Below are 49,597 nucleotides of genomic sequence, written 5' to 3'. Positions count from 1 at the left end.
GGCATCGACACGCGGGCTCTGACCGCGAAAATCCGCGAGGGCGGCATGCCCGACGGCGTCGTCGCGCACTCGCCGGACGGCTATTTCCACGAGCCATCGATCATGTCCGAACTCAAGGCCTTCCCGGGCCTTGTGGGCCTCGATCTCGCCAAGGAAGTCACCACGGCCCAGACCTATCACTGGGACCAGAAAAGCTGGAAATGGGGCGAAGGCTACAGCAAGCTCGAGGATGCGCCGTTCCATATCGTCGCGGTCGACTACGGCGCAAAGCGCAACATCCTGCGGTGCCTCGCCGATCAGGGCGCCCGCGTGACCGTTGTCCCCGCCACCGCCACCGCGGCAGATGTGCTGTCGCACAAGCCGGACGGTATTTTCCTGTCCAACGGCCCCGGCGATCCAGCGGCGACCGGCAAATATGCCGTGCCGACCATCAAGGCGCTGATGGAAACCGGCAAGCCCGTATTCGGCATTTGCCTCGGCCATCAACTGCTCGGCCTGGCGCTGGGCGGCACTACATCCAAGATGCATCAGGGCCATCACGGCGCCAATCATCCGGTCAAGGACCTGACCACCGGCAAGGTCGAGATCACCTCGATGAACCACGGCTTTGCGGTCGACAAGACCAGCCTGCCCGCCGGCGTCACCGAGACCCATATCTCGCTGTTCGACGGCTCCAATGCGGGCCTCAGCGTGGACGGCAAGCCGATCTTCTCGGTGCAATACCACCCCGAAGCCAGCCCCGGCCCCCGCGACAGCCACTACCTGTTCACGCGGTTCCTCAACCACGTACGTGCGCAAAACGGCGCCGAGCAGCAGCCGGAATTCGTCAAGGCCTAGCTTTACGGCAGACGGTCGCTAGGGCCGAAGGCATTCAACTCAGGTTGAGTCGAAAATGCCAGTTTTTGAGAACCGGACCGGAGCGTACTTAGGTACGTGAGGACCGGAAGCGCAGAAAACTGGCATTTGCAGACCAACCTCAGTTGAAGACCGAGGTTCTAGACATTGCCCGAGAACGTATCGCACTGGTTCACGTCGCCGCTCTTATACCCGCGCGCGAACCAGGTCTGGCGCTGGGCCGACGTGCCGTGGTTAAACGTCTTGGGCACGGCGAAACCCTGCATCTTCTTCTGCAGCGTATCGTCGCCGATCTGGTCGGCGGCATTCAGGGCTTCCTCGAAATCGCCCTGTTCAACCAGGTTTTCCTGGCCCGCATAATTGGCCCAGATACCCGCATAGCAATCGGCCTGCAGCTCGATCCGCACCGAATAGGCGTTGGATTCTTCCGTGCTCATAGACTGGCGCAGCTGATTGAACTTGGGCAATACGCCGGTCTGGTCCTGCACCGCATGGCCGACTTCATGAGCCAGCACATAGGCTTGGGCGAAGTCGCCCGGCGCACCGAATTCGGTCCGCAACTGGTCGTAGAAAGCCAGGTCGATATAAACCTTCTTGTCGTTCGGGCAGTAGAATGGACCCGTGCTGGAATCCGCCGCGCCACAGGCCGTGTTGACGCTATCGGTGAACAGCACGACCTTGGGCGGGGTATAAACTTGGCCCGCAGCCTTGAACTGCGCGCCCCACAGGTCCTCGGTCTCCTTGATCACCACGCCGACGAAGTCGGCCAGCTCATCCTGGCCAGCCTGCGGCAATGGCCGGGCGGGTGACGAAGTAGCACTCGAACTGGTGCCGGAGCCACCCGTCAAAATGTCGATGGGGTTCTGCCCGGTCAGCGCCCAGATCAGGCCGACCACCACCACGATGCCGATCAGCCCGCCAATGCCGCCACCCGAGCGGCCCGTCGGCAGGCGCATACCACCGCCACCACGCCCGAACGGATTGCCACCGCCCAGGCCACCACCCAGGCCGCCGCCGGTCTGACCACGCTGGTCTTCGATATTGGAGCTGCGCTCGCGCCCTTGCCACTTCATGGTCGTGTTCTCCTACCGGCCCCTGCCGTTAACGTTTCGCACAGCCGCAAGCTGCCAGCAAATGTGAAAATTTGACCGTCCGGTCCAATTTCCCTAACACTTGCCAAGTCGGCGTCATGGCAGCGTCATTTGAGGTCGGCAAGAGGAGGCTTACTGTTCAGTGCGGAACACAACCGGCGCTGCTGGTTATCGTTCCCGTGCCTCCATCCAAACCTTGGATCGTTCCGGAGAACCGCGATGAAATTTGATCCCGCCATTTCCCGCCGCGCCTTCCTGGCCGGCTCCGTTAGTGTCGGAGCCATGGCTGCCTTGCATCCTTTCGCCGCCAGCGCCCAGGCTAACCAAGTCCACCTGCGCATCATGGAAACCACGGATCTGCACGTCGCGGTCTTCGCCTATGATTATTTCGCCGACGCCCCCAACGACACGATGGGCCTGGCCCGCACTGCCTCGATCATTGACGCCATCCGCGCCGAGGCCGGCAATTCCATGCTGATCGACAATGGCGACATCATCCAGGGCAATCCGATGGGCGATTACGTCGCCTACGAAAAGGGCCTGGAGGACAATGTCCACCCCATGATCGCCGCGATGAACACGCTGGGCTATGAAGCCGCCACCGTGGGCAACCACGAATTCAACTACGGCCTCGACTATTTCGATACCGCCCTGCAGGGCGCCAGCTTCCCCTTCGTCTCCGCTAACCTGGTCAAGGGCGAGACGCTCGGTGCCGACATTCTGGCCGACGAGACCTATCTCGACCCCTACATGATTATCGACAAAGAGCTGACCGACGGCGCCGGCGCCACCAAAACCATCAAGATCGGCCTGATCGGTTTCGTGCCGCCCCAGATCATGACTTGGGACGCCGGCAATCTGGCCGGCAAGGTCAATACCCGCGACATCGTCGAGACCGCCAAGGCCTATATCCCCAAGATGAAGCAGGAAGGCGCCGAACTCATCATCGCGCTCTCCCATTCGGGCATCGCCGCCGATGGCGGCCCCGGCGCCGAAAACGCTTCGCTGCAGCTTGCCGCCGTCGAGGGCATCGATGTGATCCTCACCGGCCACCAGCATTTGGTGTTCCCCAATTCCAAGGACTTCGAGGGCCTTGAAGGCGCCGATCTGGAAAAGGGCACCTTGGCCGGCAAGCCCGCCGTCATGGCCGGTTTCTGGGGCAGCCATATGGGCCTGATCGACCTGCTGCTGGAGCAGGACGCTGCCGGCAAGTGGAGCATCGTCTCACACACCTCCGAAGCCCGCCCGATCTTCGAGCGCGTCGACGGCAAGGTCAAAGCCCTGGTCAAGGACGAGCCCAAGATCATCGAGGCCGCCCAGATCGAGCATGACGAAACGCTGGAATATGTCCGCCGCCCGGTCGGCGAAACCTCCGCACCGCTCTACTCCTACTTTGCCCTCGTCGCCGACGATCCGTCGGTGCAGGTCGTCTCGCAGGCCCAGACCTGGTATCTCAAGCAGATGCTCAAGGGCACCGAGTGGGAAGCCCTGCCGCTTCTCTCTGCCGCCGCGCCGTTCAAGGCTGGCGGCCGTGGCGGTCCCGATTACTACACCGATGTGCCGGTCGGCCCCGTGGCTATCAAGAACGTCGCCGATCTCTACCTCTATCCCAACACCATCATGGCGGTTGCGATCACCGGCGCCGAGGTCAAGGACTGGCTGGAACGCTCGGCCGGCATCTTCAACCAGATTGAAAAGGGCGCCAAGGACGCTGCCCTGATCAACCTCGACTTCCCGTCATACAATTTCGACGTCATCGACGGCGTCACCTACAAGATCGACCTCACCCAGCCCTCGAAATATGCCACCGATGGCAAGAGCGTCACCAATCCCGACGCCAACCGCATCATTGACCTGATGTTCGACGGCAAGCCTATCGACCCCGCGGCCAAATTCGTCGTCGCGACCAATAATTACCGCGCCGGCGGCGGCGGCAATTTCCCCGGCACCGGCGCCGACAAGATCGTGTTCAAGGGCCCCGATACCAATCGTGACCTCTTGATCCGCTTCATCATCGAAGAAGGCACCATCAACCCCAAGGCCGACAGCAACTGGTCGCTGGCTCCGATTGGGGGCACGACAGTATTGTTTGAAACCGGCCCGAAAGCCGCCGGGCACTTGGCGGACGTGACCGCGGTCAAGATCGAAGCTACCGGCGAGACCAGCGAAGCCGGTTTCGGCGTGTATCGGATCGATTTGTAAGGAACGGTTGGCGGCTGGCACACTGCCGGCCGCCCAACTCTGGAAGCCTAAGCGCTCACCTGCGCCACCAATAACTCGTCCGGGTCCCCAAACGCTTTCATTTGCGTCAAACTCGTATTGTCCAGCACCTCGGCGATGGCGTTGCGCACGTCCAGCATCAAATGCCGGATTTGACACGTGGCGACATCGCAGTCGCTACACGGCTGGTAGCGCGTTTTGCTGGCGCAGGGGATCGGCGCCAGCGGCCCGTCCAACACCCGCACCACATGGCCGATCTTGATCTCATCGGCCGGCCGCGCCAGGCAATAGCCGCCCGCTTTGCCCTTGCGGCTATGCACAAAGCCCGCATTGCGCAATTCGCCCAGGATCGCGTCGAGGAATTTCTTGGGAATGTTCTCGGCCACCGCCACGTCGTTGACAAAAGCCAGCCGCCCCTCGGGAACGTCGGCGAGATAGGCCAAAGCCTTGAGCCCGTATTTGCCCTTTTTCGTCAGCATGTCGGTATCCAGCTTGATTGCGCAGCGCGCATTGACCTCTCACAGTCAATAAATTCTAGCAACTCACTGCACAAGAGCAATTCGTTCTGCCGCACCTACACCACGGCGTGTGCAGCAGCGGCATGGCTGGCTTGCCGCCACAGCCCTACAAACCGCGCGCCCCTGCCCCATCTATTGGATCATGAAGGCGACGGCGCTCTGGCCGGATCCTTGGAGAGCTTGGAAAATGAACACCCACCACAACAAATCGTTGTTTGCCCGTCTTGGTTCTGTCGTCGATGTTTTTGGCAGCGCTGTTGCCGCTGCATCGGCCGTCCAGTCGGGTCGGGTGCCCCACTCCCGGCATCTCAGGACCCTCGGTATCGACCCCGTAGCCTTCCGGTCGATCGGCAGGATCTAAACCCCTCCCCCTGGGCGGAGCGCTGTGATCGGCGATCCGCTTGATCCTGCCGCGACAGGAAAGGCTCGGCTGCCACATCGGTAGCCGGGCTTTTCCATGTCTGGTTACAGGCTCAGGCGACTTTGTCGTAGCGTTGGCCAATATCGGAGGTCGGGCTCGGCGACGGATTTGCCGGCGATGCAGCATTGAGGAACGACAGCGTCCCCCCAAATTTCACCGCCCGCTGTGGATCGTTGTCGCTGGCCTCGCCCGCCCCCGTACCGGCATTCGGCTTCGACGGATCGATGAACCTCTTGGCGTCCGAGACGTCATCACAGTTGCGGCACAGGAAGCCGTTGACGGTAATCGGGCGCGGATAGTCGCTGCTGATGGCCATGAGCAAATCCCCACTGCTATGCCATCCTATACGGAGCGCCCTTGGAAAACGTTACAGCGGCCGGCAAGAAATTTTTCGCGCTATTTCGCCCGCATCCAACGCCCCCGGACAACCCCGTCTTGGCACGGCACTTCGTCATTCCTGAACCCTTGAAATACCGTCGCAAAATTGCTCTGGTGCCCTCCTGTCGCCACAGTTCGACTCGCGACCAGCTTCAGGATTGCGCTCCACATGACCCAGAAATCTACTATCGTCGCCCTGCTCGCCGACGCGGGTGTTGTCGTCAATGGTCCCGATCCGTGGGACATGCAGGTTCATGACGAGCGATTGTGGAACCGCTTCCTGGCCGAGGGCACGCTGGGCATGGGCGAGGCCTATATGGATGGCTGGTGGGATTGCGCCGACGTGGCCGAGTTCTTCAACCGCGTCATCACCAAAACGGTCGACAAGAACTTCAGGCCATCGGTGAACCTGATCTGGCAGACGGTGCAGGCGCGCCTGTTCAACATGCAGACCATCACCCGTTCGCGCCGCGTCGCCGCCATGCATTACAACGAGACCGACGCCTACCGCGCCTCGCTGGATGATCGCATGACCGGCTCTTGCGGCTATTGGCCGGAGGGGGTGGTCAACATCAACCAGGCCCAGGAAGCCAAGCTCGACATGGTCTGCCGCAAGATCGGCGTCAAGTCGGGCCAGAAGGTCTGGGACATCGGCTGCGGCTGGGGCGCCTTCATGGGCTTCGCCGCCGAAAAATACGGCGCCGATTGCGTCGGCGTCACCGTCTCGCCCGACCAGGCCGCCTATGGCCGCGAGCGCTACAAGGACTTGAAGGTCGAATTCCAGGTCAAGGACTACCGCGAATTCACCGGCAAGGTCGACCACGTGGTCTCGATGGGCATGTTCGAGCATGTCGGCTACAAGAATTACCGCGCCTATTTCGAGGCCGCCCGCCGCGCCATCTCCGACGATGGCCTGTTCATGATGCACACCGTGGGCTCGGCCCACACCACCAGCACCATCGATCCATGGCTGGAAAAGTACATCTTCCCCGGCGGCGTCATCCCCTCCATCGCCCAGATCGGCACCGCCATCGATGGCCTCTTCGCCACCGTGGATGTGCACAATATCGGCCCGCACTACGACAAGACCCTGATGGCCTGGTCGGAGAATTTTGCCGCCAAATGGCCCAAGGACCGCGACGCCCAGGGCGAGCGCTTCTATCGCATGTGGCAGTATTACCTGCTGTGCTGCGCCGGCGGCTTCCGCTCGCGGGCGCTCCAGGTCTGGCAGTTTGTCCTCTCGCCCAAGGGCGTGCCCGAGGGATATGTGACGCAGCGGTAGGCGCTCAACCGAGCTTGTTGGTGCCGGACGCCGCCGCCATTTGCTTGGTATATGACTGGATCATCACGGCCACCTGTGCCGGGCTGTAGCCGAGATCGCCTCTGGTCCTCGCGGTCTTGAGCTGTGTCAGGCCGATCTGGCCGCGGATCTGGTCGTATGGATTGGCGACACCCTTGGAAATTTCGGCGGGCCCAATGGCATTGTCCAAGGCCAAGGCAGCCGTAAGAATCGCCTTGCGGCTCGCCGCGGTCAGGGTCGCTTCACTCTCATCGACGGCTTCCTGGACGGCATGCGTACCGGTGACGATCTCGCGGTCGCCATCACGCCTATATTCGCGCCCGACCTCCACCTGCTTGGTGCCGGTCTGCGCCATTCTGGTGCCGATCTGAACCTGCTCGATACCGGTGCCGTTGAGATCGAAGTTCCCAGCCGTCAGGCCGAGCGACCCCAGGGGGCTGAACAGCGAGTCGGTCAGCGTCAGGGACTCCGACTTCTCGGTTTCCAGTTTCAGCTGGCCGCCATCCATCTTGGCCTGCAGCCCCGGGACGCCATCCAGAATCTTGGTCAGGGTGCTGGCAAACTCGCCCTCTGCGCCCCCATAGGTATATTTGGTGGTCGAGGACCCCGAGGTGACGTTAATGGTCCGGCCGGTGCCAAACGAAATCGATGTCGAAGCACCGCTGCCGACTTGAACCTGGAAGGTGCCGCCTATCTCGATCCCGGCTTGACCAGCCTCCCGAAAGCTCGTCAGCGACCTGGTGCCGTCCGCGACGCTCTTGGCAGCCTGGCGCCCTTCATAAATGGGCACCTCGGTCATGATCGCTTCGGTGTTGTAGGTGATCAGCGTCTTGTACTTGGGCACCTTCACGACGTTGTCCACGTAGCTCACGCCGCCGCTATGGGCTTGCTGCGCGAATTTGGCTTTCGCCAACGCGTCATTGAGCATCTTCAACCCAGCAAAAGTGCTCGACTGCCGGGCCTGCTGCGTCGCCGTGATTTTCGTGGCCATTCCGAACGGTCCTTAACCTTGTGCAAAGACATTGCCCGAATCGCCCCTAAAATTCGTTAACGCGTCTCAACTATTTGCCCCATGAGCCACCTTTGTTGGTACGGCTACAGCTTAGTCTGGCGGCACGTCCTCGCAGAGCTCACGATCAGCGGCCAGACTGTCGCGATGTTGGAGCGCTTGATGATACGCACGATCCTGAGCCTGTTGCTGCTGGCCGTCATGGGAGCCGGCGTGCGGGCCGAGGTGCCGCTCGACGGCACGTTCATGGCGCAGCGCACCTGCCCGGCCTTGCAATCGATCAACCGGCAAACCAATCCCGGCGACATCACCGTTTCACCGGGCGCCACCTATCGCGTGATTGCGGCCAACAAGGCGCAGGCCACGCATTACTGGATCGTGGTCCCCGGCGCACAGCCCGACCGGCGCTGGGTCGCCGTCGAGTGTGGCAGCCTCAATGGTGGCACGGCCAGCATGCCGGCTCCACCGCGCCAACCACCGGCATCGGGTCCCAAGCCGCGCTACACAATGGCGGTCAGCTGGCAGCCCGCCTTTTGCGAGGCCCATACACGCACGCCCGAATGCCGCAGCCAGACACCGGGCCGCTTCGATGCCACCCATTTCAGCCTGCACGGCCTGTGGCCTGAACCATTCGAGAATGCGTTCTGCGACGTTCCGGCCGATCAGGTACGCGACAGCGAGGACGGTTCCTGGGAAGATCTGCCTCCGGTCGCACTCAGCGCCCGCCTGCGGTCCGCCCTCGATCAGGTCATGCCCGGCACGCGATCGCAGCTTGAGCGCCACGAATGGACCAAGCACGGCACCTGCTATGGCGCGACGCAGGAGCAGTATTTCACCGATGCCGTCGCCCTGATGGGCGCTCTCAACGGCTCCGGGGTGGCCAATCTGTTCGCCGCCAATATCGGACGCCAGCTCAGCCAGCGGCAGATTCGTTCCGCCTTCGACGCGGCATTCGGCTCAGGTACCGGCCAACGCGTCAGCATGGACTGCGAGCGTGACGGCGATCGCTTCCTGATCAGCGAACTCACCATCAGCCTCGTCGGTCCCGTCACCCAAGATGCTGACCTCGCCTCGCTGACCGCCGCTGCCCGCCCCGCCGATGGCGGCTGCAGTATCGGCACGGTCGACCCCGCCGGCCTGCAATAGATCGGGGATGGACCAAATCTTAACCCATCGCGTTCACCTCGCCGCAAGGCGGCACGCCTAGAGTTCCGGCAGCCCAGCCGGAGCCGCCATGTCCAGTTCCACGCCTGCCCTTGCCATTACCGGCCTGTCGAAAACCTTCGACCGCAAGGTGGTCAACGATCTGGCTCTGCAAGTGCGCGCCGGTGAGTTCTACGCCCTGCTTGGCCCCAACGGCGCCGGCAAGACCACGATCCTGCGCATGGTCGCCGGCCTGCTACAGCCCGACGAAGGCTCCATCTCCATCTTCGGCATCGATGCCCGCCGCGATCCCCTCGCCGCCAAGCGCGTCACCGCCTGGGTGTCGGACGAGCCTATGGTCTACGACCGCCTGACCCCGCTGGAATATCTCGAATTCGTCGCCGGCCTCTGGCAGATCGATGCCAAGACGGCGCAGGCGAAAGCCCATGAGCTGATCGGCTGGCTGGGCCTGGGCCCACATGCCAACGAGCTGTGCGGCAGCTTTTCCAAGGGCATGTTGCAGAAGGTCGCGCTGGCCGGCGCCCTCGTCCACGATCCCAAGCTCATCATCCTCGACGAACCATTGACCGGGCTCGACGCCGGCTCCGCCCGCCAGGTCAAGGACGTGCTGCTCGGCAAGGTGCGCGATGGCGTCACCGTCATCATGACCACCCACATTCTCGAAGTCGCCGAACGCATGGCCGAGCGCATCGGCGTCATCACCCATGGCCGCCTGATCGCCGAGGGCACGTTGACCGAACTGCGATCCCGCATCGGCCGCGGCCAGACCAGCCTCGAGGAAATTTTCCTCGATCTGGTGGCACAAGACGACGCCGAGCCAGCCGCCGCATGAGCGCTGCACCCGCCTCGCTGAGCTGGTTCGCCCGCCACGAAATCAACCTCGCCTGGCGCGAGGGCATTGCCATGATGACCGGCGGCCGCCGCACCCGCGGCATCGTGCTGGCCGCAGTGCTCGGCGTGGTCTACGTGCTGCTGCACCTGATGGCCTATACGATCCTGGCCCCCTGGGTCGCCCGGGGCATCACGCCCGATAAACCAACCCTCGTGCTGCTCACCGGCGGCGGATTGCTGTTCTGGTCGGTCATGCTCAGCCAAGCGCTTGAATCGGTCACCCGCGTCTATTACGCCCGCTCCGATCTCGACTTGATCCTCTCCTCCCCCGCCTCCTCGCGCCGCCTGTTTGCGGTGCGCACGGCGGCGGTTGCATTGTCAACGGTCGTACTGTCCTGCCTGCTCGCCAGCCCGATGATCAACACGCTGATCGTGCTCGATGGCCCCAAATGGCTAGCCGCCTATGGCACGCTGGCCGCCCTCGGCGCGCTCTCCGCCGCCATCGCGGTGGCCATCACCATCGCCCTGTTCCGCACCGTCGGCCCCAAGCGCACGCGACTGATCGCCCAGATCGTCGCCGCCTTGGTCGGCGCCGGCTTCGTCATCGGCATCCAGGCCGCCGCCATTCTCTACTACGGCAGCTTCTCGCGGTTCTCGCTGTTCGAATCCGCCGCAGTCATCTCGGCTGCCCCAGGCGTCGACAACCCCCTCTGGCTCCCCGCCCGCGCCGGCATGGGCGATTTCACAGCCCTCGCCATCGTCGCCCTGCTGGGCTTTGGCGCACTCGCCTTGACCATCGCCGCCACCGCCTCCAGCTATGGCCGCCACGCCATTTCAGCCACCGGCCTGTCCCACATCCGCAACCGCCGCAAGCCGGCTGCCCAGCCCTTCCGCACCCGTTCGCAACGCGCCGTGCTGCGCGCCAAGGAATGGCGGCTATTGCAGCGCGATCCGTGGCTGCTGTCGCAGACGCTGATGCAGATGCTCTACCTGCTACCCCCGGCCCTGATGCTGTGGATCAACTACGGCGACCGCGCCGGCGCCTATGTGGTGGTGGTTCCGGTTCTGGTCATGGCCGCGGGCCAACTGGCGGGCGGGCTGGCCTGGCTCGCCATCTCCGGCGAGGACGCGCACGATCTGGTGGCCACGGCCCCGGTCGCGCCCCGCGCCGTGCTCACCGCCAAGATCGAGGCCGTGCTGGTCATCATCGCCCTGGTGCTCGCGCCGCTGCTGCTCATGCTGGCGCTGTCCTCGCCGCAGATGGCACTGGTGACGGCGGCCTGCGCCGCGATCGCGGCCAGTTCCGCCACCGCGATCCAACTCTGGTTCCGCGTTCCGGCGAAACGCTCGATGTTCCGCCGCCGCCAGGTCGCCTCCCGCGCCGCCACCCTGACCGAGGCTTTCGCCTCAATCCTGTGGGCCGGCACCGGCGCCATCTGGGCGGCGGGCTCATGGCTGGCCGTGGGCACCGCCATCATGGCGCTCGGCGTGGTCGGGCTGGCGCGGCTCCTGGCACCGCGCCGTTAGCCCAGCCGCATTTCGCCGGTGATACGCTCGCGGCCCGGCGCCGCCACTACGGTCAGCACCAGCGCCGCGACCGGGAACAAGGCCCCGATCCAGCCCAGATCGTTGACACTGGCATTCTGCAACACCAGCCCACCGACGAACGAGCCGGCCGCGATGCCGAGATAAAGCGCCGACGCATTGAGAGACAGCACCAGCGGTGCATTCGTGGGCGACAAGCCCAGCAAATGGCTCGACTGCGGCGGCAAAAACGCCCAGGCCACAAAGCCCCAGACGAAGATCAGCGCAAAGAACACCGCCCCCACCATTGCCACCGGCAAATGCACCACGGCAGACATCGCGAACATCAGCGCCGCCGACAGCACGATCGCCCCGATAATGGTCTGGCGCGACCCGAGCCGGTCCGACAACTGCCCGCCCGCCACATTGCCGATCGCCGCCCCAATGCCGAAGGATAGCAGCACCGCCGGCACCAAGGCCGCTGGCAATCCAATCGATTTGGTGGTCAGAGCCGCGATGTAGATGATCACCGTAAAGCCGCCGGTCATGTAGAGCCACGTCGTCAGCAGCGCCACCGGAACACCCGGAATGCCGATCGCCGCGATACGCTGCCGCAAGGGCAAATGTGCGCCGCGCAGCCCAGCCGGCAACAGCAGCCAGATCGAACCAGCCGCGATCACGCCGAACGCCGCCACCATCACATAGGCACCGCGCCAACCCACCAATCCGCCGATCAGCGCGCCCAATGGCGCCCCAAACGCCACCGCCATCGTGGTGCCGCCGACAATCACCGAAATCGCCCGCGCCCGATGGTCAACCGACGAAATGGCGACGCCCGTGGCCTGCGCCGTCGCAGTATAGAGCCCCGCCGAAAACGCCATCAGCACGCGCGCCGCCATCAGCTCGAAATAGCCCTGCGAAAAACTAGCCCACAGCGCGCCGACCGAAAACACCAGCGCCGCCAGCGTCAGCGTGCGCCGCCGGTCGGCCGTGCCAGTCAGCGCTGCCAGCACCGGCGCGCCAAAGGCATTGGCCAGCGCGAAGGCGATTACCAGATAGCCCGCCTGCGTCAGCGTCACCCCGGTGGAATCGGCAATTTGCGGCAAGAGGCTCGAAATAGCGAAGCTCTCGACGCCGATGGCGAAGGTGCCGACCGCCAGCCAGATCAGACGGATATCCATGAGGAAACCTCTTTGTTCAAAATTCATTGAACAATTGGACCTCGATCACCGGACTGTCAAGGTAAAGTTCAAAAGTCTTTGAACATTGAAAGCAGGCCAGCGATGCGCTATGTGATGGTCATGACCTATCTTCCGCATCCCGATATCGAGCAGATCGTCTTCGCCAATGTGCTGACCGCGCTGGGCGACGAAACCCGCCTTGCCATCATCGGCTACCTCGCGCGCAACGAGGAAAACGCCATGACCTGTGGGCAGTTTCTCGATCTGGGCTCCAAGACCTCGCTGAGCTATCACCTCGCCAAGTTGCGCGAGGCCGGCGTCGTGCATGTGCGTCCCGAGGGTACGCGCCGGCTGGTAACCCTGCGCCGCGCAGATCTCGATCAGCGCTTTCCCGGCTTCCTCGATTCCATCATCGCCACCTGCCGCGACCTGCCGTTCTTCCTGCGCGACGGCGGCACGCTGCTCGATCGCGACACCGCCAGCGCCTTCGATCAAGCCAGGCATTCCTAAGACAGCCCGGCTGTTCCGGCGGCCGTTTCGTCGCTAGAACGGGCGCAGTCTCCTCATTGGGATTGCCGCCATGCCCGACCTGACCTTCCGCGACGCCACTGCCGCCGACATTCCCATCATGTTGACCCTCAGCCATGCCGGCGACGCGCGCGGCCCCGATACACCCTCGCTCGATCCGGCCACCTTTACCGATCCGCGCACCCTGGCGGCCTTCGCCGCCATCAAGGCCGATCCAGCCCATCGGCTGATCGTCGCCGAGCGCGATGGCGAGGTTGTCGGCACGCTGCAGATCAGCTTCCTGCCCGGCCTGCCGGCCTTCGGCATGAAGCGCGGAGTGCTGGAAAACGTCCACATCCGCTCCGACCAGCGCGGCTCCGGCCTCGGCACCACCATGGTGCAATGGGCCATCGAACGCTGCCGCGAAGCCGGCTGCGGCGTGGTGCAACTCACCTCCAACAAGCTCCGTACCGACGCCCACCGCTTCTACCGCAAACTCGGCTTCGATCAGTCGCACGAGGGGTTCAAGCTCAAGCTTTAGCCTGACCCTGAAACGTCCCCACACGCGATGTCACCCCGGCGCAGGCCGGGGCCCATCCCGAGATCACACCATACGCCGCCAGGTCGACCTTGCGGCCGCCCTTCTATCTTGAGATGGCTTCTCTATCTTGAGATGGCTTCCGGCCTCCACCGGGGTGACACCGAGTTTGGTGAACGTTCACCTCTAATCGGCTAATGCCCCGCAATCTCATGCGGCACATAGGGCGCCTCCAGCGCTGCCACATCCTCGGCGCTCAACTTGACCCCAACCGACGCCACCGCGTCCGTCAGATGCTGCGGCTTGGTCGCCCCAACGATAGGCGCCGTTACGCCGTCGTTCTGCAAAACCCACGCCAGCGCCACCTGCGCCCGCGACACGCCAAGCCGCTGCGCCACCTGAGCCACCGCCTCAACCACCTTGCGGTCGGCGGCCTCGGTGTCGGTGTACATTTTGGCGAGCACGTTGTCGGTGCTATTGCGCGGAGTTCCCTCGTCCCAGTCGCGCGTCAGCTTGCCCCGCGCCAGCGGGCTCCACGGGATGACGCCCACCCCCTCGGCCCGGCACAACGGCAGCATTTCGCGCTCTTCCTCGCGATACATCAGGTTGAGATGGTCCTGCATGGTCACGAACCGCGCCCAGCCATTGGCCTTTTGCAGATACAGCGCCTTGGCGAATTGCCAGGCGAACATCGAGGACGCGCCGATATAGCGGGCCTTGCCGGCCTTGACCACGTCATGCAGCGCCTCCAGCGTTTCCTCGATGGGCACCGCCGGGTCCCAGCGATGGATCTGGTAGAGGTCCACATAGTCGGTGCCCAGCCGCCGCAGGCTGTTGTCAATTTCAGCCATGATCGCCCGCCGCGACAGGCCTGCACCGTTCGGCCCCGGCCGCATCCGGCCATGCACCTTGGTGGCGATCACCACTTCGTCCCGCTTGGCGAAATCCTTGAGCGCCCGCCCGACGATTTCCTCGCTGGTGCCCTCCGAATAGACATTGGCCGTATCGAAGAAATTGATCCCCGCCTCCAGCGCCTGCTTGATGAAGGGCCGGCTGGTAGCCTCGTCCAGCGTCCACTCGTGATTGCCGCGCGTCGCGTCCCCATAACTCATGCAGCCCAGGCAAATGCGCGACACTTCCAGCCCGGTCGTTCCAAGGCGGCGATAGTCCATGGTGAGTCTCCAGCGATAGGGGGATGGCCGAGCCTACGCCCCCGGCTACTGGCCGGTCAAACCTCAGGGGAACCCGCGGCCCCGGGTTTTCGTTATTTCCGCCATTGAACCATCCGGGGCACAGTGCCATCTGTAAACGGCCGCCGGACTTTGATAAAATGATTGCCCGAGCATTGGCAGGAGCGCCTTCCAATGGCTGATACCGATACCAAGAACCGCACCGAGACTGTCCTCAAGACGGCGAAGCCCCCGCTCTACAAGGTCATCCTGGTCAACGACGATTTCACCCCGCGCGACTTCGTCGTCCGCATTCTCAAGGCCGAATTCCGCGTGCCCGAGGCCCAGGCCCTCGGCATCATGCTGACCGCCCACACCAAGGGCTCCTGCGTGGTCGCCGTGTTCACCAAGGAAATCGCCGAAGAGAAATCCAACCGCGCCACCGAAATCGCCCGCGACAAAGGCTATCCGCTGCTGTTCACCAGCGAGCCGGAAGAATAGCTCGCAGGACCTGGCGCTAGTTGAGCAGCCCGTGCCGGATCACCTCGGCCACCGTATGGGCGCGGTTGCGGGTGCCCAGCTTGTCGGCGACATTGTCCACGTGCTGGTTGACGGTGCGCGGCGACATGCCCAGTTGCAGCGCGATCTCCTGCGACGTCAGCCCATCGGCCGAGAGCCTGATGACCTCCTTTTCGCGCGGCGTCAGCGGCTCAGTCGCGGTGCGGCTGACGCTGGCCCGGAACGAGCGGGTCTGTGCAAACAGGCTATAGACCACCAGTTGTAGCGCGGTCTTCTGCGCACCGGTGAGCGGCGGATTGCCCGAAAAGCCTCCCAGCCCGATGACAGAGCCATCGAAGCTGACCGGCACAAGCACCAGTTCCACGATATCGACCCGGCGCGCGAAGGACAGCAGGCGGCTTTCCGCATCGAAACGGCTGCCGTCGAAGGTCTGCACGCCGCCTTCCGCCAGCAGCGCCGCCAACTCGCTTTGACTGGTACGCAGGCCGGTGGCGACATAGTCCTGAAGCCAGCCTTCGCGCTGCGGATTGCTGTCCAGGATATGCAGCGCCGATTTCAGATCGGTGGCGTATTCGATCAGGAAGCCGCTGCGAAACCCTAAGGATGCGCTGATCTCGGACAGCACACCGATGATGTCGGTGTCCGTTCGGGACTTGCGAATGCCATCGAGAACTCGCTCCACCAAAGCTAGCACTGTTTCCCCCTCGTCGCAGACCGCACCGAGGATTCTGCGATGCCAAAACCTAGCAGGTTATCCGGCTTTGTCATCGTTCCTCGTGAAAAACCCCATCGTAAAATCTCCCGATGGGATTTTCCACGATGGCCTTTTTCACCATGACAGTTTTGCCAGCGTCATTCCTCACAATTTTCAGGCGACTCAATATGTTGTATTGTCTCTATTGTGAGTAGGGGCAGCATTTGGGGCGGGCCCGCTATCGGAAATGCGGCACTGAATGACCATGTTCGACACTGCGCCTGATCCAGAACTGGCGCGCATCCAGGCGCGCAATCCCTACAAGCTATCGCCGCGCGAACTCGAAGTCGCCAGCCTCATCGGCCAGGGGCTGACCAGCCGCGAGGCCGGCCAAAAGCTGGCGATCAGCTACAAGACGGTCGAAACCCACCGCGCCCATATCATGACTAAAGTCGGGGCTCGCAACAGCGCTCACCTCGCCTACATTATCGGCACGCTGGCCCGCACACAGCTCGCCCGGCCCGACATCGTCTATATCGAAGATTTCCGCGACGCCTTCGGGCGCACCGCACAGAACGCTGCCAACGACACGACACACGCCGTCGTCTTCGCCAAATAGGCATTGCGCTTCGGATTCGGAACGTCCTGCGTCCACCAGGCTGTTCTGACAGGGGAGAGACGTTGCAAGCCGGTTCGCCGGTCTGCATTCCCAAGCGGCTCTCCCCTCATTACTCTCAGGTCCTCAGCACCTTATAGCGAATATGGGTCGCCAGCGGCCCGTCGCTCACGTGCAGCTTTTCCAACCTGATGCCCTCCGGCAGCTCATCGAACAGCCGCACGCCCCCACCCAGCAGATAGGGCGCGACATGCACGTTGATTTCGTCGCATAGCCCGACCGCCAGTGCCTGCTTTCCGGGCGAGGCCCCGCCCAGCTTGATGTCCTTGCCATTGGCCGCGCCGCGCGCCTGCTCGATGGCGCTGGCAATGCCATCCGTCACAAAGGTCAGGTTCGAAGGCCCCTTGGGGAAATTCTGGGGCGGATTATGGGTCAGCACGAACACCGGCACCCCATTGACCGGATGCCGCCCGCCCCAGCCATCGGTGATGTCGTAAGTCCGGCGCCCGAAGATGAAGGCGCCGGAGTCCGCGAACATTGCGTCCACCTCATCGCGGTTGGCGCCCGGTGCTGGCCTGAACAGCGGCGTCTGCACCTGCTCCGTGCCGCTGGTGTACCAGTCGAAAATCGCCATGCCGCCATGCTGGCCCAGCGGATAGGCCTTGCCGTCGTTCGGCCCGGCAACGTAGCCCTCCAGCGACATGGTCATATCGATAACGACGTTGCTCATCGGAAATCTCCTTGCGGGACACTCCATAATGACGCTGAGCCGATGATCGATCCGACACTGCGGTCGAATATCGTCGACCACCGAGCGCCCATGCCCCAACAATGCCTGCAATTTCATTTGCTTATCGGCGGCCAGTGCGGCAGCTTCGCGCATCGCCAGCCTTGGAGACGACGATGTTGCGCCTTGCTTCACTGACGCTTGCCCTGTTTGCCGTTCTGGCCGCCGCGCCCGCCGCCTTCGCCCAGTCCGAGGAGGACGTTACCGCCAGCATCGAGTCGATCCACGGCGATTCCGAGGGCTTTTTCGAGCTGTTCGGTCTCATGCAGGACGCCATGATGTTCGGCGATCCGACGACCATCGCCGCCAATGTCGCCTATCCCATCACCATCAAGGCCAATGGCGAAGTCTATGACGTGCTGGCCGAGCAGGACATGATCGACAATTTCGACACGCTGGTCTCCACCGAGGCGCAGGAAGCCATTCGCACCCAGGACGTAGCCGACCTGATCGTCACCAGCGAAGGCGTCGGCTTCGGCGATGGGAAAGTGTGGGTCTCCAACATCTGCGACGATGACAGTTGCTCGCAGACCCATTGGGGCATCATCGCGATCAACAACTGATCGCGGCAAAGCCTAGCTGGCACGCGCTTTCGCGCTCTCGCCCAGTTGGTCGGTGAGCCGGTCGATCGTATAACCCCAACCCTCGCGCATGCCCGTCTGCAGCCATTCGCGCACCCGCCCTTCGCTCAGGTGATCGGGAAATTGCACCTGCAAATCCATCTCGGTGCCGCCTCCGGCCGGTTTGAACCGCAGCGTCACCAGCGGGCCTTCGTCGAGATTATCGAGATCGATCGGCGGCCAGCCGTCCTCGGCGCCCCAGCTGAACACCAGTTTTTCGCCGGGCACGATTTCGCGATAGACCCCGCCGGTGAAATACTGCTTGTCGGCATTTTCCACCATCTGCTGCCGCCACACGCCCCCAACCCGTAAATCCACCACGGTCGGGGCGGTCACCGGCAGACCCGGATTGAAAAACCAGTCGAGATAAGCCGGCTCGGTCCAGGCCTGGAACACCATGCTGGGCGGGGCGTCGAACTGGCGCTTGAGCGTAAACCCCCGGTCGAATTTGTAGGTCGCGGTCATTCTTCCTCTCCTGTTTCCGGTTTGTGGTTCGTGGCGGCCTTTGCCGCCATCATGGTCTTGAGCTGCGCATCGAGCCGGTCGAGCCGCTCGCCAAAAAAGGCGCGGTACTGCCCCATCCAGTCATCTGCCGCCTCCAGCGGCGCGACCTCCAGCCGGCACGGCCGGAACTGTGCCGACCGCTCCTTGACCACAAGCCCCGCCGCCTCCAGCACCTTGAGGTGCCGCGACACCGAGGGCAGCGTCATGCTGAATGGCTCCGCCAGTTCATTGACCGTCGCCGCGCCATGCGTCAGCCGCGCCAGGATCGCCCGCCGCGTCGGATCGGCCAGTGCCGAAAAAGTCGCGCTCAACCCGTCCGTCATATTTGCACAACCTGATAATTACGTAGATTGCTAAATACAACCAATGAGGTCCTGCGTCAACCGCCTGCTGACGGGCTAACCCTGCTTGCTGGTCCCACTTCGAGAACGGGGCGCCGAATCACTTCCCAATCCGGAAATCACAACAAGTCGAAGCTTTTGCCGAAAACCAAACAACATTATAGGCAGCACTCGGAGGCGCAATATCAACGTAAAACCATTTTAGCTTCGCTGAAATAACGAGAAATCATGCTCCGCGGTTTGCCAGTTGCGGAACTCCGCGTCATTCTTGGGCGTTGAACTTTAGTTGCATGCGCGGTAACGTGCGTACGGGAGTGCACGGTAGCCACGATTGTTGTCATCAACAGCTCGAAAGCCAATCCGGTGTTCACTAAGTCTATTGGTAGATCATACGAATTTTTGTCGGGCGGCGGTGAAATGGGACGTCTTATCAGGGCATTTCCCTGGTCGACGTCTGCTGTTGGTGAGCCCAATTCTTGGCACCAGAGCCTTCGAGTCGCGAATCGACTGATCCTGAGCACGAGCATCCCTATGGTTATCTGGTGGGGGAAAGAGCTCGTACAACTCTACAATGATGGCTATAGCGCCACGATGGGCCAGGACCGTCACCCACCCATGCTCGGCACCGCTGCCTCTACACGTACCGACACGGTGTGGCAGCAAATCAGCCCCGCCATCAATGCCGTGATGGCTGGCGATGCCCCTGTATCGCTGTCAGATACAATGCTGTTCCCTACCGACGGCGCGCCGCTACTTTTAGAGCTCGATTTCTGTCCCATCGATCGAGCCGGCACCGTAGGCGGTGTCCTGGGTATTGGCAAAAATTTCGTGGACGACCATGAGAATGACGAGCAACTGGCCAAGACATCGTCAAATTTGGTCAGTCTTTTTGAATCCTGCCCTGGTTTTATCGTTATATTTGGTGGTCCAGATCACGTATTCGAATTCGTCAACAACGAATACAAAACGTTGATGGGCGATCGCAACTATATCGGAAAATCTATCCGAGATGTAGTGCCGGATATCGCGGGGCAAGGCTTCTACGAGTTGCTTGATCGCGTTTACAGCACTGGCGAGACCTATGTCGGCAAGCATATGCCGCTGCACTATGATCGTGAAGGCACGGGCAAGACCTCCGAAGCAGTGGTGGATTTCGTCTACAAGCCCCTGATAACCGCGGGGGGCCATATCTATGGGGTCTTTGTTGAAGGCACCTACACCAAAACCGACCGGGACCCAGCGCCCGAGGCACCGCATTTACTGACGCAAAGAGAACGCGAAGTTCTGGGTTGGATCGCCATGGGCAAAACGGCCGGCGAAACAGCCACCATCATGCACCTCTCCAAGCGAACGTGCGAAACCCACATTTATTCGGCCGCGCGCAAGCTGGACGCAGCGAACAGTACCCAAACGGTCGTGGAGGCAATCCGCCGCGGCGAAATACGGCTTTAATCAGCGAATCAAATACATCGATACGCGCTTTACGAAAGACCGCATTTCGCAAATATGATTCGAATGCAACCGACACTGATTTGGTACATATATTTTAGTGGCGCTATACATTGCGAAATGTACGTAGGCAGATACCCAGATCCACCCGACTGTTATTACGTGTAAGCGCCGATATTTTCAGTATTCCTCACAGTAGTGACCACAGAGAATCCGGTTCAGATTCTATAAGTCATTGGGGAACATCCTGATGATCGAACAACGGGCAGGACCTCAAAATGTACAACATGGGACACACCGATCTCGCCGCCAATTCCGGCAGCGATGACACCAAGGAATTGTACTATCGGTCGTCCTACAATCGGGACCGGCTGGTCCATATTGTGGACGCCGATACCGAAACGGTGGAAATGCTATCGGTGCTATTCCGCCTGGATGGCTATCAGACGACCTTTTCCACCGAGGCCTCGCAATTTCTCTCAAGTATATCGCGCCGTCGCGCTGACGTTGCGATCATAAACTTCAAAGTCGGCGAGGAGGACGGGCTGGGCCTGTTGCGCCGCGTCCGCTCGGCGTTCACCGGCACTCCAGTGTTCATGATTGCCGATACTCCCGATGTCGATACCGCGGTCACCGCAATGAAGCTGGGCGCCAATGACGTCCTCTGCAAACCCTTCGACAACGACACCTTCCTGTCCTACGTCCGCGATGCCTTGCGCAGCGATATCCACCTGGGTGTGATGAGCGGCGGCGGCAGGGCCGTGGAGATTCGCGGCTTCGGCCAGCTTACCCCGCGAGAACGCGAAGTCCTGCAGTTGATCACCAACGGTCAATCCAACAAGCAGGCCGGCCGCGAGTTGGGGATTTCCTCCCGAACCATCGAAGTGCATCGCGCCAACATCATGCAGAAGCTCGGCGCGAAAAACACCGCCGATCTGCTCAGAATCGTACTGACGCGATAGATCGCGGCTGCGTGACGAATTGTTGTCCGAACCTGCCCGTTCGGCCTCAATCCCTGCCTCCGCCTAAAAGCCAATGGTCCAGCGTTTGTACTGCGTCGGCGTCCGGCCCATCACTGCCTTGAAATCGCTATTGAAATGCGCCTGGCTGCTATAGCCAAGATCGTAGGCGATACCGATCCAGTCCGGCTTGTCGCTGTCTTGGATCAATGCCGCCGCCGCCAGCAGCCGGTTGCGCTGCAGCAGCCATTTGAGCCCGATGCCCAGATAATCGCGGAACAATTGCTGCACCCAGCGCTCGCTTTTGCCAAACGCTTCCGCCACCGCGGCCACGGTTGTTAGCGCCTCATCAGTCTCGATCGCGGCAATGATCTGGTTCACCAGCTCGATATCGGCGTCGGCCTGCGGCTGCTTGCTCCGCACCAGCTCCACCAGCTCATCCATCGCCGCTTGGTCATGCAGTCCCGAAACCCGCGCCACATAGCCTGCGTCCGCCTCGGCGAACACTTGCTGGAGATCCACGATCTTCTCCTGCAAATCCGACAGCGCCCCACCGCCCCAAAACGCATGGAACGCCCCCGGGCGGAACCGCGCGCCCACGATGCGCCCCTGCCCCTTTGCCAGATAGGTCCGCCGCCCGCGAAACGTTCCCTGAATGCCGGCCTCATCGGCGGACACGAACACATCGACATAGGGCCGATGCATCACCTCTTCGGAGCCATAAGGATCGAGCGGCGCGTCCCAGCGCACGATCCAGAAATGCTCGATGAACGGCGCCAAATCCCCGGGCGGCAACCGCGTGATGAACTCAACGTGGCGCTCGAACCCGGCCGGATCGAGCCGCCCGCGCGGCTCGTAATCGTCTGCGGGTTTTTGAAATACTTCGACCATGCCAACGCCCATTGTGGGTTCATCAACAAGCTTAGACAAGGAACGCGAAAATGACGAACACCAACTTCCTGCGCGGCATGGCCACGGTGAACTTCTGGGCCGACGACGTCGCCGCCGCCCGCGACTGGTATGCAAAACTCTTCGGCGTCGAGGCCTATTTCCAGATGCCCAACGCCGAACACCCCGCCTATGTCGAGTTCCGCATCGGCGACTACGAGCATGAATTCGGCATCATCGATCGCAACTACGCGCCCTCCGCCATGCAGCCCGGCCCCGGCGGCGCCATCGTGCTCTGGCAGGTCGACGACATCCACGCCGCCCTCGAACGCCTTCTGGCCGCCGGCGCCACCGAATACGATCCCGTCACCCCACGCGGCACCACCGGCTTCATCACCGCCTCCGTCATCGACCCCTTCGGCAACGTCCTGGGCATCATGAGCAATCCCCACTACGTGCAGATTCTGGCCAAGCTGACCGCATAGCCCTGCGAAAATAGGGACGGCCGCCTGACGTGCGCCTGTTCCTTGGATTTCGCCGATTACGCCGCCTTGGACGCGCCAAACCAGGTGCTCAGCGCCTCGCTCAGCCCGAATTGGGTTCCATCTCCCACCCAGGCCACATAGCCATCGGGCCGGACCAACACCGCACTGGGCGGCGGGACCGTCCCCAGCGCGGGAAGCTCCCAGGGCTCGCTATATTCGGCGTCCACCACTCGCACCCGATCCGCCCACGCGGTGATCCCGATGCCGCCCGGTAGACCAAAATTGAGCAGCAGCGGCCTCGCATCATGCATCAGCGCGAAAACCCGCATCGGACCGCTGGCGGTAACCAGATCGACATCGGGCATACGGCGCCCCAGCAAGGGATGCCCTTCGCCGAGCTCGTAGTGAATACCGAGACCCGACATTATCCCCTCGAACCGCTTTCGCGACTCGTCCGTGCCGAGCAGTTCAACCATCGTCTCCCGCAGCGCCTTGGTGCGATCATCCTCGCGACGCAGCGCGACAGCAGCCAGCGTATGGCGCAACACGCGGGCAGCGATAGGATAGCGCTCGGCCTGATAGGTATCGAGCAGGCTGTCCGGCGACGTCCCCTTGACCACCTGCGCCAGCTTCCATCCCAGGTTTACCGCATCCTGCACCCCGGTCTGCAGGCCCTGACCACCATCGGGCGGATGCACATGCGCGGCATCGCCCGCGATCAGCACCCGTCCCTTCCGATACTCCGCCGCCTGCCGTGTCGCATCGGTAAACCGCGACACCGAGGTCACGCTCTGCAGTCCGTAATCGGTCCCATAAACGGCGATGAGCCCAGCGCGCAGGTCCTCGATTGTGGGCTCCGCGGTTCCGATCTGCCGCTCGGTCAGCAGCACGCGCACCGGTCCCGTATCAGCATAGATAATCTCGCCATCACGGATCTTGTAATCGACACGGCCCATGGAATGGATGCCCATGGCGTCGCGGCGAATGCCCCATTCCGGCGGAGTTTCCGCCAGCTCAACTTCGGCAATCAGATTGCTGGTCGTCGCCTCCGATCCCGGAAACCCGATGCCCGCCGCCTTGCGCACCAGACTACGCCCGCCGTCGCACCCCACGAGATAGCCCACCCGCAGCGAGCGTCCATCGCTGAGCGCAACATCGACGCCGGTTTCGTCCTGCACAAACCCCGTCACCTCGACGCCACGATAGATCGGCACCTTGAGCTCATCCACCCAGCCCGCCAAAATCCGCTCCGTATGGTTTTGCCACAGCCCCAGGCTATAGGGGTGGCGCGTCGGAAAATCGCTGATGTCGAACTTCATTCCGGCGAACCCAAGCGCCTGCGACTTCTGCCCCTCCGCCAGAAACCGGTCGACAATGCCCCGCTGATCGAAAATCTCCAGCGTGCGCGCATGCAGGCCACCGGCCCGCGAGCCGGAAATCTCCTGGTTCGGACGCCGTTCGACAGTGGCGACATCGACCCCCGCCAATGCCAACTCGCCCGCCAGCATCAGCCCCGTTGGACCGCCTCCCGCAATGATCACCGCATGTTCTGCCATCTGTAACTCCTAAGCCGAAATTACCCGTCTGCGCCCCAGTGAGGCACCGACAGCTTCAAAAATCCGCAAGATTTCGCTAACAGATTGAAATTTATAGAGAAAAACTTGACGTCACAATTCTTGAAGACAACTATTCTCGCACTACATAGAGTATGGGGAAGGCAGTCGCCGTTTTGACGCGCCAACCGCGCACCCATACCGGTGCTGCATCGCGATCCGTGACGCGTTACACTGCGTCATCATCACGCGAGTCCCCCATGCCGAACTTCCGCCTCGACCACGTCTCCATGCTCGTCCGCGACATCGCCGTCAGCACGCAGTTTTATGTCGACGTGTTCGGCTGGCCGATCGTGCGCACCAGCGGCAATCCGGTGACCGGGCAATGGCTGGGCATTGGCGGCAGCGATACGCTGCATCTTAACCAGGGCGACATGGCTACCACCACGGTGACCAAGGAAAATCACCTGGCCGTTCGCATCGACGGGTTCGACGATTTCCTCGCCAAGCTCACCAGCATGGGCATCACCTATTACGACTGGGTCAACACGCCCAACACCATCGGCCACCACCCGGCGGGCTTCCGGCAGGTCTATATCCAGGACCCCAATCACTACTGGATCGAGATCAACGACCACGCCTAGAACTGACGCAGCGGCGGGTAAGCTTCCCGTAGCGTTGGTGCCGTTTCGAAATCGGGTGGCCCGAGGGCCGCGCTGAAATTACGGTGAGCGCGTTCGATAGTGTTCAAGCGCTCTATTTGGCGATGCAACGCGTTGCGTTCGAACTTTATGTCAGTCCCCATCACGCAACCGGCAATCTGCGCTGGGACAAGCCGGGCGATGGCTATGGCTTTCCCATGGCAAAGTCAGGCTACGGGGACTTGATCGGTTTCGACCGCGAGACACAAGTCCCCTAACCTTGGAAAGGGAAGCCCTCCCCCTTCCCTTCCCCGCCTTGTTCGGTTAGACAGCCCTCTTAACCACCACGCCCAAGCCTGACCCAAGCGCCGCAGCGCCCTGTTGCCGCGCGCGTCTGGCCGGGCGGTTAAATTGGCGCGCGATTCTCCCCTCGCAACGCCACCACCACGAGCCGAGCGAGCCCGAGCCATGCCAAAGCGTACCGACATCAAATCGATCCTCATCATTGGCGCCGGCCCGATCATTATCGGTCAGGCCTGCGAGTTCGATTATTCGGGCACTCAGGCCTGCAAGGCGCTCAAGGAAGAGGGCTACCGGATCATCCTGGTGAACTCCAATCCGGCCACCATCATGACCGATCCGGACCTGGCCGATGCCACCTATATGGAGCCGATCACCCCCGAAGTGGTCGCCAAGATCATCGAGAAGGAACGCCCCGACGCCCTGCTCCCCACCATGGGCGGCCAGACGGCGCTGAACTGCGCGCTCAGCCTGCGCAAGATGGGCATTCTGGAAAAGTACAATGTCGAAATGATCGGCGCCGATGCCGAAGCTATCGACAAGGCCGAAGACCGCGAACTGTTCCGCGACGCCATGAAGAAGATCGGGCTGGAAACGCCCCGCTCCATGCTGGCGCACAACACCATCGAGGCGCTGCAGGCGCTCGAAGTCATCGGCCTGCCCTGCATCATCCGCCCCTCGTTCACGCTCGGCGGCACCGGCGGCGGCATTGCCTACAATCGCGAGGAATATCTCGCCATCGTCGAGAGCGGCGTCGATGCCTCGCCCACCAACGAAGTGCTGGTCGAGGAAAGCGTGCTCGGCTGGAAAGAATACGAAATGGAAGTTGTCCGCGACACCAAGGACAACTGCATCATCATCTGCTCGATCGAGAATATCGACCCGATGGGCGTCCATACCGGCGACAGCATCACCGTCGCTCCGGCCCTGACGCTGACCGACAAGGAATACCAGATCATGCGCGACGCATCCATTGCGGTGCTGCGCGAGATCGGCGTCGAAACCGGCGGCTCCAACGTGCAGTTCGGCATCAATCCCGCCGATGGCCGCATGGTCGTTATCGAAATGAACCCGCGCGTGTCGCGCTCCTCGGCTCTGGCGTCAAAAGCCACCGGCTTCCCCATCGCCAAGGTCGCCGCCCGCCTCGCCGTCGGCTACACGCTGGACGAGTTGGACAACGACATCACCGGCGGCATGACCCCGGCATCGTTCGAGCCCTCCATCGACTATGTCGTGGTGAAAATCCCCCGCTTCGCCTTCGAAAAGTTCCCCGGTGCCGACAATCGCCTGACCACCTCAATGAAGTCCGTCGGCGAGGCAATGGCTATCGGCCGCACCTATCAGGAAGCCCTGCAAAAGGCGCTCCGCTCGCTCGAAACCGGCCTGACCGGGCTCAACGAAATCGGCATTCCGGGCCTCGGCGAAGGCGATGACGAAAACGCCATCCGCGCCGCCATCGGCACCCCGACGCCGGACCGCCTGCTGCACGTTGCCGAAGCCATGCGCCTTGGCATGAGCCTCGAGGACATCCACGAAGCCTGCAAGATCGACCCCTGGTTCCTCGAGCAGATGAAGGGCATCGTCGATACCGAGGCCAAGATCCGCGCACTGGGCCTGCCCGACAACGCCGCCGCCTTGCGCGGCCTCAAGTCCATGGGATTCTCGGATCGTCGCCTCGCCGAACTGGCAAACCTCACCGCCGCCGATGTGCGCAAGCTGCGCTGGTCGCTCAAGGTGCGCCCGGTCTATAAGCGTATCGACACCTCCGCCGCCGAATTCGCCTCGCCGACCGCCTACATGTACTCGACCTACGAGCAGCCCTTTGCCGGCACCGTGGCCGATGAAGCCCGCCCGTCGGACCGCAAGAAAGTGGTCATCCTCGGCGGCGGCCCAAACCGTATCGGCCAGGGCATCGAGTTCGATTATTGCTGCTGCCATGCCGCTTTCGCGCTCAGCGAGGCCGGCTATGAAACCATCATGATCAACTGCAATCCCGAGACCGTTTCGACCGATTACGACACCTCCGATCGCCTCTATTTCGAGCCGCTGACCGAGGAAGACGTCATCGAAATCCTCGAAACCGAAAAGCAGAACGGCACCCTGCATGGCGTCATCGTCCAGTTCGGCGGCCAGACGCCGCTGAACCTGGCCGAAGCCGTGCAAAAAGCCGGCGTGCCGATCCTGGGCACCCAGCCCGACTCCATCGATCTGGCCGAAGACCGCGACCTGTTCTCCAAGCTCATCAACCGCCTCGAACTGCGCCAGCCCAAGAACGGCATCGCCTATAGCCTTGAGCAGGCCCGCCTCGTTGCCGAACGCCTCGGCTATCCGCTGGTGATCCGCCCGTCCTACGTGCTCGGCGGCCGCGCCATGGCCATCGCCCACTCGCCGGCCGATTTCGAGCGCTACGTCCAGAATACCCTGACCGGCCTCGTGCCGCCCGATATCCTGATGCGCTACCCCAACGACAAGACCGGCCAGATCAATTCGGTCCTGTCCGATAACCCGCTGCTGTTCGACGGCTACCTCTCCGACGCCATCGAAATCGACGTCGATTGCCTCTGCGACGGCAAGGACGTGTTCGTCTGTGGCATCATGGAGCATATCGAGGAAGCCGGCATCCATTCGGGCGATAGCGCCTGCTCGTTGCCGCCGCAGAGCCTCTCCCCCGAAATCATCGCCGAACTCAAGCGCCAGACTACCGAACTCGCCTTCGCCCTCAAGGTCGGCGGCCTGATGAACGTGCAATACGCGCTCAAGGACGGCATTATCTACCTGCTCGAAGTCAATCCGCGCGCCAGCCGCACGGTGCCCTTCGTCGCCAAGGTCATCGGCGAGCCCATCGCCAAGATCGCCAGCCGCATCATGGCCGGCGAAACCCTGGCCAGCTTCGGCCTCGTGGAAAAAACCTTCAAGCACATCGCCGTCAAGGAAGCCGTGTTCCCGTTCAACCGCTTCCCCGGCGTCGATACGGTGCTGGGCCCGGAAATGAAGTCGACCGGCGAAGTCATCGGGCTGGATTTCGATTTCGCCATGGCCTTCGCCAAGTCGCAGATGGGCGCCGGCTCCAAGGTGCCCTCATCGGGCGTCGCCTTCGTGTCGGTGCGCGACGCCGACAAGGAACACATCGTGGATTCGATGCGCCACCTCGTCGCCGCAGGCTTCACCATCATCGCCACCAGCGGCACCCAGAAATACCTGGTCGAAAACGGCGTTCCCGCCACCAAGATCAACAAGGTGCTCGAAGGCCGTCCGCACATCGTCGACTCGATGAAAAACGGTGGCGTGCAGCTGGTGATCAACACCACCGACGGCGCCAAGTCGATCAGCGACAGCCGCGACATCCGCCGCACCGCCCTGATGGGCCGCATCCCCTATTACACCACCATCCCCGGCGCCATCGCCGCGGTCGCCGGCATCATCGCGTTCCAGCAGGGCAATTTGACGGTTCGTCCATTGCAGGATTACTTTGCCGCATGAGCGAAATCCATCCAGTCTTGGCAATCTTCGGTCTGGTCAGCGGCGCAGCCGCCGGCCTGACCGGCCTTGCCGCCGGACCGGTGATAACGTCGATCTTCCTCCTGGCCTATCTCGGCTTCAAGCTCTCGGGCGGCTGACCCGCTTCACCGCGCCCCTCCGGGATACGGTACGCCCACGCTTCCCTTGCGGTTGACACGAAAACCGACCTGCGTATGATCGCCGCACCATGATGATGACCCGCTCCTGTCTGTTCGCCGTGTTTATCCGCGCCTAAGCGCGACCTGAACACGCCATGAGCCGCGCCACGCGCCAGCTTATCCTGCCGCTCGCCTGAGCGGCTTTGTGAATTCGTGAGCAATCATGCCCCATTCTTCTCCCGCGCTCTCTCTGGCGCAGATCGATCGATTCATCACCGACGGCTACGTGCGTATCGACCACGCCTTTCCCCGCGAACTGGCCGACGCCGCCCGCTCCCTGCTCTGGGCCGATACAGGCTGCAATCCTGACGATCCCGCCACTTGGACCAAACCCGTCATCCGCCTCAACCAATATGGCCAGCCGCCCTTCCGCCAAGCCGCCAACACGCCGGCCCTGCATGCCGCATTCGATCAGCTCGTCGGCCCTCGCCGATGGTTGCCGCGCGCAACACTCGGCACGTTCCCGGTGCGTTTCCCCTCGCCCGATGATCCCGGCGACGCCGGCTGGCATATCGACGTGAGCTTCGGCATGGAAAACCCGGACTTCATGTCCTGGCGCGCCAACGTCTCCTCGCGGGACCGGGCGCTGCTGATGCTGTTCCTGTTCTCCGACGTCGAGCGCGAGGACGCGCCGACCCGCATCCGCATCGGCTCCCATCTCGATATCGCCCGCCAACTGGCCCCCGCTGGTGACGCCGGCCTGACGCTGCGCGAACTGGCCGCCAACGGCTTCTCCGAAACCGCGCATTGCCCCGAGGTCCTGGCCACCGGCCAGGCCGGCACGGTCTATCTGTGCCACCCGTTCCTGGTCCACGCCGCCCAGCCGCACTATGGCACCACGCCCCGCTTTATGGCCCAGCCACCGCTGGCTCCGGCCCAGCCGCTGTCCCTGCGCCGCCCGGACGGCGACTATTCCCCGGTCGAAGCCGCCATCCGCCTGGCCTTGCCCACGGCGTGATACCAGGGGCGGCGAGCCAGCCTCGCCGCCCGTCCCCGGTTGACAAACCCGCCCTGCTCGCTCGATAAAACCCGCCATGACGATGTCCGAAGCAACCAAGTTCGCCGTGCACCTGACCGCCTAGCGGCGCTCAGTGGAGCACGTCCGACGAGCGGCAGTCCCGCTCGATCAGCCGTCCAAGGACGGCAATGCGAACTCATGGACACATCATGACCAATTATTTCGAGGACCCCTTCAAGGGCGTCCAACTGCATCTGCAAGTCACCAATCCCAATATCGTCGTGGGCCGCTACAGCTACTATTCGGGCTATTATCACGCCCATAGCTTCGACGATTGCGCCCGCTACCTGATGACCAGGCCCGGCGTCGACCGGCTGATCGTCGGCAGCTTCTGCTCGATCGGCAGCGGTGCGGCCTTCATCATGGCCGGCAACCAGGGCCACCGCTACGACTGGGTCAGCTCGTTCCCATTCCACTACATGCCCGAAGTTCCCGACTTCGCCGGCGCCCGCGATGCCTTTACGCCCGCGGGAGACACGGTGATCGGCAACGATGTGTGGATCGGCTCCGAAGCCGTCATCATGCCCGGCATCACCGTAGGGCACGGCGCCGTCATCGGCACCCGCGCCCTCGTCACCAAGGACGTCGAGCCCTATGCCATCGTCGGCGGCAATCCGGCCAAGCTCATCCGCAAACGCTTCGATGACGCGCAGAACGCCATGCTGCTGGAACTGGCATGGTGGGATTGGACCGATGAGCAACTGACGGAAGCCATGCCGCTGCTGACCTCACAGGATATCGCCGGCCTCAACCGTCACTGGCTGACCCGCATCCGCGCCTAGTGCGCCGACGCCGCCCCGGTCTCTCCGCGGAAAAACCCCGCGACATGGGCCAGGGCGGCGTCGACCGCACCATCGTCCACATCCAGATGCGTCACCCAGCGCTGCTGGCCATAACCGCCATTGATCCGCACGCCCCGGGCCTTCAGGTATTCGGTGAACCGGCCTTCCACCTGCGCGTCCATGCCCACGAAAATGATATTGGTGTCCGGCACGGTCACCGTGAGCTCGCCAAACTGTGCCAGCCCTTCGGCCAGCTTCTTCGCCAGCCCATGATCCTCTGCCAACCGCTGCACATTATGGTCCAGCGCATAGAGCCCCGCCGCCGCCAGAATGCCGGCCTGGCGCATCCCGCCACCCAGCATCTTACGATTGCGGTTGGCCTTGTCGATCAGCGCCTTCGGCCCAACCAGAACCGACCCCACCGGCGCCCCCAGCCCCTTGGACAGGCAGATCGAAACCGTATCGAACGGCGCCGTAAATTCCGCGATATCCACCCCGAGCTTGACGCATGCATTGAACGCCCGCGCGCCGTCGAGATGAAAACCCAGCCCATGCTTGCGCGCCAGTTCCCCGGCCGCGCGCATATACTCAAGCGGCAGCACCTTGCCGCCCAGCGTATTCTCCAGCGCCAGCAGCCGCGTCGGCGCGGAATGCAGATCGTCGGGATGGATCGCAGCCTCGACCCTGTCGAGCCGCAACGTTCCATCACTCTCATGGGTAATCGGCTGCGGCTGGATCGATCCCAGCACCGCCGCATTGCCGCGCTCGTCCGCATAGCAATGCGCGTTCTGCCCGGCGATGAACGCGTCGCCCCGTCCGCAATGGCTCATCAGCGCCAGCAGGTTCGACATCGTCCCCGAAGGCACGAACAGCGCCGCCTCCTTGCCCAGCATTTCGGCCATTCGCGCCTGCAGCCGGTTGACCGTCGGATCGTCGCCATAAACATCGTCGCCCACTTCGGCCGCCGCCATCGCCGCGCGCATGCCAGCGCTGGGAGCTGTCACGGTGTCGGAGCGAAAATCGTAAATGGCGTTGCTCATCAATCTCTCCAAACAAATCAGTCGGGCTTGCGCGCCACAATCAGCATGCCAGTGATCGGCGCGCCAGCGTCCTGCCGCAGGGTCGCCCGCTCGAACCGCAAAATCTGCAACCCCGCATCCTCCAGCGCCTGCCGCGTCGCCGCCACCCCATGGGCATAGCGCAGCGATGGGCGCAAAAATACCGCCTCCTCGCCGTCATGGGCCTCCAGCGAAAACGCCAGCAGCCCACCCGCAGTCATCACTGGCACCACCGCTTCCAGCACCGGCGGCAGCGCCCCGCAATAGATGAACACGTCGGCGGCCGTCACCAGATCGGCCTTTGCCACCCGCCGGCCGAGATACTCCACCAGTTCGGCCTTTTCCAGCCGATCATAAATGCCCTTGCGCGCAGTCTCGGCCACCATCGCCGCGGACAGATCGATACCCTCGAGCAGGTCCGTCCGGCCCCGCAGCCGCACGCCCATCAGCCCGGTGCCGCATCCGAGATCGAGCGCATCGGCGAACCGCAACAACCCTAGTTCCGCCATCGCATCGACCAGCAAGCCGTCGAGCAGGTCGGGCACCTGATAGCCCAGCCGGTCGACCAGCGCCGCTTCGAACTTGGGCGCATATTGATCGAACAGTGCCTCGACATAGCTGACTGCCGTGCCGGCATCGGCGCTCGATGCCCCATGCGCCGCCAGCTTCAGCCGCGCGCCGAATTCGCCATCGTCATCCAGCGCTTCCAGATGTCGCCACGCCGAAAGCGCATGGGCGATATTGCCGGCCCGCTCATGATAGCCACCCAGCAGGTCCCAGCCGGCGGCCCAGTTGGGGGCCAGTTCCAGCGCCTGCGCCATGACTTCGCCGGCGGCGCCAAAATCCCCGTCTGCGGCATAACTCTTGGCATAGTCGGCACGGCGGTCGGCGATCACGTCGCCCGAAGAATAGGAGGTTTTGCGCAAGTGCTGGTTCCAGCAGTCCGGCTGATCGCCGGAGCCCAGCGGAGTGCCGCAAAGCCGCGCCAATTGCAACGGGGACGAACGATCTATTTGCCCTGCGACATTGGCGGCAGTGCATTTGCTGGCGCGCTGGGATATTGTGGCCACGTTCATGCCGTTGCCATCTATGGCGGTTATGGATGCGACGCCCTTGGCGCAGGCAGTTTTCCCGCTTCGCCTGGACCCCGCGCGTCGGCGCCGGCCCCTTCTCGGGTCTGGTGTCTATATTTGACGAGATCGGTTCGCGCCCTGGTTGACCCCTGAGTCAGCCGGGTGTTTTGTCATGTGTTAAGACATATTGAACACGCCATTTTTTCGCGCTAGGCTGCGCGCCATCGAATATTGCGGCCGACCGATCTGTTTATGCGAACACCATTCGCGCATGCTGACGTCACTTTCCGATATTTCGATATCAACCAAGTCACGGTCATTGTGACCGGGACTGCTTAGATCAGCGACTGCACGAGGGAACGCGCATCATGGCAACCGGCACCGTAAAATGGTTTAACGGCCAAAAGGGGTTTGGCTTCATTCAACCTGACGAAGGCGGGGCGGACGTGTTCGTCCACATCTCCGCGGTCCAGCGTTCGGGCCTGAACGGGCTCGACGAAGGCCAGAAGATCACTTACGAAATCGTCAAGGACAAGCGCACCGGCAAGTCCGCAGCGGACAATCTGGTCGCTTCGTAAGCCGACCGGCATAGATTTGAGAAGGCGCGGTTGGGAGGCCGCGCCTTTTTCGTTTCTGAAATAATGGCTCCACGCCAAAACCTGCACCCCACTGGCCTTTTGCGGCGAATATCCCTAAAGCTTGCAACCGCATGTGGAGAGCCCTATCTCCCAAGCGGACACCGGCTTGACCGCAACACGGTTGGCGGGCAGTTTGAGACTATCTCCTGAAACACCCAATCCTGTCGGATGCCGAACGGACCTGGCAGGAAGAAATATTGTTGCCGTGCCTTTGGAGGCAAATAGAATGGACAAGATCCCAATGACGATCGGTGGCCACAAGGCCCTGAGCGTCGAATATGAGCACCGCACCGCCACCGAGCGCCGCCGCATTGTCGAGGCGATCTCCGAAGCGCGCGCGCATGGGGACCTGTCGGAAAACGCCGAATATTCGGCCGCCAAGGAACAGCAGAGCCTCAATGAAGGCCGCATCCAGGAGCTGGAATCGCTGCTGGCGCTGGCCGATATCATCGACGTCACCAAGCTGAGCGGGACTTCCGTCAAGTTCGGCGCCACCGTGACCTATGTCGATGAGGACACCGAGGACGAGAAGACCTATCAGGTCGTCGGCGATAGCGAAGCCAATGCCAGCGATGGCCGCATCTCGATTTCCTCGCCCATCGCCAAGGCGATGATCGGCAAGTCCGAGGGCGATTCGTTCGAAGTCTCCGCTCCCGGTGGTGCCCGCAGCTATGAAATCATCAAGATACGGTATGTCTGATGCCTGTTTGTTGAGCATTCGCTCACTAAGGCTGTGACATTTCGGTGTATAGCGCCGTCCGCGATGTCGCGGGCAAACACTTGGCCTTGAAACTATGACCCTCGCGCCCCTAATCTAGGGCCGAGGGAGTTTTTCGTGGAAATTCGGAGAGCGTCGATGCACGCGAAAGTCATCATCATCGGGTCCGGCCCTGCCGGCTACACCGCCGCCATCTACGCGGCGCGTGCTATGCTTGAGCCCGTGATGATCCAGGGCATGCAGCCCGGTGGCCAGCTCACCATCACCACCGATGTCGAAAACTATCCCGGCTTTGCTGATGTGGTTCAGGGCCCCTGGCTGATGGACCAGATGAAGGCACAGGCCATTCATGTGGGCACCCGCATGGTCAGCGACCTGATCGTGTCGATCGATTTCGACCGCCGCCCCTTCGTGCTCACCGGGGATAGCGGGGATATCTACACCGCTGACTCCATCATCATCGCCACCGGCGCCCAGGCCAAATGGCTGGGCCTGCCGAGCGAGCAGAAGTTCCAGGGTTTTGGCGTTTCCGCCTGCGCCACCTGTGACGGCTTCTTCTATCGCAACAAGGAAGTGGTCGTGGTCGGCGGCGGCAATACCGCGGTCGAAGAGGCGCTGTTCCTCACCAATTTCGCCAGCAAGGTCATCGTCGTGCATCGTCGCGGCGAGTTCCGGGCCGAACGCATCCTGCAGGATCGCCTGTTCAAGAACCCCAAGATCGAAGTACGCTGGAATACCGAGGTCGCCGAAATCGGCGGCTCGGCCATGCCGCCATCGGTCAATGCCATCACCCTGCGAGACCTGTCGACCGGCCGCACCTACGAACAAAAAATCGATGGCGTATTCGTCGCTATCGGCCATGTTCCGGCCACATCGATCTTTGCTGGTAAGCTCGACATGAAGGCGGGAGGCTACCTTCAGGTCAAGCCGGGCACCTGTGAAACCAATATCCCGGGCGTTTTCGCCGCTGGCGACGTCACTGACAATATCTATCGTCAGGCCGTCACCGCGGCGGGCATGGGCTGCATGGCCGCGCTCGACGCCGAACGATATCTGGCAGAACATGAGCTGGCCGAGGCTGCGGAGTAGCCTGCCAAGTAAAAAAGAAGGCGTCAAAAAGAAATGCTCGACTGGGACAAGCTCCGGATTTTCCATACCGCCGCCGAGTCGGGTAGTTTCACCCATGCCGCTGAAAAGCTGGGCATGAGCCAGTCGGCGGTAAGCCGGCAGATCTCAGCGCTCGAAGATGACCTGGGGCTCAAGCTCTTCATCCGCCATGCGCGCGGCCTGGTGCTGACCGAGGTGGGCGAGCAATTGTTCCGCACCGCCCATCGCATGCACTGGGAGTTGCAGCAGGTGGAAACCCAGATGTCCGAAAGTCAGGACGTCCCCACCGGCCCGCTCATCGTCACCACCACCGTGGGTATCGGCTCGACCTGGCTGTCCTCGCGGCTCGACGAATTCCTCAAGCTCTATCCGCTGATCCAGCTCGAAATCCGCCTCAACGACGGTGAACTCGATCTGGCCATGCGCGAGGCCGACGTGGCCATCCGCCTGCACCGGCCCAACCAGTCCGAGATGATCCAGCGCAAGCTGTTCACCGTGCACAATTATTTCTACACTTCGCAGAGCTACATCACCGAATATGGCATGCCCAAGAATATCGAGGATCTCGATAATCACCGTATCATCAGCTTCGGCGAGCCGGTGCCCTCCTATCTGGGTGACATCAACTTCCTCGAACGCGTCGGCCGCGCCGACAACAGCCCGCGCCGTGCCGCGCTGAAGGTCAACGCCGTCTATGGCATGATGCAGGCCGCCCGCGCCGGCATCGGCATCGCCATGCTGCCGGCCTATGTGACCGAAAAGGAAGACGGCCTGGTCCAGGTCCTCTCCGAAATCACCATTCCCGAATACGAGGCTTACTTCGTGTATCCGCCGGCCCTTAAAAACTCCAAGCGCGTCGGCGTCTTCCGCGACTTCCTCGTCGGCAAAGCCCGCGAGTGGAGCTTCTAGCCGGCTCCCAGATGCCATCGATCACCACCATCGCCTTCGACGCCGACGATACCCTCTGGCAGAACGAGCAGTTCTTCCGCCTGACCGAGCAGCGCTTCACCGCCCTGCTTAAGGATCACGCCGATCCCAACGGCCTCAGCGAGCGCCTGCTGGCCGCCGAAGTGCGCAACCTTGCCACCTACGGCTTCGGCATCAAGGGCTTCACCCTATCGATGATCGAAACCGCCCTCGAGGTGACCGAGCATCGCGTGCCCGGCACGGTCATCGCCGAAATCCTCGCCGCCGGCCGCGAATTGCTGACCCACCCAGTCGAGACCCTGCCCTATGTCGACCAGGCCCTGGGCGAACTCCAGGACCGCTACCGCCTGATTCTCGTCACCAAAGGCGACCTGTTCGACCAGGAGCGCAAACTCGCCGCCTCCGGCCTTGCCGAGTATTTCGCCGCAGTCGAGATCGTCTCCGACAAGACCGAGGCCATCTACCGCCGCATCTTCACCCAGCAGGCCGATGGCCCTGACCACACCCTGATGGTCGGCAATTCGCTCAAATCCGACGTCCGGCCCGCGCTCGCCACTGGCGCCTTCGCCGTCCATGTGCCGCACGACCTGACATGGTCGTTCGAACATGCCGACGAACCCGTCGCCAATCCCCGGTACGCCCGCATCGCCCATCTCGGCGAATTGCCCGCCGCCATTGCCGCCTTCGAGGCGCAGGACTAGGCGCATTCAGCGCCGGTTCAGCCGCCACGCGTCATATCCGCGGTAGCACACGCATCCGGGGCCGATCATGAACCTGCCGACGACACTCGCCGCCCTCCTGCTCGCCATCAGCCTCACCACCGCCCAGGCCGAAACGCTGACCTTCACCCCCGATCAGGTCGGCGACATCTTCTGCATCAGCACCCTCGCCGATGACATGAGCCAGATCGAGGCCGGCTTGCTGACGCCGGAACTCGTCGAAGCCATCACGATCGCCGAAACCCGCAATGCGCAGTTCGAGAGCCAACATCCCGGCGACAAACCGCCGCTCGGCGATGGCCTGCCCTGGCGCAGCTATCCAGACACCGCCGATAGCTGCACCGTAGGCGCCGTCACGCTGAGCGATGACGCCACCGCCGCCAGCGTCGAGATCAACTACAGCTTCAAGGCCGAGCCATCAGCCAACTATACCGACACACTGCAGCTCAAGCAGACCACCGGCACCGACCGCTTCTACCAGCTCGATGACATAGAGCAGCTCGATGGGCAGACCTTTACTACCGCCCTGTCCGCCGCTTTTTCTGATCAGGATTGATAAAGCCTTAACGAATCAATTCGGCGCAATCGCCGCTCGCGTGAACCATTGCCAACCCCCGCGACAAACGAACGAAATCACGCCAGTTAAGAGCAATCACAGCATCCCACTGCACTCGTCAGGGCAAATTCTCTCCGCAACCCTTATCAGCCAATAGTCTACCCCGCTCTTCCAGGGCTATCGCCGCGTTGATTTCAAACGACAATTCCCGCTAACCCGCGCCTTGCGCATGGCTGGCATACGCCCTGCCTAATTGTGAGGCATGCTGCACAGGCTTATACCGCCCGAACACAGCGGGGCCTTCCTCCCTTGCCCCTGCTGCGTTCCCTCCTTGCGAGGCTTGCTTCGCATCGATATGGCCTCGCTCTCCCCTCGAGCGGGGCCATATTTTTTGCCCAGACCTTGGGCAAATGCCTGCGTTACGCGCATGGCACGCATGTCAGCTTGTTAATTGTGCATTCATGTCGCAAAGCGCATATTCACATTGTCGCTGAGACGAACACCGTATCCTCCTCCCTCGGTCTTCTGTATCGCGACACCGAATTTGGATCGTATCCTCCTCCCTCGATCCAGGTTCAACGGCAGAGCGCATATCCTCCTCCCTTGCTCTCTGCCCCACTTTTGATCGGCTCAGCCGATCGTCAGGCCCCATCCTCGGATGGGGCCTTTTTTTCATTCTTCCTTCGGGTTGAACGCAGCAAAGGCGAAGAGCTTCAGGTCAGGCCGAGTCGAGAACAGCAATGTTTGAGAACCGGAGCGGAGCGTACGTTCAAGTACGTGAGCACCGGAAGCACAGAACATTGCTGTTTGCAGACCGGCATCACCTGAAGATCGAGCCTTTGACAACTTGTCGCTGTGTGGGATGCATGGCTGACATGTCAGCATCTGCATTGCTGACCATCCGGTCAAAATATATACATACACCTGTCGCTGCGAAGCCCTCCGTATCCTCCTCCCTCGGACCGGCTTTACGCGACACCGGGTTTAAGTCGTATCCTCCTCCCTCGGCTTAGGCCCACCCGGTCCGGCGCATATCCTCCTCCCTTGCGCAGGGCCATTACTTTCGATTTGGCTTCGGCCCTATCATCAGGCTCCATCCTCGGATGGAGCCTCTTTTTTTGCCTCTATGTTTTCTGGTATCGCCAATTTTGCATGGCTGGCTTGCCCATTGTGCGTTTGTGTATGAAACCCGGCGGGCAGATAGTCAGCGGAACGCGGTCTTCGTGGGGACCGCATCTCCAAGGTCAGAGGCTTCGGCCTAAGACCCCTAGGCCCTGCCCATCCCCTCGGGCGGGGTCTTTTCATTTCCAGTCATTCTTGCCGCCGCTCCGGCAGTTTTTGCCGCCTGATGCGCGTCCGCATCTGACAAATCCCTGGATTTACGGGGGTTTCGGGGCGGCACGTTGCTTGCATAGGTTTGGTTAACCTTGCCAGGAGCCCCGTCATGGTCGCCCTCACCACCGCCTATTCCGCCACGGCCTATACCAGTTCGACAGCGGCCGCGATCGCCAGCAAGACCGCCAGCACCACTGCCGCCGTCACGCCCGCCGCCATGGACGACACCCCCGCCACCAGCGTGGAATTCTCCGCCGCCGCCAAGGCCGCGCTCGAAACCAAAAATCTGGCCACGGTCCTGACCGAGGCGCGCCAGAAGATGACCGCGTTGCTGACCGACGCCAAGCGCACCACGCCGCTGCAAGGCGGCAAGCTGGCCCTGGACATGAGTAGCCTCGATGCCCGCGAGATCTACGCCATGGCCAACAGCACCGATAAAGCGGCCTTCACCGACGACGAGAAGAAAGCCGCCGGCCTCGAAATGCAGCGCCGCTTCGATTCGGCCCTGGCCGGCCCCGCCGCCATCACCAAGGTCACCGGCAACTATACCGGCCTCTACCAGGCGGCCGCCGCCTATCTCGATAGTCTCGGCCCCGAGGAACGCGCCGATCCCAAATCGGTCGCCGCCCGCGCCGCCCTGACCGACGGCCTCAAGCAATTGGCCACCGCTCCCAAGACCAAGCCCGATGCGGGTGACGACGATCCAGTGGCGCTCTATCTAGCCCTCAAAGAGGCCGGCGGAGCGTCCGGCCCGCGCGACATCAAGGACGTGGCCAGCGACGTGCGCGTCGCCATCGACAAGAAATACGATGCGGCGCTCGCCAACGGCAAAGTGCCGACCTTCAACAAGAACACCAAGGTTGGCACGTTCATCGATCTGTCGACCTTCGATTCCCGCTCGCTGTCGGCCATCGTCCTCAACCAGGACGACGAGTTTTCGGGCGAGGAAGTCACCGCCGCCAATGCGATCCTGCGCAGCAAGGGCGGTGCTGCCCTGATCGCCGGCTACCAGAACGCTGCCAAGAGCAGCGACCCCACGGCCTTCAGCCAGAACGTTATCGGCATCTATTCGTCCTTGAGCGCCGAAGAACGCCAGGCTCTGGGCTGGAGCGACCAATTTTACCAAGCGGCCGTCAACAGCTTCGCCACAACCTCAAAACTCACCCAGATGTTCGGCGACGCCTCATCGGGCAACGCCACCAACTTCACGAGCTGGTTCAGCAAGTAGCGCCATCACAGGGATGAGCTGTCCTCAAACAGCTCATCCAGCACCGCCATAAAACTGTCAAACCGCGCCTCACCAACGGCTTCGCGATAACGCGCCTCGATCGCTCGCTTGATGCGATTGCCATCGTCCAGCGCCTGCGCGCCCTTGGCCGTAAGCTGCACGATACGGCCTCGTTTGTCCGCCGGATCGACGGCGCGCACCACAAAGCCATCCGCCTCCAGGGCATCGACGAACTGCTGCACCGCCTGCTTGGACACGCCCAGCTTCTGCGCCAATTCGGCCTGCGGCACGCCGTCAGCGCGCAATTGCCCGACCACCGCCCCCTGCGCCTGCGTCATCCAGCCGTGGCCGGCCGCGGTCATGGCCGCCTCGAACTCGTCCTTCCACTGCCGGCTCAGCCGCCACAGCCGCCAGCCAACGTGATCGATCAGGTCTGATGTGGCTTTTTCGTCAAGCTGCTTGACCAATTTACTGAGTCCATGTAGTCAAGTTGCTTGACGATATCACAATGCGCTGCACTTGCACAGTCGCACGCGCCCACGCCACGAGGAACCCCCATGCCCCTGATCACCGCCGCCAGCGCCCCGCAATTCACCATTCCGGGCGTCACCTTCACCGGACTGGCCTCGCCGACGCGCGGCGCCAGCGACACCGCCGTCTGGACACTCTCCCTCGCTCCGGGCAGCGTAGGCGCCACCCATCAACTGACCCGCGAGGAAATCTTCGTCTGCCTCTCCGGCACCGCCAGCATCCGGCTTGGCGACGCGGTGCTTACCCTGTCCCCGGGCGACACCCTGATCGTGCCGCCGCACACCGATTTCGGCCTGGACAATCCGGGCGACACGCCGTTCACCGCCGTCGCCGTCTTCCCCGTCGGCGGTCAGGCTATCCTGCCGGGCCAAACGCCCTTCACCCCGCCCTGGGCCGCATGATCCCTTGTCACCCTGAGGGGAACCGCCGCTAGCCTGGCGTCTGCACGAGGACCGGGGCCGGCCGCGCCACCACGCGATAGAGCATCAGCGTACTCATCGTCGTCCTGAACAATTCATCGCACACCGCCACGATCAGCAATCCCGCCAGGGCGGCATCGCCCCCCCACCACAGGATGACGCTGCCCCCAACCACGTTGCTCAACACTGACAGCATGGCCATGCGCCCCATGGCGTTCTTTGCTCGCAATCCGGCCAGCGCAATCTGGTTGAACGTCCCCAGCAACATGATCGCCGACAGGGCCGCAAACTCACTCTGGAAGTCCTGAATGTCGGTCATTGTGGTGATGAACAGCCAGATCAGCGCCAGCGATGGCACCACATGGGCGAGCCCCGCTCCAACCATTTTAATGAACAACCGATAGTGCTCGCTCACGCCCAGCGGTTTGCTGAAGGCGGACTGCAGAATGATCGAGAATGTCAGCCGCCACGCCACGGCGATCAGGCAGAGGCTACTGATGAAGTTGAATTTGGCCGCGCTGTCGACGCTGATCGCCAGCAGCGCTGTCGCGAACACATAGAAGAACGCATTATACGACAGCGACTCGATGACCGCGAAGGCCAGCGTTTTCAGGTTACGGATATCAAATCCCCTGAGCGCCCTTGCCAGCACACCTCGGGTTTCGCTACCGGCAAATACCTTGACCCAGACGTAGCCGCTGGCCGCCGATACGGACACGATGTTGGCCGCAATGCTCAGCGCAATGCCGGTATCGGCGTCGCGCACCAGCAGCACGATTGCGGTGTTCAGCAACGCCGCGCTGACTACCATGATCACCGAGGACACCAGCACCGTTCGCGATGTACGGCCGCCCGTCGACATGGCCTGCGCCACCATGCGCGGCGCCTGCAGCACCGACGAAAACAGGAAGACGCTGAGCAGCAGCGACCACAGCGGGCGCTCCTGCGGCCACGGCGCCACGAAGTGCAGCCACATCATGGCCGGAACATAAACCGCCAGCGACACGATGGCGGTCCTCACCGTCGCCGCAACGCCGTCTTGGTCCGGCGCAAAACCGTGCGAGAACACATCGCTTTGTGCGTAGATCCGGGCGGATGTCGAAATGATAACCGCCAGCGGGATCACCAGTCCCAGATAGGCCAGGAACACGATGTCGATCTTTTCGACCGCCAACGCTTCCACAATCGGCAGCGCAAAGCTGACGACAAGCGAAAGATACAGCGGCACCACAGTCTTCCAGTATGACGTCATTAGGCACCGTCCCCCGACCGCCCCGCCAACCGGCAGTCATTGCTCATCGTCTCAGCAAAACGACGGCCTACGCAATCCCCGCGCAAAACCCCTGGATGCGCGCCACCGCATCTTCCAGTTCGCTATTGGCCGCCGCATAGCTCAGCCGGAAATGCCCCGGCAGCCCGAAGGCGGTGCCATGCACCAGCGCCACGCCAGTTTCCTCCAGCAGCGCCAGCACGAAATCCTCGTCGGTCACCAGTTTCGTGCCACCGGCCGACGTCTTGCCCAGCAGCCGCTGGCACGACGGGAACACATAAAACGCCCCCTCGGGCGTTAGGCAATCCAGCCCCGTATTGGCATTGAGCCCCGCCACCACCAGATCGCGTCGCCCCTGGAACACCTTGCGCCAATCCGCCAGGAAACCCTGCGGCCCGTTCAGTGCCTCGACCGCCGCCCATTGCGAGATCGATGTCGGGCAACTGGTCGACTGGCCCTGCAGCTTGGTCATCGCTGCCAGCAATTGCCGCGGCCCGGTGCAATAGCCAATGCGCCAGCCCGTCATCGCATGCGACTTGGAAACGCCATTCATGGTCAGCGTGCGCGGCTGCAAGGCCGGCTCGACTCCCGCAATGGTGGTGAAGGTGCCCCCATCATAGACCAGCACTTCATAGATATCGTCGGTCAGGATATGCACCTGAGGATGCCGCAGCAGCACATCGGCCAACCCGCGCAGCTCGGCCGCCGTATAGGCCGCACCTGTCGGGTTGGATGGCGTATTGAGGATCAGCCACTTGGTCGCGGGCGTGATCGCCGCCTCCAGCACTTCGGGCCTCAGCTTGAACCCGCTTGAGGCATCGGCCACCGCAAACACCGGCTCCGCCCCGCACAGCCGCACGATTTCGGGATAACTCACCCAATAGGGCACGGGCACGATCACTTCATCGCCCGGATTGAGCGTCGCCATGAAGGCGTTGAAGATGATCTGCTTGCCGCCCGAAGACACGAAACAATCCGCTGACGTTACATTCAGCCCGTTGTCGCGCCGGAACTTGGCCGCCACCGCTTCCTTGAGTTCGGGAATGCCGTCGACATTGGTATAGCGCGTCTTGCCCTCGTTCATGGCGCGGATAGCCGCCTCGCGCACATGCAGCGGCGTGTCGAAGTCGGGCTCCCCTGCGCTAAGCGCGATCACGTCGCGCCCGGCCGCGGCCATGTCGCGCGCCTTCTGGCTGATCGCGATCGTCGCCGACGGCGCCACGCGACCCAAAGCCTCGGACAGGAAACCCATGCAAAAACCCTCCCGGAAATCGCGAGGATTGATAGAGGCTCAACGCCCGCCGGGCAAGCCTAAGCCTTGGGCTTGCCCGTACTCGCGCGCACCGCGATCGTCAGCGGAATACTCCGGCGCTGCGCCGGCACGGCGTCCTGCAAAATCGCCTGCACCGCCTGCCGCGCAATTTCGGCAAGTGGCTGCACGATCGTCGTCAGCGGCGGCTCAGACAGTTCCGCCTCCTTGACGCCATCGAACCCCACGATCGACACATCCTCCGGCACGCGCAGCCCCTGCTCGGCCAGCCATTCCATCGCCACCAGCGCCACCCGATCCGACATCGCCAGGATCGCCGTCGGCGGCTCGGGCGCCGCAAAAATCGCCGCGACTGCGGTTCTTATGCTGGCCACATCCTGGGTCTCGTAAACCGGCACGGACTCCGGCGCCACGCCAAATTCCGCCAGCGTCCGCCAATACCCAATGGCCCGGTCACGCGACGTGGAAAACGTGGCGCCCCGCACCTGCCCGTCCGTCAACAGCCCCGCGCCGCCCTCGGAAAACTCTGTCCCCAGCACCGCAAAGCGCCGATGCCCGAGTTCCGCCAGATGCCGCGCCGCCATGCTGGCCCCCTCAATATTGTCGATGCCGATGGTGGGAATGGACTTGTCATCGACGCCCAGCGCCAGCGCCACGAACGGCAGATGCCGTTCCCGCGTCAATTCCACCAACTTCTCGCCGCCCTCGACGCAGAGCAGGATGAACCCATCCACCAATGCGCTCTGGATGTTCCACACCAGCTTCTGCTGGTTCTTGGCCGACACCAGCGCCATGCCGGTGCCGCTGGCGTCGCACACCGCCGATATCTCGGCCATCAGCGCCCGCGCCCAGGGATCCTCGAAAAAATACGCCATCGGCTCGACGGCAGCGACGCCGATAGCATTGACCTTGCCCGCCCGCAGCAACCGCCCCTGCACGCTGGGCCCGCCATAACCCATGGCCTTGGCCGTCGCCAGCACATGCTCGCGCACCTCGTCGCGGACCACTTCGGGCCGGCTGAACACATTGGACGCAGTGCCCTTGGACACCCCCGCCTCCCGCGCCACATCCGCCAGTTTTACCGTCGCCTTCGTCGCCATCAACCCGCCTTACGCCGCTAAACCCCGTTCCTAGCACAAAAATTGTACCGGTTCAAAATCTGCTTGACTCCGGCTGATAGAGGCGTAGATTTGAACCGATCCAAGAGATCATGCGCCGACAAATTGAACCGATCCAACCCAGGAGCATAAGATGATGACCTTCATCCCCACCAGCTACTTCTCCAAGCGCCTCTACACCGAAATCTGGGGCGACCCGTGCAACCCACATGCCGTCGACGTGCCGGCGACGCCGTACACCAAACCCCACCGCGGCGAGCCCGTCCTCAACGTCCTCACCTTGGCCTCCACCCTGCGCCAGCGCCTGGTCCGTCACCACCCCGTCACGTCCGATTGCGCCACGCAGTCGTGAAATATGAGCCGCAGCCCTTCCTCCGCACCAAGCCTAGGTTCGTCGAGCTTCAGGTCAGGCCGAGTCGAGAACGGTGGTTATCGAGAACCGGAGCGGAACGTACTTCGGTACGTGAGCACCGGAGCGCAGATAACCATCGTTCGCAGACCGGCATCACCTGAAGATCGACGGACCTAAAGATCGACGGACCTAGACGCCGATCCCGGCTTCTTTCTTCAGCACCACGCCCTGCACCCGCCAGCCCACATCGGGCTCATCCACCAACTGATACAGCGCCTCATACAGCCCCTGGTCGGGCCCGACGAACTTGACCACCTGCATCACGACAGTGTCGCTGACCTTGGTGAAATCCCCAAAGCTATGCGAGCGCGACGCTACGATTGGCCCATAGCCCGATGCCGCAATCGCCTTGATGAACACGTTCGGATCGGTGAACTGCGCTTTAAACCCGGCCGCGGCAAAATCCAACGCCGCCACGCCATCGCCGGCACGAAACGCCTCGATCTGCCCGGTCACCGACGCCTGCCACGGTGCGTCAGTCTCTTGGGCCTGCGCGGGAAAGACCAACGCGACGAGCAAAGCCAATGCCATTAAGATGCGCATTCCAGCCTCCAATTGCCTCGCGGCCCTCTCGGGCATCATGCCCGGCGCCACAGTTCTGCCGTCAAATGGTACGCGCTTGACCCAGATCGACCCAAACTCTGCGCGCATTCGCACGGTCTACTCATCGTCATTGCCACCATGAGCAAAGACGCCGATCCCATGCACAAATCTACGTCTCCCAAGCGGAAAAGTTTCAGGCTCTACGCGATCGTCTCCACGGCCCTCGTTGGTGTGGGCGCGGCCGCAGCGCTGGCGGCGGGCATAACGCCCGCAACGGCATCCAGCCTGGCGCAAAATGCGGACACCCAGGTTGCGGTGTTTATGATTCCGCTGACCCTGCTCGTTTTGGCATTGCTGTTCGAAGTGACGCGCGTTGCGATGCGCGGCGCCTTGCCGGTGGACTCCACACCCCGCCGAGCCTCTCGCCTCAACTGGACCCCCGGTAACGGCGAGGGCTGACCTCCACACTTCCCGACTGACGTCCCCCTGGGTCGGCCTCGCGCCGGCCCTTTTTTTCGATTCGCCGAGACTGTTTAGAAATTCGCTCTGGTGAGTCAGTTGCTGCGGTTTTCGAAAACCAGAGCGCAGCGTACGTTTGGGTACGTGAGCACCGGAAGCGCAGAATACCGCGGCAGGTGGCCGCCAGAGTAGAATTTCTCTCAGACGTTCTCCCTATTGCCCTGCCCCTCCCTCGGGCGCACACTTTGCGAAAAACCGCGCAATCACCGCAATGAGGAGGACCCAACGATGCTTGTCGAAAATATCCTTCAAACCAAGGGCGTGCTGGTGCACACCCTGCCCGAAACCGGCACCCTGGCCGATGCCGTCGCCCTGCTCAACCGGCACAATATCGGCGCCGTGGTCATCACCGCTACCGGCGGCTCCATCATCGGCATCCTGTCGGAACGCGATATCGTGCGCCGCCTCGGCGCCGATCCGGCCAACACGTTGAACCTGCGCATTGCCGATTGCATGGTGCGCGGCGTCGTCACCGGCACGCTGGTAACCCCCATCGACGAGGTCATGGAGCGCATGACCAATTTCCGCATCCGCCACATGCCCATCGTTGATGGCGATACCCTGGTGGGCATCATCTCCATCGGCGACGTGGTGAAGTTCAAGATCGAAGAGGTCGAACAGGAGGCCAACGCCCTGCGGGAATACATCGCCTCCTGAGGCGCGCGGCCCTTGACCATCGCCGCCGTCCGACTCACCCTCGGATGCCCTGAAGGTAAAGATTGGCCAGAAATAATCGGCGCAAGTTGACATTTTAGCGGGACTAAAGTTTCGATGGACAGCCCCGATAAATCCGCTATTCGTAGGGGCAGCCGCACATAGTTCAGGGTCCGATTTGATGACGAGCGACGAAACAGCCAACGCTGCCAGCGATCTAGTAGTGTTCACGGGCGAAATCGTCAGCGCCTATGTCAGTCACAATTCCATCAGCACCCACGATCTTCCAACGCTGATTTCCAGTGTCCACGCGGCCCTCAAAACGCTTGGCGCGGCGGCTCCCGTCGAGGCGGCGCCCGAGCTTAAACCCGCCGTCGCCATCAAAAAATCGGTAACGCCCGATTTCATCATCTGCCTGGAAGACGGCAAGAAGTTCAAATCCCTCAAGCGCCACCTGATGACGCATTTCCAGATGACGCCGGATGATTATCGCGCCAAATGGGGCCTGCCGGACGATTATCCCATGGTTGCCCCCAGCTATGCGGCAGTCCGCTCGACCCTGGCAAAAAGCAACGGCCTCGGCCGCAAGCCGGCAGCCCCCGCACCATCACGCGGCAAGAAGTCTCCTCCCACGGCCTGACCACGCACTGCCTCAACCCAGCGCGATCAGTCCCGCCGCCGTCTCGGCAAACCCGCAACCGCGATAAAACGCGGTCAGATGCGGCTCGAAATCGACATGCAGCCATTGTGCCCCGCGCGCCCGCGCCGCCTCGGTCGCCGCCTGCACCAGCCGTGTTGCGAGGCCCTGCCGCCGATAAGCCGGGTCCACGCAAGTATCGAGGATGAAGGCATGAATGCCGCCATCCCAGGCGACATTGACAAAGCCCACCAGTCGCTCGCCGTCATATGCCCCGACATGCGCCAGGCTGCGCTGCAGGATCGGCTGGAAACTGGCCGGCCCGGCATCGCCCCACGCCGCCAGCCACAGGGCACTCAGCGCCGCGTCCGTCGGCAACGGATCGTTAACAATATCGATCACATTCAATCCTTTCCGGCCTGAACATTACCAGTCTGTCCAAGTGTTCATCCCCTCGCAAGGTCGCGCACAGGTAGCGCAGTCTAGATTGTCCTCACGCCGCTCCAAACGGCTCCCATGCAAAGGACAAACCCATGAAGACGATCTCCACGACCGCCATTGTGGCATTGATGACAGTCAGTGTCGGCCTCGCCGCCGCAGCCCCCGCAATGGCCCAGCAAGCCCAGCCGCGCATCCAGCAGCACATGCAGCATCCCGGCTGGGGCGGCAATAACCAGGGCAACAACCACGGCAATAACATGCGTCCGGGTTGCGATGGCGCGGGCCTTGGCGGCCTGCTCTCTTTCGGTCGCGACAGTGAACGGCTCGAAATTGCGCTGGTTCGCCTCACACACGCCATCGATCTGACCGACGCGCAGAAGAGCCTGCTCGAAGGCTTCAAGACCGCCGCGGTCGCAGCCCAGGCCGATTTCACCAAGGTCATCGAGGCCAACCGCCCCGAAGCACCGGCCGCCGGCACCCCCCGCCAGCGCCCCGATATCGTCGCCCGTCTCGATCAGCGCATCGCGCTCGAACAGGCCCATGTCGCGGCACTGACTGCCGTCCAGCCGTCGTTCCAGGCCTTCATCACCAGCCTCACCGATGAGCAGAAGGCCAAGCTGATGCCCCAGCATGAGCAGCGGACCGGCTGGCAGGGCCAGCGTCATCAGGGCCCGATGGGCCAGCAGGGACAAGGCCCGATGGGCCACCATGGCAAGCGTCCAATGCCCGGCCAGCTTGACGCCCCCGGCGCACCTCCGGCCCCCGCCGCCGAGACGGCGCCGCTCAAGAGCTAAAAGACCCTATCCAGTTCGGTCCGCTGCCTCACCCTCAGATAGCGGACCGTCTCCGGCACCGGGGTCTGCCCCCACGATACCCTGGCGCCCTGCAGGCCCTGGCTCAGCCGAGCCAGGGCCTGTCCCTGTGTTGCACCGGCCTCTTTGATGATCTACCAATCGGCCACCCCGCTGACTGGATCACCCCATGACCGCCCTGCCCCTCGACCCGGCCCGCATTCGCGCGCATTTCCCCGCTTTTGCCGAACCCTCCCTGCAAGGCCAGGCCTTCTTCGAAAATGCCGGGGGCTCCTATATGTCGCGCCAGGTGATGGACAAGCTCGACCACTATGTCCGCGCCACCAAGGTGCAGCCCTATGGCCATTACCCTGCATCCCAGGAAGCCGGCGCGGCGATGGACCTCAGCTTCACCCGGCTAGCCCAGGCGCTCAACGTGAGCGCCGACTGGATCCATTTCGGCCCCTCCGCCTCCGCGAACACCTATGTGCTGGCCAATGCCTTCGGCGCCTGGCTCAAGCCCGGCGACGCCATCGTCGTCACCAATCAGGACCACGAGGCCAATTCGGGCAATTGGCGCCGCCTCGCCGCGCGCGGCATCGAGGTGCGCGAATGGCAAGTCGATCCCCAGACCGGCCGCCTGTCCCTCGCCACACTCGACACCCTGCTCGACGCCAAAGTTCGCCTCATCGCCGCGACCCATTGCTCTAATGTCGCCGGTGAAATCAACCCGGTCGCCGAAATCGCCGCTCGTGCCAAATCCATCGGCGCCGTCACCGTCATCGACGGCGTCAGCTACGCCCCGCACAGCCTGCCGGACCTCGCCGCGCTCGGCGTCGATATCTATATTTTCTCCGCCTACAAGGTTTACGGCCCCCATCAGGGCATTATGGCCGTCCGCCCCTCGCTGGCTATGGACCTTCCCAACCAGGGCCACTTCTTCAACGACGACAAGCCGCGCTACCGCCTGACCCCCGCCGGCCCCGACCACGCCCAGATCGCCGCCGCCTCCGGCATCGTCGATTATCTGGAGGCCGTCGCCACCATCGCCGGTGACAATGCCCCCGGCGAAAATCCCTTCCGCCGCGCCCACC

54 protein-coding genes (1 of these 54 running past the window's edge) are annotated in these 49,597 nt (G+C 62.5%); 34 read left to right on the top strand and 20 right to left on the bottom strand.

The window, feature by feature from the left end; genetic code table 11:
• On the top strand, positions 1-837 hold an 837-nt coding region (locus tag JWP26_RS21815), incomplete at its 5' end, for a carbamoyl phosphate synthase small subunit (RefSeq protein WP_299733017.1).
• A 158-nt stretch (positions 838-995) separates the two neighbouring features.
• Here the strand turns inward: JWP26_RS21815 and JWP26_RS21810 are convergent.
• Positions 996-1,928, bottom strand: a complete 933-nt coding sequence (locus tag JWP26_RS21810; protein ID WP_299733014.1) for a neutral zinc metallopeptidase — start codon at positions 1,926-1,928, stop codon at positions 996-998.
• 237 nt (positions 1,929-2,165) lie between these two features.
• Between JWP26_RS21810 and JWP26_RS21805 the strand changes: the two genes are divergently transcribed.
• Positions 2,166-4,148, top strand: coding sequence for a bifunctional 2',3'-cyclic-nucleotide 2'-phosphodiesterase/3'-nucleotidase (locus JWP26_RS21805; protein WP_299733011.1), 1,983 nt, complete (start codon positions 2,166-2,168; stop codon positions 4,146-4,148).
• A 47-nt stretch (positions 4,149-4,195) separates the two neighbouring features.
• Here JWP26_RS21805 and JWP26_RS21800 read toward each other — a convergent pair whose 3' ends face one another.
• The gene (locus JWP26_RS21800) at positions 4,196-4,645 is read right to left on the bottom strand and encodes an Rrf2 family transcriptional regulator (RefSeq protein ID WP_299733008.1); all 450 of its coding nucleotides are present in this window, start codon (positions 4,643-4,645) and stop codon (positions 4,196-4,198) included.
• Between the two features lie 512 nt (positions 4,646-5,157).
• A complete protein-coding gene (locus JWP26_RS21795; RefSeq protein ID WP_299733005.1) occupies positions 5,158-5,421 on the bottom strand; it encodes a hypothetical protein in 264 nt (87 codons plus the stop codon).
• A 231-nt stretch (positions 5,422-5,652) separates the two neighbouring features.
• Here JWP26_RS21795 and cfa point away from each other — a divergent pair, with 231 nt between their 5' ends.
• Complete coding sequence (cfa, locus tag JWP26_RS21790) at positions 5,653-6,765, top strand: cyclopropane fatty acyl phospholipid synthase (protein ID WP_299733002.1); 1,113 nt, start codon at positions 5,653-5,655, stop codon at positions 6,763-6,765.
• Between the two features lie 4 nt (positions 6,766-6,769).
• Here cfa and JWP26_RS21785 read toward each other — a convergent pair whose 3' ends face one another.
• Positions 6,770-7,774: a hypothetical protein gene (locus JWP26_RS21785; RefSeq protein ID WP_299732999.1), complete on the bottom strand. Its 1,005-nt coding sequence runs from the start codon at positions 7,772-7,774 to the stop codon at positions 6,770-6,772.
• A gap of 180 nt (positions 7,775-7,954) precedes the next feature.
• Here JWP26_RS21785 and JWP26_RS21780 point away from each other — a divergent pair, with 180 nt between their 5' ends.
• From JWP26_RS21780 to JWP26_RS21770, 3 genes are all read left to right on the top strand, one after another.
• Positions 7,955-8,938 carry a ribonuclease gene (locus JWP26_RS21780; RefSeq protein WP_299732996.1) on the top strand — a complete coding sequence of 328 codons (984 nt, stop codon included), beginning with the start codon at positions 7,955-7,957 and terminating at the stop codon, positions 8,936-8,938.
• 88 nt (positions 8,939-9,026) lie between these two features.
• On the top strand, positions 9,027-9,788 hold the full coding sequence (locus JWP26_RS21775; RefSeq protein ID WP_299732993.1) for an ABC transporter ATP-binding protein: 762 nt from the start codon (positions 9,027-9,029) through the stop codon (positions 9,786-9,788).
• A complete protein-coding gene (locus JWP26_RS21770) occupies positions 9,785-11,314 on the top strand; it encodes a permease (RefSeq protein ID WP_299732990.1) in 1,530 nt (509 codons plus the stop codon). Before JWP26_RS21775 ends, JWP26_RS21770 begins: the two co-directional genes overlap by 4 nt.
• On the opposite strand, the gene JWP26_RS21765 is transcribed toward JWP26_RS21770, so the two are convergent.
• The gene (locus tag JWP26_RS21765) at positions 11,311-12,492 is read right to left on the bottom strand and encodes an MFS transporter (protein ID WP_299732987.1); all 1,182 of its coding nucleotides are present in this window, start codon (positions 12,490-12,492) and stop codon (positions 11,311-11,313) included. The two genes, JWP26_RS21770 and JWP26_RS21765, sit on opposite strands and share 4 nt — an antisense overlap.
• A 120-nt stretch (positions 12,493-12,612) precedes the next feature.
• Between JWP26_RS21765 and JWP26_RS21760 the strand changes: the two genes are divergently transcribed.
• Together JWP26_RS21760 and JWP26_RS21755 are read left to right on the top strand one after the other, a co-directional pair.
• Positions 12,613-13,002: a helix-turn-helix domain-containing protein gene (locus JWP26_RS21760; RefSeq protein ID WP_299732984.1), complete on the top strand. Its 390-nt coding sequence runs from the start codon at positions 12,613-12,615 to the stop codon at positions 13,000-13,002.
• A 70-nt stretch (positions 13,003-13,072) separates the two neighbouring features.
• Complete coding sequence (locus JWP26_RS21755; RefSeq protein WP_299732981.1) at positions 13,073-13,540, top strand: GNAT family N-acetyltransferase; 468 nt, start codon at positions 13,073-13,075, stop codon at positions 13,538-13,540.
• 191 nt (positions 13,541-13,731) lie between these two features.
• On the opposite strand, the gene JWP26_RS21750 is transcribed toward JWP26_RS21755, so the two are convergent.
• Entirely contained in the window at positions 13,732-14,709 is a 978-nt protein-coding gene (locus JWP26_RS21750) for an aldo/keto reductase (RefSeq protein WP_299732978.1), read from the bottom strand.
• Positions 14,710-14,901: 192 nt separating this feature from the next.
• Here JWP26_RS21750 and clpS point away from each other — a divergent pair, with 192 nt between their 5' ends.
• Positions 14,902-15,207, top strand: a complete 306-nt coding sequence (gene clpS, locus JWP26_RS21745) for an ATP-dependent Clp protease adapter ClpS (protein WP_299732975.1) — start codon at positions 14,902-14,904, stop codon at positions 15,205-15,207.
• 16 nt (positions 15,208-15,223) lie between these two features.
• On the opposite strand, the gene JWP26_RS21740 is transcribed toward clpS, so the two are convergent.
• Positions 15,224-15,919, bottom strand: coding sequence for a LuxR C-terminal-related transcriptional regulator (locus tag JWP26_RS21740; protein ID WP_299732972.1), 696 nt, complete (start codon positions 15,917-15,919; stop codon positions 15,224-15,226).
• 259 nt (positions 15,920-16,178) lie between these two features.
• Between JWP26_RS21740 and JWP26_RS21735 the strand changes: the two genes are divergently transcribed.
• Entirely contained in the window at positions 16,179-16,538 is a 360-nt protein-coding gene (locus JWP26_RS21735; RefSeq protein WP_299732969.1) for a LuxR C-terminal-related transcriptional regulator, read from the top strand.
• 115 nt (positions 16,539-16,653) lie between these two features.
• On the opposite strand, the gene JWP26_RS21730 is transcribed toward JWP26_RS21735, so the two are convergent.
• The gene (locus tag JWP26_RS21730) at positions 16,654-17,265 is read right to left on the bottom strand and encodes a dihydrofolate reductase family protein (RefSeq protein ID WP_299732966.1); all 612 of its coding nucleotides are present in this window, start codon (positions 17,263-17,265) and stop codon (positions 16,654-16,656) included.
• Between the two features lie 173 nt (positions 17,266-17,438).
• On the opposite strand from JWP26_RS21730, the gene JWP26_RS21725 reads away from it, so the two are divergent.
• Positions 17,439-17,885: a hypothetical protein gene (locus JWP26_RS21725; protein WP_299732963.1), complete on the top strand. Its 447-nt coding sequence runs from the start codon at positions 17,439-17,441 to the stop codon at positions 17,883-17,885.
• Positions 17,886-17,897: 12 nt separating this feature from the next.
• Here the strand turns inward: JWP26_RS21725 and JWP26_RS21720 are convergent, their stop codons facing one another.
• Positions 17,898-18,407 carry an SRPBCC domain-containing protein gene (locus JWP26_RS21720; RefSeq protein WP_299732961.1) on the bottom strand — a complete coding sequence of 170 codons (510 nt, stop codon included), beginning with the start codon at positions 18,405-18,407 and terminating at the stop codon, positions 17,898-17,900.
• A complete protein-coding gene (locus JWP26_RS21715; protein ID WP_299732959.1) occupies positions 18,404-18,769 on the bottom strand; it encodes a helix-turn-helix transcriptional regulator in 366 nt (121 codons plus the stop codon). Before JWP26_RS21715 ends, JWP26_RS21720 begins: the two co-directional genes overlap by 4 nt.
• Before the next feature lie 549 nt (positions 18,770-19,318).
• On the opposite strand from JWP26_RS21715, the gene JWP26_RS21710 reads away from it, so the two are divergent.
• Positions 19,319-20,239 carry a PAS and helix-turn-helix domain-containing protein gene (locus JWP26_RS21710; RefSeq protein WP_299732956.1) on the top strand — a complete coding sequence of 307 codons (921 nt, stop codon included), beginning with the start codon at positions 19,319-19,321 and terminating at the stop codon, positions 20,237-20,239.
• 275 nt (positions 20,240-20,514) lie between these two features.
• Entirely contained in the window at positions 20,515-21,198 is a 684-nt protein-coding gene (locus tag JWP26_RS21705; protein WP_299732953.1) for a LuxR C-terminal-related transcriptional regulator, read from the top strand.
• A 63-nt stretch (positions 21,199-21,261) separates the two neighbouring features.
• Here JWP26_RS21705 and JWP26_RS21700 read toward each other — a convergent pair whose 3' ends face one another.
• Positions 21,262-22,086: an AraC family transcriptional regulator gene (locus JWP26_RS21700; RefSeq protein ID WP_299732950.1), complete on the bottom strand. Its 825-nt coding sequence runs from the start codon at positions 22,084-22,086 to the stop codon at positions 21,262-21,264.
• A 50-nt stretch (positions 22,087-22,136) separates the two neighbouring features.
• Here JWP26_RS21700 and JWP26_RS21695 point away from each other — a divergent pair, with 50 nt between their 5' ends.
• Positions 22,137-22,568 (top strand): VOC family protein, encoded by a 432-nt coding sequence (locus JWP26_RS21695; RefSeq protein WP_299732947.1) that lies wholly within the window; start codon positions 22,137-22,139, stop codon positions 22,566-22,568.
• A gap of 56 nt (positions 22,569-22,624) precedes the next feature.
• On the opposite strand, the gene JWP26_RS21690 is transcribed toward JWP26_RS21695, so the two are convergent.
• Positions 22,625-24,124, bottom strand: coding sequence for an FAD-dependent monooxygenase (locus JWP26_RS21690; RefSeq protein WP_299732944.1), 1,500 nt, complete (start codon positions 24,122-24,124; stop codon positions 22,625-22,627).
• Positions 24,125-24,381: 257 nt separating this feature from the next.
• On the opposite strand from JWP26_RS21690, the gene JWP26_RS21685 reads away from it, so the two are divergent.
• From JWP26_RS21685 to catB, 6 genes are all read left to right on the top strand, one after another.
• Positions 24,382-24,765: a VOC family protein gene (locus tag JWP26_RS21685; protein WP_299732941.1), complete on the top strand. Its 384-nt coding sequence runs from the start codon at positions 24,382-24,384 to the stop codon at positions 24,763-24,765.
• 83 nt (positions 24,766-24,848) lie between these two features.
• Positions 24,849-25,040, top strand: a complete 192-nt coding sequence (locus JWP26_RS21680; protein ID WP_299732938.1) for a hypothetical protein — start codon at positions 24,849-24,851, stop codon at positions 25,038-25,040.
• A 190-nt stretch (positions 25,041-25,230) separates the two neighbouring features.
• The gene (gene carB / locus JWP26_RS21675) at positions 25,231-28,542 is read left to right on the top strand and encodes a carbamoyl-phosphate synthase large subunit (RefSeq protein ID WP_299732935.1); all 3,312 of its coding nucleotides are present in this window, start codon (positions 25,231-25,233) and stop codon (positions 28,540-28,542) included.
• Positions 28,539-28,679, top strand: coding sequence for a hypothetical protein (locus JWP26_RS21670; protein WP_299732932.1), 141 nt, complete (start codon positions 28,539-28,541; stop codon positions 28,677-28,679). The genes carB and JWP26_RS21670 overlap by 4 nt, the downstream gene beginning before the upstream one ends.
• 223 nt (positions 28,680-28,902) lie before the next feature.
• Positions 28,903-29,697 (top strand): phytanoyl-CoA dioxygenase family protein, encoded by a 795-nt coding sequence (locus tag JWP26_RS21665; protein WP_299732929.1) that lies wholly within the window; start codon positions 28,903-28,905, stop codon positions 29,695-29,697.
• 209 nt (positions 29,698-29,906) lie between these two features.
• Entirely contained in the window at positions 29,907-30,539 is a 633-nt protein-coding gene (gene catB / locus JWP26_RS21660) for a type B chloramphenicol O-acetyltransferase (protein WP_299732926.1), read from the top strand.
• Here catB and ltaE read toward each other — a convergent pair.
• Both ltaE and JWP26_RS21650 read right to left on the bottom strand, forming a co-directional pair.
• Positions 30,536-31,579, bottom strand: coding sequence for a low-specificity L-threonine aldolase (gene ltaE, locus JWP26_RS21655; RefSeq protein WP_299732923.1), 1,044 nt, complete (start codon positions 31,577-31,579; stop codon positions 30,536-30,538). The two genes, catB and ltaE, sit on opposite strands and share 4 nt — an antisense overlap.
• A gap of 17 nt (positions 31,580-31,596) precedes the next feature.
• Positions 31,597-32,673: a methyltransferase gene (locus tag JWP26_RS21650; RefSeq protein ID WP_299732920.1), complete on the bottom strand. Its 1,077-nt coding sequence runs from the start codon at positions 32,671-32,673 to the stop codon at positions 31,597-31,599.
• A gap of 365 nt (positions 32,674-33,038) precedes the next feature.
• Here JWP26_RS21650 and JWP26_RS21645 point away from each other — a divergent pair, with 365 nt between their 5' ends.
• The 7 genes from JWP26_RS21645 (at position 33,039) to JWP26_RS21615 (ending at position 39,898) form a co-directional block, all read left to right on the top strand.
• Positions 33,039-33,248 carry a cold-shock protein gene (locus JWP26_RS21645; protein WP_061910660.1) on the top strand — a complete coding sequence of 70 codons (210 nt, stop codon included), beginning with the start codon at positions 33,039-33,041 and terminating at the stop codon, positions 33,246-33,248.
• A gap of 286 nt (positions 33,249-33,534) precedes the next feature.
• Complete coding sequence (gene greA / locus JWP26_RS21640; RefSeq protein WP_299732914.1) at positions 33,535-34,008, top strand: transcription elongation factor GreA; 474 nt, start codon at positions 33,535-33,537, stop codon at positions 34,006-34,008.
• Between the two features lie 156 nt (positions 34,009-34,164).
• Entirely contained in the window at positions 34,165-35,115 is a 951-nt protein-coding gene (trxB, locus tag JWP26_RS21635; RefSeq protein WP_299732911.1) for a thioredoxin-disulfide reductase, read from the top strand.
• Between the two features lie 33 nt (positions 35,116-35,148).
• Complete coding sequence (locus JWP26_RS21630) at positions 35,149-36,042, top strand: LysR family transcriptional regulator (RefSeq protein ID WP_299732908.1); 894 nt, start codon at positions 35,149-35,151, stop codon at positions 36,040-36,042.
• A gap of 11 nt (positions 36,043-36,053) precedes the next feature.
• Positions 36,054-36,761, top strand: coding sequence for an HAD family hydrolase (locus tag JWP26_RS21625; protein ID WP_299732905.1), 708 nt, complete (start codon positions 36,054-36,056; stop codon positions 36,759-36,761).
• A gap of 67 nt (positions 36,762-36,828) precedes the next feature.
• A complete protein-coding gene (locus tag JWP26_RS21620; protein WP_299732902.1) occupies positions 36,829-37,335 on the top strand; it encodes a hypothetical protein in 507 nt (168 codons plus the stop codon).
• A 1,444-nt stretch (positions 37,336-38,779) separates the two neighbouring features.
• Complete coding sequence (locus JWP26_RS21615; RefSeq protein WP_299732899.1) at positions 38,780-39,898, top strand: hypothetical protein; 1,119 nt, start codon at positions 38,780-38,782, stop codon at positions 39,896-39,898.
• 5 nt (positions 39,899-39,903) lie between these two features.
• Here the strand turns inward: JWP26_RS21615 and JWP26_RS21610 are convergent, their stop codons facing one another.
• Positions 39,904-40,365 (bottom strand): MarR family transcriptional regulator, encoded by a 462-nt coding sequence (locus JWP26_RS21610; RefSeq protein ID WP_299732896.1) that lies wholly within the window; start codon positions 40,363-40,365, stop codon positions 39,904-39,906.
• A gap of 90 nt (positions 40,366-40,455) precedes the next feature.
• On the opposite strand from JWP26_RS21610, the gene JWP26_RS21605 reads away from it, so the two are divergent.
• On the top strand, positions 40,456-40,830 hold the full coding sequence (locus tag JWP26_RS21605; protein WP_299732893.1) for a cupin domain-containing protein: 375 nt from the start codon (positions 40,456-40,458) through the stop codon (positions 40,828-40,830).
• A gap of 28 nt (positions 40,831-40,858) precedes the next feature.
• Here JWP26_RS21605 and JWP26_RS21600 read toward each other — a convergent pair whose 3' ends face one another.
• The 3 genes from JWP26_RS21600 to JWP26_RS21590 all read right to left on the bottom strand — a co-directional run bounded on the left by JWP26_RS21600 (position 40,859) and on the right by JWP26_RS21590 (position 44,488).
• The gene (locus JWP26_RS21600) at positions 40,859-42,100 is read right to left on the bottom strand and encodes a hypothetical protein (protein WP_299732890.1); all 1,242 of its coding nucleotides are present in this window, start codon (positions 42,098-42,100) and stop codon (positions 40,859-40,861) included.
• 67 nt (positions 42,101-42,167) lie between these two features.
• Positions 42,168-43,370: a pyridoxal phosphate-dependent aminotransferase gene (locus JWP26_RS21595; protein WP_299732888.1), complete on the bottom strand. Its 1,203-nt coding sequence runs from the start codon at positions 43,368-43,370 to the stop codon at positions 42,168-42,170.
• Between the two features lie 59 nt (positions 43,371-43,429).
• On the bottom strand, positions 43,430-44,488 hold the full coding sequence (locus JWP26_RS21590; protein ID WP_299732884.1) for a LacI family DNA-binding transcriptional regulator: 1,059 nt from the start codon (positions 44,486-44,488) through the stop codon (positions 43,430-43,432).
• Positions 44,489-44,639: 151 nt separating this feature from the next.
• On the opposite strand from JWP26_RS21590, the gene JWP26_RS21585 reads away from it, so the two are divergent.
• On the top strand, positions 44,640-44,858 hold the full coding sequence (locus JWP26_RS21585; RefSeq protein ID WP_299732881.1) for a hypothetical protein: 219 nt from the start codon (positions 44,640-44,642) through the stop codon (positions 44,856-44,858).
• A 189-nt stretch (positions 44,859-45,047) separates the two neighbouring features.
• Here the strand turns inward: JWP26_RS21585 and JWP26_RS21580 are convergent, their stop codons facing one another.
• Positions 45,048-45,461, bottom strand: coding sequence for a DUF4864 domain-containing protein (locus tag JWP26_RS21580; RefSeq protein WP_299732878.1), 414 nt, complete (start codon positions 45,459-45,461; stop codon positions 45,048-45,050).
• Positions 45,462-45,620: 159 nt separating this feature from the next.
• Between JWP26_RS21580 and JWP26_RS21575 the strand changes: the two genes are divergently transcribed.
• The 3 genes from JWP26_RS21575 to JWP26_RS21565 all read left to right on the top strand — a co-directional run bounded on the left by JWP26_RS21575 (position 45,621) and on the right by JWP26_RS21565 (position 47,274).
• Positions 45,621-45,920: a hypothetical protein gene (locus JWP26_RS21575; protein ID WP_299732874.1), complete on the top strand. Its 300-nt coding sequence runs from the start codon at positions 45,621-45,623 to the stop codon at positions 45,918-45,920.
• A 288-nt stretch (positions 45,921-46,208) separates the two neighbouring features.
• Positions 46,209-46,637, top strand: a complete 429-nt coding sequence (locus JWP26_RS21570) for a CBS domain-containing protein (protein ID WP_299732871.1) — start codon at positions 46,209-46,211, stop codon at positions 46,635-46,637.
• Between the two features lie 178 nt (positions 46,638-46,815).
• Complete coding sequence (locus JWP26_RS21565; RefSeq protein ID WP_299732868.1) at positions 46,816-47,274, top strand: MucR family transcriptional regulator; 459 nt, start codon at positions 46,816-46,818, stop codon at positions 47,272-47,274.
• Positions 47,275-47,286: 12 nt separating this feature from the next.
• Here the strand turns inward: JWP26_RS21565 and JWP26_RS21560 are convergent, their stop codons facing one another.
• Positions 47,287-47,673 carry a GNAT family N-acetyltransferase gene (locus tag JWP26_RS21560; protein WP_299732865.1) on the bottom strand — a complete coding sequence of 129 codons (387 nt, stop codon included), beginning with the start codon at positions 47,671-47,673 and terminating at the stop codon, positions 47,287-47,289.
• A gap of 131 nt (positions 47,674-47,804) precedes the next feature.
• Between JWP26_RS21560 and JWP26_RS21555 the strand changes: the two genes are divergently transcribed.
• Both JWP26_RS21555 and JWP26_RS21550 read left to right on the top strand, forming a co-directional pair.
• Positions 47,805-48,506 (top strand): Spy/CpxP family protein refolding chaperone, encoded by a 702-nt coding sequence (locus JWP26_RS21555; RefSeq protein WP_299732862.1) that lies wholly within the window; start codon positions 47,805-47,807, stop codon positions 48,504-48,506.
• 187 nt (positions 48,507-48,693) lie between these two features.
• Positions 48,694-49,597, top strand: partial view of an aminotransferase class V-fold PLP-dependent enzyme gene (locus tag JWP26_RS21550; protein WP_299732859.1) — the 5' portion only. The gene runs 329 nt beyond the window's last position; the window shows 904 of its 1,233 coding nt (coding positions 1-904); it begins with the start codon at positions 48,694-48,696; the stop codon falls past the right edge of the window.

The sequence above is a fragment of the Devosia sp. genome (genome assembly GCF_028290435.1).
Taxonomy (GTDB): Bacteria; Pseudomonadota; Alphaproteobacteria; order Rhizobiales; family Devosiaceae; genus Devosia.
The sequence above is the reverse complement of the archived record's forward strand: the minus strand, read 5'-3'. Positions and strand labels throughout refer to the sequence as shown.

What these genes read in the sequence shown, in the direction of transcription:
- JWP26_RS21605 (WP_299732893.1), top strand. Translation starts at nt 40,456, where the DNA reads ATGCCCCTGATCACCGCCGCCAGCGCCCCGCAATTCACCATTCCGGGC.
- JWP26_RS21685 (WP_299732941.1), top strand. Translation starts at nt 24,382, where the DNA reads ATGCCGAACTTCCGCCTCGACCACGTCTCCATGCTCGTCCGCGACATC.
- JWP26_RS21720 (WP_299732961.1), bottom strand. Translation starts at nt 18,407, where the DNA reads ATGACCGCGACCTACAAATTCGACCGGGGGTTTACGCTCAAGCGCCAG.
- JWP26_RS21785 (WP_299732999.1), bottom strand. Translation starts at nt 7,774, where the DNA reads ATGGCCACGAAAATCACGGCGACGCAGCAGGCCCGGCAGTCGAGCACT.
- JWP26_RS21780 (WP_299732996.1), top strand. Translation starts at nt 7,955, where the DNA reads ATGATACGCACGATCCTGAGCCTGTTGCTGCTGGCCGTCATGGGAGCC.
- JWP26_RS21650 (WP_299732920.1), bottom strand. Translation starts at nt 32,673, where the DNA reads ATGAACGTGGCCACAATATCCCAGCGCGCCAGCAAATGCACTGCCGCC.
- JWP26_RS21595 (WP_299732888.1), bottom strand. Translation starts at nt 43,370, where the DNA reads ATGGGTTTCCTGTCCGAGGCTTTGGGTCGCGTGGCGCCGTCGGCGACG.
- catB (WP_299732926.1), top strand. Translation starts at nt 29,907, where the DNA reads ATGACCAATTATTTCGAGGACCCCTTCAAGGGCGTCCAACTGCATCTG.
- JWP26_RS21615 (WP_299732899.1), top strand. Translation starts at nt 38,780, where the DNA reads ATGGTCGCCCTCACCACCGCCTATTCCGCCACGGCCTATACCAGTTCG.
- trxB (WP_299732911.1), top strand. Translation starts at nt 34,165, where the DNA reads ATGCACGCGAAAGTCATCATCATCGGGTCCGGCCCTGCCGGCTACACC.
- JWP26_RS21760 (WP_299732984.1), top strand. Translation starts at nt 12,613, where the DNA reads ATGACCTATCTTCCGCATCCCGATATCGAGCAGATCGTCTTCGCCAAT.
- JWP26_RS21795 (WP_299733005.1), bottom strand. Translation starts at nt 5,421, where the DNA reads ATGGCCATCAGCAGCGACTATCCGCGCCCGATTACCGTCAACGGCTTC.
- JWP26_RS21600 (WP_299732890.1), bottom strand. Translation starts at nt 42,100, where the DNA reads ATGACGTCATACTGGAAGACTGTGGTGCCGCTGTATCTTTCGCTTGTC.
- JWP26_RS21695 (WP_299732947.1), top strand. Translation starts at nt 22,137, where the DNA reads ATGACGAACACCAACTTCCTGCGCGGCATGGCCACGGTGAACTTCTGG.
- JWP26_RS21750 (WP_299732978.1), bottom strand. Translation starts at nt 14,709, where the DNA reads ATGGACTATCGCCGCCTTGGAACGACCGGGCTGGAAGTGTCGCGCATT.
- cfa (WP_299733002.1), top strand. Translation starts at nt 5,653, where the DNA reads ATGACCCAGAAATCTACTATCGTCGCCCTGCTCGCCGACGCGGGTGTT.
- JWP26_RS21710 (WP_299732956.1), top strand. Translation starts at nt 19,319, where the DNA reads ATGGTTATCTGGTGGGGGAAAGAGCTCGTACAACTCTACAATGATGGC.
- JWP26_RS21570 (WP_299732871.1), top strand. Translation starts at nt 46,209, where the DNA reads ATGCTTGTCGAAAATATCCTTCAAACCAAGGGCGTGCTGGTGCACACC.
- greA (WP_299732914.1), top strand. Translation starts at nt 33,535, where the DNA reads ATGGACAAGATCCCAATGACGATCGGTGGCCACAAGGCCCTGAGCGTC.
- JWP26_RS21775 (WP_299732993.1), top strand. Translation starts at nt 9,027, where the DNA reads ATGTCCAGTTCCACGCCTGCCCTTGCCATTACCGGCCTGTCGAAAACC.
- JWP26_RS21755 (WP_299732981.1), top strand. Translation starts at nt 13,073, where the DNA reads ATGCCCGACCTGACCTTCCGCGACGCCACTGCCGCCGACATTCCCATC.
- JWP26_RS21725 (WP_299732963.1), top strand. Translation starts at nt 17,439, where the DNA reads ATGTTGCGCCTTGCTTCACTGACGCTTGCCCTGTTTGCCGTTCTGGCC.
- JWP26_RS21625 (WP_299732905.1), top strand. Translation starts at nt 36,054, where the DNA reads ATGCCATCGATCACCACCATCGCCTTCGACGCCGACGATACCCTCTGG.
- JWP26_RS21735 (WP_299732969.1), top strand. Translation starts at nt 16,179, where the DNA reads ATGACCATGTTCGACACTGCGCCTGATCCAGAACTGGCGCGCATCCAG.
- carB (WP_299732935.1), top strand. Translation starts at nt 25,231, where the DNA reads ATGCCAAAGCGTACCGACATCAAATCGATCCTCATCATTGGCGCCGGC.
- clpS (WP_299732975.1), top strand. Translation starts at nt 14,902, where the DNA reads ATGGCTGATACCGATACCAAGAACCGCACCGAGACTGTCCTCAAGACG.
- JWP26_RS21565 (WP_299732868.1), top strand. Translation starts at nt 46,816, where the DNA reads ATGACGAGCGACGAAACAGCCAACGCTGCCAGCGATCTAGTAGTGTTC.
- JWP26_RS21690 (WP_299732944.1), bottom strand. Translation starts at nt 24,124, where the DNA reads ATGGCAGAACATGCGGTGATCATTGCGGGAGGCGGTCCAACGGGGCTG.
- JWP26_RS21630 (WP_299732908.1), top strand. Translation starts at nt 35,149, where the DNA reads ATGCTCGACTGGGACAAGCTCCGGATTTTCCATACCGCCGCCGAGTCG.
- JWP26_RS21705 (WP_299732953.1), top strand. Translation starts at nt 20,515, where the DNA reads ATGTACAACATGGGACACACCGATCTCGCCGCCAATTCCGGCAGCGAT.
- JWP26_RS21555 (WP_299732862.1), top strand. Translation starts at nt 47,805, where the DNA reads ATGAAGACGATCTCCACGACCGCCATTGTGGCATTGATGACAGTCAGT.
- JWP26_RS21770 (WP_299732990.1), top strand. Translation starts at nt 9,785, where the DNA reads ATGAGCGCTGCACCCGCCTCGCTGAGCTGGTTCGCCCGCCACGAAATC.
- JWP26_RS21700 (WP_299732950.1), bottom strand. Translation starts at nt 22,086, where the DNA reads ATGGTCGAAGTATTTCAAAAACCCGCAGACGATTACGAGCCGCGCGGG.
- JWP26_RS21585 (WP_299732881.1), top strand. Translation starts at nt 44,640, where the DNA reads ATGATGACCTTCATCCCCACCAGCTACTTCTCCAAGCGCCTCTACACC.
- JWP26_RS21805 (WP_299733011.1), top strand. Translation starts at nt 2,166, where the DNA reads ATGAAATTTGATCCCGCCATTTCCCGCCGCGCCTTCCTGGCCGGCTCC.
- JWP26_RS21580 (WP_299732878.1), bottom strand. Translation starts at nt 45,461, where the DNA reads ATGCGCATCTTAATGGCATTGGCTTTGCTCGTCGCGTTGGTCTTTCCC.
- JWP26_RS21800 (WP_299733008.1), bottom strand. Translation starts at nt 4,645, where the DNA reads ATGCTGACGAAAAAGGGCAAATACGGGCTCAAGGCTTTGGCCTATCTC.
- JWP26_RS21575 (WP_299732874.1), top strand. Translation starts at nt 45,621, where the DNA reads ATGCACAAATCTACGTCTCCCAAGCGGAAAAGTTTCAGGCTCTACGCG.
- JWP26_RS21620 (WP_299732902.1), top strand. Translation starts at nt 36,829, where the DNA reads ATGAACCTGCCGACGACACTCGCCGCCCTCCTGCTCGCCATCAGCCTC.
- JWP26_RS21765 (WP_299732987.1), bottom strand. Translation starts at nt 12,492, where the DNA reads ATGGATATCCGTCTGATCTGGCTGGCGGTCGGCACCTTCGCCATCGGC.
- JWP26_RS21665 (WP_299732929.1), top strand. Translation starts at nt 28,903, where the DNA reads ATGCCCCATTCTTCTCCCGCGCTCTCTCTGGCGCAGATCGATCGATTC.
- JWP26_RS21810 (WP_299733014.1), bottom strand. Translation starts at nt 1,928, where the DNA reads ATGAAGTGGCAAGGGCGCGAGCGCAGCTCCAATATCGAAGACCAGCGT.
- ltaE (WP_299732923.1), bottom strand. Translation starts at nt 31,579, where the DNA reads ATGAGCAACGCCATTTACGATTTTCGCTCCGACACCGTGACAGCTCCC.
- JWP26_RS21730 (WP_299732966.1), bottom strand. Translation starts at nt 17,265, where the DNA reads ATGAGCAACGTCGTTATCGATATGACCATGTCGCTGGAGGGCTACGTT.
- JWP26_RS21645 (WP_061910660.1), top strand. Translation starts at nt 33,039, where the DNA reads ATGGCAACCGGCACCGTAAAATGGTTTAACGGCCAAAAGGGGTTTGGC.
- JWP26_RS21670 (WP_299732932.1), top strand. Translation starts at nt 28,539, where the DNA reads ATGAGCGAAATCCATCCAGTCTTGGCAATCTTCGGTCTGGTCAGCGGC.
- JWP26_RS21715 (WP_299732959.1), bottom strand. Translation starts at nt 18,769, where the DNA reads ATGACGGACGGGTTGAGCGCGACTTTTTCGGCACTGGCCGATCCGACG.
- JWP26_RS21590 (WP_299732884.1), bottom strand. Translation starts at nt 44,488, where the DNA reads ATGGCGACGAAGGCGACGGTAAAACTGGCGGATGTGGCGCGGGAGGCG.